Genomic DNA, 51686 nt, shown 5'->3' with positions numbered 1-51686 from the left:
AGACGCGCAGCAGTTGGGGATTGGTCGTCCAGTCAATCAGGGTAGGGGGGAAAGGAGGAGCCAGCAGGGGCGTCACCTGCACCGGCCGGTTGTCGGTCGTCTGGGCGAAGGTGAAGGAGCCTGCGGCCAGCCAAAGGAAAAGAAGGAACCGGCAGAAACGGCGGATACGAATCATGAATCGGCGAAATGTCGAACGGTGGGCAGCGAAGCCGGGAGCTTTGCTTCATCGTTGGACGCAGCCGATGGTGAAAAGTAACGCCGACACGGGATGCCGGTGAAAAAAGCCGACGCAGTTTATCCGGAAATCTCCGGCCGGCGGCTCAGGGTTTGGGTCAGCAGGGTCTGGAGTTCCGGCAGTGAGCGGCAGCCGTTGATTTCTTCGGCACTCAGCAGGGTTTGAACCGAGTTCCCGGTATCGAGCAGCACGGCCGGAAGCTTCAGATCCGTCAGACCGTATTTCCGCGACAGCTCATCCTTATGCAGAAATTCATTGACCGTCCCCAGCTGTTCGAGGTAGGCCTTCCAGTCACTTTTCATACCGAAATGGCCGTAGGTCAGCGCGCAGAGGTTGCAGTCGTAGGTGGAGGGCGACAGAATTTTATGGGCGAAATCCGTTACCAGGCTGAACACGTCGCTGCCGGCATTGTACACGAAAATCAGGTGAGGCTTCATTGGGGTCGTTGAAATCGGGTGGTGATCAGGTCTTTTTCCTCGTCGATGTCGGTCAGCTCTGGCAGCAGGCGGTAGGTCATCCCGGCCGACTGCAAATCCCGGAGCGTATCGGCCAGAACCGTATCGGTGCTCCAGCGTTTGCCTTCAAAAAGCTGGGGCTGCAAACGGTTCATTCCCAGCAGGTAATAGCCGCCGTCGGTGGCCGGACCGATCACTGCATCCTTCTCCCGAAGGGTGTCGAAGGCGGTTTCGAGAATACCGGTTTCGAGTTGCGGGCAATCGCTGCCGATGATGGCGATGTGGCGGTATCCCCGGCCAAACTCCCCGGCAAAAGCCGTCTTCATCCGGTGGCCGAGGTCATCGCCGGTTTGCAGGGCCGATCGGTAGCCCGCCCGGAGCCAGTCGTCGTCCGGCGGGATGAAATCCGAATAATAAACTACCTTGTCACAGGCCAGCGGACGGCTGATTTTCAGGGTGTAACGAAGCAGCTGTTCATAGACGGCAAAGGCGGTTTCCTCCCCGACGGTAGCCGCCAGCCGGGTTTTGACCTTGCCCCGCACGGGGTTTTTGATGAACAGGATCAGTAAGGAATCGGTCATGGTCGGAAGGCGGACGGTCAGGTCCCGGACGGCCCGGCTTTCTGGTTTCGGACGGCTTCGTGGCTCGACACCCAGTCCAGCGAAGAGATGGCGGCCGCCAGGGAAAGCTCCCCGGCTGCGACCACTCCGGCCACGATTTCGGCAAATTTAAGCACCTGTCCCGGTCCGTAACAGCCCATGATTTCCAGACACTCGCGCTGGGTGGGTAAACCGGTTCCCCCGCCGACCGTCCCGATCACCAGCGACGGCAGGGTCACCGAGCCGTAGAGGTCGCCGTTGGGCAGCAGTTCGGAGGAGGTGACGGCGGCCGACGATTCCGCCAGACAGGCCACATCCTGCCCGGTGGCGATGAACAGGGCCGCCAGCGCGTTGGCCGCGTGCAGCCCGTTGTTATTGGCCCCGGCCAGAAATGCTCCCAGATTCCCGATGCGGGCATGCCGGTCGAGCTGCTCCGGGTCCACCTGCAATTCGCTGATCAGTATCTCTTTCGGGATGGTTACCTCCGCCGTCACCCGCTTTCCCCGCGTCTGGAGCGTGTTGATGAACGACGGCTTTTTGTCGGTCGCCAAGTTGGATTCGAGGTAAAAATGCTCGACCTCGGTCCGGTGCTGAAGGAGGTAATGGCAGGCCGCCAGCGTGGCCTTCGTGACCATGTTCTGCCCGGCCGCATCGCCGGTGGTGAACCCGAACCGCAGAAACAGCAGGCGACCGGTCTGGTAGGGGGTGATGTATTTCAGACGGGCATAGCGGGAGGTCGATTCGGCTTCGTCGCGGAGGGCGGACTCCTGTTCGGCCACCCAGCGGGCCAGATCGCGGGCGGCCCGTGCATCCGGCAGTACAAAAACCGGCGCCCGCTGCATACCTTCGTCCAGAACGGTGCAGGTTACTCCGCCACAGCGGTTCAGCAGTTTGATGCCCCGGTTGTAGGAAGCCACCAGCGTGCCTTCGGTGGTGGCCAGCGGAATGAAGAATTCGCCGTTCGCATGGTCGCCGTTGATCCGCAGCGGCCCGGCCAGCCCCACCGGCACCTGCGCTGCCCCGACAAACTGCTCACAATGGCCGCGCGATACCGCCGGGTCGAACGAATAGGCCGTCAGATGCTGCAGGGCCAGACCGGTCCGGCTTTCCAGATACGCCTGCCGCCGGCGAAGAATGTCGGGGCCGGTGTCGTCGACCGGGTCGCGCGGGATGCCGGAAGCAGCCCGGTCGTCCGGCCCAGCCGGAGAGATCTCCTCCTGCAACTCGTCCTCCACTTCAATGGTCAGCAGCCCGAAAGGCAGGGTCTGGAGCGTGAAAACCAGGCGGTGCCGGCCGGGCGGGAGCGGTTCCGTGCGGGCATGAACCGTCACCGACCGCCGGAGCGGAAAGTCCAGCGGCCGTTCGGGGGTGATGGCGGTTACGGGGGTAGGTGGGGCGCCGTCCGGCTCCAGCGTGAACACGTCCGGATCATACGCCCGGCCGTCGATCCGGACCAGCCGCAGGCCGGTGAACCGGGCGTCGGCCAGGCGGTTTTTCAGCGAGAAGACAAACCCGTCCGGGGTGTTGCGCAGGCTGTTGCGGGTATAGAGCTGCCGGAGCAGGGCGTTGGGAATAAGTCGAAACATGAAGCGTTAGCTTGTAAGAAAGCCGGATGGTAACTTCCTTTACCATTCGACCGGCGGCCGGGGTTGTCATTACAACCAGCGGTTGCAACAAACGGTTATACGACCATCCTGTTAATTTTAACAAACCCTGTCCCGTTGGCTGTCTCCATCATCATCCCGACCTTCAACGAAGAACGCACCCTGCCCCGGACCTTCCGGCAACTCGGCAGTCTCCGGCCGGCTCCGGCGGAGATCATCGTGGTTGACGGCGGCAGTCAGGACCGGACGGTGGCCCTCGTGGAGCGGCAGATCGAGGAGGCCGCCCATTCCGAAGCCGGGCCGGTGCCGCAGCTGATCCGGAGCCCGGTGGCCCGGCGCTCGTACCAGATGAACCTCGGCGCGCGCGCGGCCACCGGCGAGTACCTCTGTTTCCTGCACGCGGATACGAGCCTGCCCGACGACGGCCTCATGGTGGTCGAGGCCACGCTAACCGATTCGAAAACGGCCGCCGGCGGGTTCATCTCCCTGATGCGGGGGCCGCTGCGCACCTGCTGGATCACCTCGTTCCATAACTATATCAAGACCTATTATGCCCCGCTGTTGTTTCGGCCCTACCTGTTCTTCTTCCGGGGGGCGCGGCTGCTCTTCGGCGATCAGGTCATCTTCTGCCGGCGCGAACAGTTTCTGGCCTGCGGAGGGTATGCCGACGATCTACCCATCATGGAGGAGGCCGACCTGCTGCTTAGGCTGGTGAAATACGGCCGCATCCGGCAGGTGAACCGCATCGTGGAGTCGTCGGACCGGCGGGTGGCCAAATGGGGGTTCTGGCGGGCCAACGGGCTGTTTCTGTATGTGGGCATTCTGTGGGGCGTCGGCTATTCGGCCGAGAAGCTGAAGCAGTTGTACGAAGATATCCGGTAAACGCAACGCTATGTTTTTCATACCGCTTTTCGACGATGTCGGCTCCCCCTGGCTGGTTCTGGTCTTCGGCGGACTGCTGCTCCTTCAGTGGTCAAGGCCGCTGCGACGGCTGCGTTTCAGCCTTTTCCGCCGGGTCGTCCGGAACATCGCCTTTGCCGTCCCGGCGCTGCTGACGCTCCGGCTGGCGCTGTTGCCGGTGCCCCTGCTGGCTGCGGCCTGGGCAGAGCGCAACGGCTTCGGGCTGATCCACTGGCTGCTGCCCGCCGAAGGGCCGATCCGATGGGTCGGGCTGGGGCTGGGCATTCCGGCCTTCGATTACGCCTACTACTGGTGGCACTATGCCACCCACAAGGTGCCCCTGCTCTGGCGGTTTCACAACGTTCACCATACCGACCTCGATATGGACGTCTCCACGGCCCTCCGGTTCCATTTCGGTGAACTGATCCTGAGCATCCTGTTCCGGGCTGCGACGGTGGTTCTGTTCGGCATCGGCTTCTGGACGGCGGTGGTGTATGAGATCGTTTTCGAGACGGCCGGGCAGTTTCATCACTCGAACTGGCGGCTTCCCAAACCCGTCGAACGGCTGCTGAACGCGGTTTTCGTGACACCCCGGATGCACGGGATTCACCACTCCATCGTGCGGGACGAGTTCAATTCCAACTGGGGAACGTTGTTCTCGTTCTGGGACCGGCTCCACGGCACCCACCGCCTGGACATCCCGCAGGAGGAACTGATCCTCGGCGTTCCGGCCTACCGCGACGAGAATGAACTGACGCCGGGCCGGCTGCTGGGGATGCCCTTCCGGAAACAGCGGGACTGGAAACTGCCGGACGGACGGCCCTGTGAAACCCGCCGGGATGCGCCTTCCCGAAAAAACGGCTGAAGGACCCTCAGGCGGTCGTGCCGCCACAGCTGGAGCCGGCCCCGGCGGTGCAGCCGTAGCAGTGCTGGTTGATGACGACGGTCCGGCGGCTGAGGGCTTCCGGGTCGAAATCCCTGACGTGCTGCACCGCCCCGGCCACTTTCAGGTCCAGCATCTGGTTGAAGTCGCAGTCGTAGAGGAAACCGTCCCAGCTGACCGAGATCGTATGGCGGCACATGACCCCGGCGGCCGCAGCCGGGTTGAAGGCGGTGATCAGCTTCTCCATATAGCCCCGGTAGTTGCCCGTGGAAATCAGAAAATCCAGATACCGGCTGATGGGCAGGTTCGTAATGGCGTAGAGGTCGTTGAACCGGATGCCGAACTCATCGAGCAGCACCCGCTGAAACTGACGCTTCAGCCCCTCCTGCGTTCCGGGCAGAAACGCGCCGGCGGGGTTATAGACCAGATGGAGCCGCAAATCCGAATCGGGCATCCCGTAGCCGACGGCATTGAGCATCCGCAGGGCTTTGATGGAATCCTCGAATACGCCTTTTCCGCGCTGGCGGTCGGTTTTGTCGGCATTGTAAAACGGCAGCGAACTGACCACCTCCACCTCGTGCCGGCGGAAAAAGTCGGGCAGGTCGTGGTATTTGGGATTGGAGACGATGATCGTCAGGTTGCAGCGGACCATCACCCGGCGCCCCAGCGCCCGGATTTCTTCCACGAACCAGCGGAAATGGGGGTTCATCTCCGGCGCTCCCCCGGTCAGGTCCACGGTCGGGATGTCGGTTCGGGCCAGCGCGTCGAGGCACTGCTGCATGGTGTCGCGGGTCATGATCTCCCGGCGGTCCGGCCCGGCGTCGACGTGGCAGTGGCGACAGACCTGGTTGCACATCCGGCCGACATTGACCTGAAAAACGGCGGTTTCGACCGGCCGCAGGGGAAACAGGCCGGCCGTTTCCAGCTTCTCGTGGAATAGCGGCAGCTTCAGCTGGTCGGTGACCACCTGGTGCAGCAGCTGGAGCTGCGTTTCCGTACCGGCCAGTTGGTGGCCGCTGGCTCTGAGCGATTTCATGCAGGAAAAGCCGGAGCCACCGGAGCGGCCCCGGCGACCGTTTACATCGAAAGTTCTTTGACCTTGTTCATCATCTGCACCCCATGCACCAGCGAAGACCCTCCCCGAATGGCGGCCGCCACGTGCACGGCTTCCATCATTTCGGCCTCCGTACAGCCTTTTTCGAGCGTATCGGTAGTGTAGGCGTCGATGCAGTAGGGACACTGGACGGTATGGGCCACGGCGAGGGCGATCAGGGATTTTTCCCGGGCCGTCAGGGCGCCGTCGGCAAATACCGCCCCGTAGTAGGAAAAGAACCGGTCGGCCAGTTCTTTCTGAAATTCACCGATCGTGCCGAATTTTTTGAGGTCTTCGGGATTGTAGTACGTCTCCATGGAGTAGGGATGAATGCTTTCTTCTTCCAACGGAAAATGAACGGCAATGTTTGGTAAAACACCGGGCCGGATGCGCACCGTCCGGGGGCGGGTCGTCGATAAAAATTTGAACAACCCGGCGCGGCCCCGGGTTAAACCGTTTCCTCCGCCACCCGCATGATCGAAGACCTCTGGTACAAAAACGCCATCATCTACAGCCTTGATCTGGAAACCTTTCTGGATGCCGACGGCGACGGCATCGGTGATTTCGAAGGGCTGTGCCGCCGTCTGGACTACCTCCACGCCCTCGGCGTCGATGCGGTCTGGCTGGCCCCGTTCCAGCCGACGCCCAACCGGGACAACGGCTACGACATCCGCGACTATTACGGCGTCGATCCCCGGCACGGGTCGAGTGGCGACTTCGTGGCGTTCATGCACCAGGCCGACAAACGGGGCATCAAGGTCATCATCGACCTCGTCGTCAACCACACTTCGGACGAACACCCCTGGTTTCAGGAAGCCCGCAAGGCCAAAGATTCCCGGTATCGTGACTGGTATGTCTGGTCCGAGAAGAAACCGTCCGACTGGAACGAAGGTATGGTCTTTCCCGGTGTTCAGAAATCCACCTGGACGCTGGATAAAAAAGCCGGTGCCTATTATTTCCACCGCTTTTTTGAGTTTCAGCCCGACCTCAACGTCGACCATCCGGAGGTCCGCGAGGAAATCCGCAAGGTGATGGGCTACTGGCTGCAGCTGGGCGTGGCCGGTTTCCGGGTCGATGCGGTTCCGTTCATTCTGGAGTCGCCCTCGCCCGGCCCGGCAGAGCCGAAGCTCCGGTTCGATTACCTGTATGAGATGCGCCGGTTTCTCCAGTGGCGGAAGGGAGACGCCGTCCTGCTGGGCGAAGCGAACGTGCTGCCGGAAGACAGCCGGAACTACTTCGGACCGCAGGGTGAGGGCATCCACCTGATGTTCAACTTTTTCGTGAACCAGTACCTGTTCTACGCCCTGGCGACGGCCGACGTGAAGCCCCTGGCCGAAGCGCTGGAAGCGACCCGCGCCCTTTATCCGACCGCCCAGTGGGCGCACTTCCTGCGCAACCACGACGAGCTGGACCTGGGCCGCCTGACCGACGAGCAGCGACAGAAGGTGTTCGACCGGTTCGGGCCGGAGGAAACCATGCAGCTATACCACCGGGGCATCCGCCGGCGGCTGTCGCCGATGCTGGGCAGCCGGCCCCTCACCGAACTGGCCTACAGCCTCCTGTTCTCGCTCCCCGGCGCGCCCGTGATCCGGTACGGCGACGAGATCGGCATGGGCGACGATCTGCGGCTGCCCGAGCGCGAAGCGGTGCGGACGCCGATGCAGTGGTCCAACGACCCGCAGGCCGGTTTTTCGGCGTCCGAAAAGGTCGTGCATCCCGTCGTCGAAGAAGGGCCGTATGCGTATCCGCACCTGAACGTGGCCGCCCAGCGACGCGACCCCGGCTCCCTGCTGAACTGGATGACGGCGCTGGTCCGGCTCCGGAAGGAATGCCTCGAAATCGGCAACGGCGACTGGCAGATTCTGGATACGAACGGCCTCCCTGTGCTGGCCATGCTCTACCACCGACAGGGCCGTTCGCTGGTTATCCTGCACAATTTCGACGAAAAACCGCAGGAGGTGGCGTTATCACTGAAACAGGGCCGGGGGTCGCGGCTGGTCGATCTGATGGTCGACCGGGAGGAAACCGCCGACGCGCAGGGCGTCCACCGCATCCTGCTCGATGCCTGCGGCTACCGCTGGTTCCGGGCCGGTGATTCCAGCCACCTGTTGCCTGCATCCTGAACGAAACGAATCCACTGACTATGATCAAGATAGGGTATCACGCTTCGCACGAGCAATTTCCGCCGGGCCAATTACTGGCCAATGTGCAGCGGGCCGCGCAGGCCGGCTTTACGGCGGCTTCCTGCTCCGACCATTTCCATCCCTGGAGCAACCGGCAGGGCGAAAGCGGTTTCGCCTGGTCGTGGCTGGGGGCGGCCATGCAGGCCACGCCCCTTTCGTTCGGCGTGGTCAACGCGCCGGGGCAGCGCTACCATCCGGCCATCATCGCCCAGGCGGCCGCCACCCTCGCCGAAATGTTTCCCGAGCGGTTCTGGATGGCCGTCGGCACCGGGCAGGCGCTCAACGAACACATCACGGGCGAAAAATGGCCCTCCAAAGCCGACCGCAACGCGCGGCTGAAGGAGTGCGTGGACGTCATCCGGGCCTTATGGAACGGAGAATGCGTCACGCATAAAGGGCTGGTGACGGTGGAGGACGCGATCCTGTATACCCGCCCGGCCGTCAAACCGCTGATCTTCGGGGCGGCCGTCACGGCCAAAACCGCCGAATGGGCCGGTTCCTGGGCCGACGGCCTGTTGACCATCTCGCAGCCCCTGGAGGAGTTGCAGAAGGTGGTCGACGCGTTCCGGCGCGGGGGCGGGGAGGGCAAACCGATGCACCTGAAAGTGCAGCTTTCCTACGCCGGGGACGAGGAGACCGCCCGCCGGGGAGCGCACGAGCAGTGGCGTTCCAACATTTTTCCGAACAATGCCCTCACCGAACTGCGGATGCCCGAGCAGTTCGACGCCATCGGCGAGATGGTGAACGTGGAGGAGGTGGGCCGGATGGTGCATATCTCCGCCGACCCCGGCCGGCATGCCGACTGGCTGGCCGGCTATCTGGAGATGGGTTTCGAACAGCTCATGGTGCACAACGTCAACCTCGACCAGCAGCGCTTCATCGACGTTTTCGGCGAACGGGTACTGCCGGAACTCCTTCAGAAAGAGGCATAACGGCCCCGATCAGCCCTGAACCTGGGGCAGAATGACGCTGAACGTGGAGCCTTCCCCCGGCACGGACCGGACCATGATCCGGCCGCCGTGGTTTTCGGCTATTTTCTTGCAGATGGAAAGGCCGATGCCGTTGCCGGAGTATTCTTCCCGGGTATGAAGCCGCTTGAAGACGACGAACACCTTGTCGGCCATGTCCTGTCGGAAGCCGATGCCGTTGTCGGTGATGTCCACCTGGTGGTACACCCGGGCCGGCGAGAGGCCTTGTCGTAGCTTGTCTTCCAGGCTCAGTTCCCGGTGGCCGATCCGGACCTCCGAAGGTTCTCCCTCGGTATTGGTAAATTTGACGGCGTTGTGGACCAGGTTGTAGAACAACTGGTTGATCTGGAACGGAATGCCCTCGACAACCGGCAGGGGCCCGATGGACAGGGTCGACTGCTTCTCACGGATCATCAGTTCCAGATCACCCTGGATGTGCCGGAGCACCTGATTCAGATCGATCCGGGCGAACTGGCGTTCGGGGTTGCCCAGGAGGGCGTAGCTCAGCAGGTCGGCCAGCAGCCCGGACATCCGTTTGGCGGATTGCCGCACCCGCTGCAGGTGGTCGGTCAGAACCGTGTTGGCCGGGTCGGATTCCTGCTGGGCCATGTCGGCGAAGACCTGAATCTTGCGGAGCGGTTCCTTCAGATCATGGCTGGAAATGTAGCTGAACTGCTGGAGTTCGTCGTTCAGCTGCCGGAGCTGGGCAGTTCGCTCCTGCACCCTCCGTTCCAGTTCCTCTTCCATCGTTTTTCGTTCGGTGATATCCCGGCTGACGGTCGCCAGCACCGACGGTTCGCCCTGGTTCGAATAGATCACGAACACGCTGTAGATAACCCAGACCGGCCGTCCCGTCCGGAAATGACGGAACCGGATTTCAACTTCGGCGTGCCCGTCCCGCAGGACCTGCGGAAAAAACTGATCGCGCAGGAAGGCATGGTCTTCCGGAAAGAAACAGTCCCACAGGCTCTGTTCTTCCACCGGCCCCTCGATGCCGAGCAGTTCGATACCTCCCTTGTTGACGTACAGCGTTTTCATGTTCATATCGCACATGGCGATAAAATCCCGGCTGTAGAAGGATAGGGCCAGAAATTTCTCCCGCTCTTCCTCGGCGGTTTTCTGCAGCGTGATGTCCTGAACGATGCCGATGATGTGAATGGGCTGCCCTTCCTCGTTGAAATAATACTGGCCGTATATCCGGAGCCAGTTGATGGACTGGTCCCGCCGGATAACCCGGCACTCGTATTCCAGAACCCCCGTGCGGAGGGCAACCTCGTGGGCTTTGGCCCGCTTCGGCAGATCGTCGGGATGAATCCGGGAGACGTAATCCGGCTGCAGGCCGGTGGTCTCGAGGTCGAACAGCTCGTTGAACCGGGGAGAGCCGATGACTACGCCGGTCAGGAAGTCGACTTCGTAACTGCCCATTCGCCCGGATTCCACGGCAAGGCGGGCACGGTCGGCGGTTTCCTTGATCAGCTGGCGGGAGCGGACCTGCTGCGTGATGTCGATGGACAAGACCAGGACGCTGTGGGCCCGGCCTTCGGTATCGAAGAGCGGTTCATAGACGAAGTTGACATACAGCGTTTCGGGCCGGCCGTTCCGAACCAGCATGACCGGGGATTCATTCCCGACGTAGGGCGTTCCGGTTCGCTTCACCTCCGACAGAATCCGGTCGAACCCCTGGGCCCTGGCCTCCGGCAGCAATTCCCAGATGGGCCGGTTCATGAAACCTTCGCGCGTTCTGCCCACCAGTTCGAGGTACTGGTCGTTGACGATCTCCGTGATGAAATCCTCGCCCGTCAGCAGACAGATGCCGATGGGCGCCTGCATGATCAGGCTGCGGAAGTTGTTTTCGCTTTCCTCCAGCCGCCGTCGGGTGATGACCTGTTCGGTCACGTCGATGGCCATGTTGAGGATGGCGTAGATCCGGCCCTCACTGTCCCGGAGAGGCTTATAGCTGAAATTGAAGTAGAACGTCTGCAGAACGCCGTCGACGACCAGGTCGCCCCGGTCTTCCGATGCCTGGTACATTTCGCCGGTGGTAAACACCCGGTCCAGCAGGTCGTGGAACGGCTGCCCTTCCAGTTCGGGCAGGGCCACCCGGACGGTTGTGCCGATCACGGAGGAGTCCTTTCCCCATAATTTGATCATGGCCGGATTGGCCCACTGGATGGTCATCTCCCGGCCGGTGTAGATGGCCGTCGCGACCGGTGCCTGCTGCACCAGATTCTCGAAGCGTTTTTCGCTGTCTTCCAGCTCTTTGCGGGCTTCCAGTTCGGGCCGCAGGTCCCGCAGCATGAGCGAGCGGGAAATGACCTGCCCGTTGTCGGGGTCGTAGATGAGGGCGTAGTTGGCGTAACAGGGAATTTCTTCCTGCGTCGGGAGGTGTTTGATGCAAACCGGCCCGGACCAGGACCCGTTCCGGTCGAGTGCCGGGATGATTTCCTCCCGCACGATCCGAATCTGCCGGGGCGAGTAAAAGTCCTGAAAGTGAAGGGAAGAAAGGTCGGCGTCGGCCGGGAGTCCTACCAGTCTGCGGGCCGCCCGGTTCATGTAGGTCATCTGCCCTTCCAGGGTCGCCATCGACATATAATCTTTGGCGTTTTCGACCAGCTGAAGCAGCTTTTCGGTTTGCCGACGGGTGTTTTCTTCAGCGCTTACCGCAGGGTTAGGGCCTTGATTCGATTGATTCATTGATTGGCCATCCCATTTGAGCGACACCGCCTAAAGGTACGGAGAGAATTTAAATTATTCATTCTGGCCAAGCGGTTACAAGCCCGGAACGCAGGCCGTTCGCCCGGCCGAATCGGCCGCCGTCGGTCCGCTCCGCCTGCCGGAAATGAAGCGGGTCGGCCTTCCTGACAAATTTCCGAAGCCGGCGAGGTTCCACGGGTTCCGGGAAAGGAACGAATTAAAAAGTTGGAAAATGCGATTGGATAATATCGTTCTTTCTTTGTCTTTTTGTAAGCACTACCTGAAAAGCCGGGTCCTGCGTTTTCCGGCTTCCGGACCCGGCGGCATCAGGATACGGATCATAGGCGGAGGCATCGGCGGGCCGACCAACCCGGCCGACCCTTTTTCGTCCGAAATAATGAACAGGCTGAATTTTTTAACTCTTTGACTTCTATGGCTTTCGCGAAACAAATTTTGTTCTTTCTGTTCGTCTTTGCCGCCCGGGCGGGGGCCCAGCAGGTGATTCCGCTGTATGCAGGGAAGGCTCCCGGCTCCGAGAACTGGAACTGGCAGGAGAAGGAGAGCGCCACCAATCGTTTCAACACGCGGGTGGTATACAACGTCTCCAGCCCGACCCTGACGGTATTCCGGCCCGACCCGGCCACCGCCAACGGAACGGCCGTCATCATCTGCCCCGGTGGCGCCTTTCATACCCTTTCCATCGACAGCGAAGGCATCGACGTGGCCAAATGGCTGGCCGCCAAAGGCGTAACGGCATTCGTGCTGAAATACCGGGTGGTCCGCAGCCGGACCGACGACCCCGTGGCCGAACTGATACCCAAGATGCAGAACATCAAGGCGCTGGATGCGGAGAACGCGCCGGTGGTGCCGCTCGCAATAGCCGACGGCCGGACCGCCGTCGAACTCGTGCGCGGGCAGGCGGCCCGGTACGGCGTCAACCCCGACCGGGTCGGCATCATCGGCTTTTCGGCCGGGGGCACGGTAGCTGCCGGGGTGGCTTTTTCGTACACTCCCGCGGGTCGGCCGGCCTTTGTCGCTCCCATCTATGCCTATACCGGGGCGCTGGACAAAACGACGGTTCCGGCGGATGCGCCCCCGCTGTTCGTAGCGGCCGCCACCGACGACCAGCTTGGGTTTGCGCCCCTGAGCACGAAGCTGTACAACGACTGGATTGCAGCCGGCAAAGGCGCCGAACTGCACCTGTACGCCAAAGGCGGCCATGGGTTCGGGATGCGGAAACAGAACCTCCCGGTCGACGGCTGGATCGAGCGTTTCGGGGAGTGGCTCGGCTTTCTGGGCCTGCTGTCCAAAGCGCCGTAACGGGTTGCCGTCCCATCACAAAAGGCATTGGAGCAGTTGCCGCAGGCTGCTTTCGGCGGTATCCGGGCCATGCACATCGCCTATGAAGTCCGCAGCCGTTTCCATAAGGCCATGTTCTGATTGTCCAAGTAATAATTCGAATTCTACCAGCCTTTGGTCCGGGCCCGGGCTAATTTTACGCTCGGAAACAGTCACAAACCTAAATGTGAACCCGGATGCAAACGGTGAAAGGGGTTGAAAACGACGCGGACGGCGGCTTTCGCTGGTCATCGGAACACGCGGACCTGCTGGAAAAAGGCGGGGAAATTCCCGGCGGGGCTGCGGCCATGCAGGCCATCGAACCCCAGGGCGAACTGCCCGGCCGGAAGCTTCCCTATTACCTGCGGAGCGGGGACGGGGAGCGGTATCTGGCCGGCGGTCTGGTGGTCAATCTGCTTGCCCGCGGCAGCGATACCGGCGACCTGTTCGAGTGGGCCGTCGTCACCGGAGGCCAGGGCGCCGGCTTCCCGGACCATACGCACCAGGAAACCCATGAAGTCCTCTTTGTGCTGGAAGGAGAGGTGGAACTCCGGCTCGGCGGGTCTGTCCACCGGATGATCAAAGGCGATTTTGCCTCCATCCCGCCCGCGACGGTTCACGGCTTCCGGATGACTACCCACCGGACGCAGCTCGCGTCGGTCACCAGCGGCTCCCGGATCGGCGGCCTGTACCGCACGCTGGGCCGGCCTTATGCCGGGTATGTTCAGCCTTCGGATGCCGTCCCGCCCTTCGATGCGCAGGCCCTCGGCCGGGCCGGAGAGGTCGCCGACGTCAGCTTTCGCGACGAGCCGGTTTCCGGGACGTCCGAGCGGGTCAGCCGGACCGGTCTGCCCACGGCGGTGGAACCCTACGTGCTGGCGGCCGGAGAGGGCGACCGCTACCTCATCGGCGACCAGTTGTTCACTATCCTGAGCGACAACCGCACCACCGGCGGCCGACTGCTTTTTGTCGGGACCGAGGGACCGGCCGGCCCCATGATCCTGAAGCATTTCCACCGGCAGCATTCCGAATCGTTCTTCTGTGTGGACGGCCGGATGCGGATGTGGGCCAACCAGTCGCTGCTGGACATCGAACCCGGCGACTATGTAGCCGTGCCGGCGGGCGTCATCCATGCCTATCAGCTGAAAAGCCCTTATACGCGGTTTATAGGGGTACTGACGCCGGGTATCTTCGAAGATTTTTTCCGCTCGGCCACGCCCTACCCCGACCACATTTATCCGCAGGTGCCGGGCCCCGGCCCGAATTTTCCCCGGGTCATGCAGCTCGACCTGGTGCCGGTGGAGCGGCCGCCGGTTCCGCCGGGCGCTCCCCACTGAGCCCGCCCTGCCAACGATCCTGGAAACGTCTTACTTCCGTACCCTGTACATGAACCCCATCCTGAAAGACCTTGCCTACGCGAACCGCTCGGAGGCCCAGAAGCTGGACATTCACCTGCCGCCGACCGGCGAAGGGCCGTTTCCCGTCATCGTCGCCATTCACGGCGGGGCCTTCCGGGTCGGTGACAAGGGCGATGCCCAGCACCTCGCTTCGCTCTTCGGGGGCGTGAACCGGGGCTACGCGGTGGTATCCGTCAATTACCGGCTCAGCGGGGAAGCCAAATCGCCCCTGCCGGTCCATGACGTCAAAGCCGCCGTCCGCTGGATTCGCGCCCATGCCGGGCAGTACGGCCTCGACCCGGACCGCATCGCGGCCTGGGGGCCGTCGGCCGGCGGTCACCTGTCGGCCCTGCTCGGCACCTCGGCCGGGGTGCCGGCGCTGGAGGACCTCTCGATGGGAAACCCCGAAGTGTCGAGCCGGGTACAGGCCGTGGTCGATTGGTTCGGACCCATCGACTTTCTGACCATGGACGATCAGTTCCGGATGCTTGGGGTCCGCGGGGCCGTCCACAACGCCCCCGACTCGCCGGAATCGGCCCTGATCGGAAAACCGATTCCGGAGGCCCCCGGGGCGGTGGCCCTGATCAACCCCCAAACCCATATTTCGGCAGACTGCCCGCCCTTCCTGATCCAGCACGGCTCGAAAGACCCGCTGATTCCGTATTTGCAGTCGGCGGTTTTTGCCGATGCCCTGTACCGGGCGGCCGGCCCGGAGAAAGTCCGCTTCGGGCTGCTGGAGGGCGAAGGCCACGGCGGCCCGCAGTTCGACGACCCGAAAAACCTCGATACCGTATTCGCCTTCCTCGACCAGCATCTGAAACCGTGAGCCGCAAATTTTTCAAATACGTCAACACCTTGTTCGTCGTCGTGCCGATGACGCTGATCATGGCGTTCGTCGGGACGCTCCGCAACCACGGTTTCAATCCCGGCTGGTTCATTAAATTCATCAATGCCTGGGTCGTCATGCTGCCGGTGGCCTACTTTGCCGCCTTCATCATCATTCCGGCAGCCCGGCGGCTGGCCGAGAAAGTGGCTTCAAAGCCGTAGGCACTCCCGTCAGTCCTCTAACCCTGGTTCTCTATGGAAGCCGGCTCCCGCTCGCTCATCGACCAGCAGCCCATCTCGCGGCTGCAATATGTGACCGTCCTGCTCTGTTTCGTGATGAACATGCTCGACGGCATGGATGTGATGGTGATTTCCTACGCGGCCCCGGCCATCGCCGGGGACTGGGACGTCAGCCCCGGATCGCTGGGCATCGTCTTCAGCGCCGGGCTGCTCGGCATGACCGCCGGGGCGCTGTTTCTGGCCCCTTTTGCCGACCGGATCGGCCGCAAGGCCCTGATCCTGCTGAGTGCGGGCCTGATGGGCATCAGCATCTACCTGACTTCGTACTCGGTGGACGTTACCGACCTGATCGTTTTCCGGTTCGTCAGCGGGCTGGGCATCGGCAGCATGCTGGCCTGCACGGCCGCGCTTTCCTCCGAATACACCCCGAACCGGTCCCGCGATTTCTGGGTCAGCTTCGTGCTGTCGGGCTATCCGGTGGGGGCGGTTTTGTCGGGGCTGGTGGCGGCCCGGGTGATTCCGGCGTCCGGCTGGGAGGCCCTGTTCCGCATTGCCGGGGCCACCACGCTGCTGGCGCTGCCGCTGGTTCAGCTGTTTCTGACCGAGTCACTGCAATTTTACCTGAACGCGCCCTCGCCGGGGAGCCTGGCCCGGGCCAACGCCATTCTGGCCCGCATGGGCAAGGAGCCGCTGGAAAGCCTGCCCGAACGGCCGCTCGGCCCGGGTGGTATTCCCGTCCGCTCCCTGCTCGGACCCGACTATAAAGTATCGACCTTCCAGTTGTGGACGGCGCTGTTCCTGTCCTTCGCCACCCTGTATTTCCTGCTGAGCTGGATCCCTAAGCTGGCGGCCAATGCCGGCCTGTCGATGGAACTGGCAATCTATGCGGGGGCCGTCTTCAACGTGGGTTCGTTTTTCGGCGTCATCACGCAGGGCTATTTCTCCAGCCGGTTCGGGCTGAAAAAGACCATCGGTATCTTCCTGATTCTGACCGCTATACTCATGGCGGTATTTCGGGTGTTCGCGGGGTCGCCGGCGCTGTTGCTGGTGTTCGGGCTGCTGGGCTTCGGCGTTCAGGGCGGTTTTGTGGGGCTGTATGCGGTGGCGGCCCGCCTGTACCCGACCCAGTTCCGGACCACGGGCGTCGGCTGGGCCATCGGCATGGGGCGGCTCGGCGGCATCACCGGCCCGGCCGTGGGCGGTCTGCTCATCGGTCTGGGGCTGACCATGACCGCCAACTTCCTGATCTTCGCCGTCCCGACGGCCGTGGCCGGGCTGGTCACGTGGCGGATCGTTTCCCGGAACATCAGCTGACCGGTTCCGGCGGCCCGGTTTCGGCCCGGGCCTGCTTCCGGAACGCCCCCGGCGACAGGCCGGTCTGTTTCTTGAAAAAACGCGAGAAATAGGCGGGGTCTTTCAGGTTGAGCTGGTACGAGATTTCGGAGAGCGTAAAGGTGGTGTGCAGCAGGTACTTTTTGGCTTCCGCCGTCAGGTAGTCGTGGATGATCTGCGAGGCCGACTTCCGGACCAGCCCCTGGCAGATGCGGTTCAGGTGGACGGTGGTGATGTTCAGTTCGCGGGCGTATTCCTGCACCGACCGGACCTCGTGCAGCGACTGGCGAATCATCTTCTGGAAGGACTGGAAATACCGCAGCGTCCGGTTATCGGAATGCTGAATCTGCACCTCCGACGCGAGGCTGACGCGGTAGATCTGAATCCAGAGCAGCTGGAGCAGCAGCTGGAGGCTGGTTTCTTTCTCGGGCGCATGGCCCGGCAATTCCCGGCAAAGCCGTTCCTTCAGGTCGACGAGGTCGCGGAAGGCGTCGCCGGCGGCCGGAAAGGGGAAGTGTTTCAGGCCGTTGAGTTCCAGCAGGATGTGCGGGGATGACCTGAACACCGCTTCCAGCACTTCCTCCTGAATCGTCAGCACCTCGCCCACCATCCCGGGATCGAAGGAAAACCCGTGCAGGGTGTTGGAGGAGATGAGCAGAACGCAGGGCGGGTCGAGGGCGATGCGCCGGTTTTCGGACAGCACCACGCCGTTGCCGGAGGTGAAAAAGAACAGCTGCACCAGATTGGTGTGCAGGTGCTCGTCGATGAACCACTCGTACTGACGGCTCCGCACCTCCAGCAACTCATGGGTCATGAACCCTTCCGAGCGCGGATAGCGGGTGTCCCCGTACAGTCCTTCGTAGTTCTTCAGCGAATGCGGCATCGATGTTCTAAAAAGCTAAATACCGGTTTAAATATGGCTGGAATGTTCGGTTAGTGCAAATGTATTTTTCAATAATCCAAGATGAATTAGTACACTGCCGATACCTTTGTTCAGAATCTATTCTGACGTTTCGCCCTGCTTATGAGCCAGCCCACCATCCCCCTTTTCGACCGGGAGGTCCAGCCGCCCTACCTGGCCCCCGGCTATAAATCCACCGTGCTGCGGGCGCCCACCCAACCGCTGGTGGTGATCCCGCACTCGCTTTCCGAGCGGACCGGCCCGGTATTCGGGGCTGCGAACGTCGGCCCGCTCGACCACGACCTGACCAAAAATTCGATGAAAAACGGCGAGCCGCTCGGCGAACGCATCGTCGTGCATGGGCGGGTGCTGGACGAAACCGGCCGCCCGGTTCCGCACACGCTGATCGAAATCTGGCAGGCCAACGCGGCCGGCCGGTATGTGCATAAGGTGGACCAGCACGACGCCCCGCTGGACCCCAACTTTCTGGGCACGGGCCGGGTGCTGACCGACGCCGAGGGGCGATATAAATTCTATACCATCAAGCCGGGGGCCTATCCGTGGAGCAATCATTACAACGCCTGGCGGCCCAATCACATCCACTTTTCCCTGTTCGGCCCGAACATCACGACCCGGCTGGTGACGCAGATGTATTTTCCCGGCGATCCGCTGCTGGACCACGACCCGGTCTTTCTGAGCCTGCCGCCGAAAGGCCGTTCCCTGCTGATCTGCCGCTTCGACATGGCGGTGACCGAGCCGCATTTCGCGCTGGGCTACCAGTTCGACTTCGTGCTGCGGGGCAGCGGCTCCACCCCCTTTGAAACGGTTTGATCAACCCCTTCGACCCATGCGACAGACGCCTTCCCAAACCGTCGGACCCTATTTCGCCTACGGCCTGACGCCCGAACAGTATCTCTATGATTTCAAAAGTCTGGTCGGAAACCGGCTGGTCGATCCGCTCGCCGGGCCGGAAGCCGTCCTGATCTACGGCCGGGTGTTCGACGGGCAGGGGCAGCCCGTTTCCGACGCCCTGATCGAACTCTGGGATGCCGCTAACCGGCGCTTCGGGCGGTTCGGCACCGGCACCGACCCCGACTGCCGGTTTTTGTTTCACACCGTCAAACCGGGATCGGTCGACGGTCAGGCGCCCCACCTGTCGGTGATCGTCTTCATGCGGGGGCAGCTGATTCATTCCTACACCCGGCTGTATTTCCCGGAAGAAACCGACGCCAATGCCGCCGATCCGGTGCTGAACGCGGTGCCGGAACACCGGCGGCAGACGCTGATCGCCCGGAGAACGCCCGCCGGTTACGAGTTCGACATCTACATGCAGGGGGAACGGGAAACCGTCTTTTTTGAAATCTGATCTATCCGTATGTCGCTATACACCCATCTGTTTTACAGCTCTGAATTACAGCCGCTCCTGTCGGACGAAGCCTTTCTAAGCCGGATGCTCCGGTTTGAAGCCGCCCTGGCCCGCGCTCAGGCCCGCGAGGGATTGATTCCGGCAAAATCGGCCGATGCCATTGCCGCCTGCTGCGAAGCCGCCCGTCCTGACCTGGAACGACTGCGGCAGGAGGTGGCGCCGGGCGGAAATGCCGCCATTCCGCTGGTGAAGCAGCTGACTGAACAGGTGGCCGGGCGCGATCCGGAAGCGGCCGGGTCCGTGCATCTGGGGGCCACCAGCCAGGATGTGGTCGATACGGCGATGACGTTGACGATCAAGGCTTTCCGGGAGTGGCTGGAGCCGAAGCTGCAACAACTGGAAACCCTGCTGACGGACCTGACCCGCACGCACCGGCAAACCGTGATGGCCGGGCGAACGCTCCTGCAACAGGCCCGCCCGATCACCTTCGGCCTGAAAACCGCCTACTGGCTCGAAGCCGTCCGGCGCAGTCGTCAACGGCTCGAAGAAAGCCGGCCCCGGGTGGAGGTGCTGCAACTGGGTGGGGCGGTCGGCAGCGGTAATGCGTTCCTGACGGCGGAGGTGCTGGCGGAGACGGCGGCTGCGCTGGGGCTGCGGCCCGCGGCACCCTGGCATTCGCAGCGCGACCGTCCGGCCGAATGGGCCGCGAATCTGGGCATCCTGACGGGCAGTCTGGGCAAAATCGCCCGGGATGTTTCGCTGCTGATGCAGACCGAGATCGGCGAGGTGCTGGAAGGAAAAGCCGCCGGGAAAGGCGGGTCCAGCACGATGCCTCACAAGCGCAACCCAGTCCACTGCGCGGCCATTCTGGCAAATGCCGGCCGGACTCCGCAGCTGGTGGCGACCCTTCTGGCCGCAATGCCGCAGGAAAACGAACGCTCGGCGGGAGGGTGGCACGCGGAATGGGAACCACTGACCGACCTTATGCAGCTGACCGGCGGGGCCGTGGACCGCTCCATCGAACTACTTGCCGATCTGGAAGTGGATCCGGCGCGGATGCGGCAGAACCTTGAAATAACGGGGGGATTGATTTATGCTGAAGCCGTTTCGCTGGCGCTGGCTCCCCGGCTCGGCAAGACCGAAGCGCACCGGCAGGTGGAAATGGCCTGTGAAACGGCCATAACGCAGGGGAAACACCTCAAAGCCGTGTTGGCAGAACTCGACTTTGCTCTGCCGGACCCCGATGCGCTTTTCCGGCCCGAAAATGCCGTCGGCCGGAGCCTGGAGATCATCGATTCTCTGCTAAACCCGCCGGCGGGCGGAAGTTACCAAACCGAAAGTCACCCTTATTCCCGAGACGATGAGGCTTCAATATAAACTCCAGGGTTCGCCCGGCAGCCCGGTGCTGATCTTCTCCAACTCGCTGGGGGCGGAAATGATGATGTGGGACGAACTGGTTCCGCTGCTGCTGCCCTACTTCCGGGTATTGCAGTACGACACCCGCGGCCACGGCGGCAGCGAGGTTCCGCCCGGCCCGTATGCTATCGACCAGCTGGGGCAGGACGTGATCGACCTGATGGACCGGCTCGGCATCCGGCAGGCGGCTTTCTGCGGCCTGTCGATGGGCGGGCTGACCGGCCAGTGGCTGGCGATTCACCATCCCGACCGCATCCGGAAGCTGGTCCTGAGCAATACCGGCGCTAAAATCGGAAACGACGAACGCTGGAACGGCCGGATCGACACCGTCACCCGGCACGGGATGGCGGCCATCGCAGACGAGACCATGGAACGGTGGTTTACCGAATCGTACCGGGAACGCCATCCCGAGCGGGTGGCCGCCGTCAGGACCCTGTTTCTGCGGAGCCCCGTGCCCGGGTATGCCGCCTGCTGTGCGGCCATCCGCGACGCCGATTTTCGGGAACGGGTGAAGGAAATTACAGTCGAGACGCTGGTCATCACGGGCGACGACGACCCGGTTACCAACGTTGAACAGGCCGAGTTTCTGGCCGGGGAGATTCCCGATGCCCATTTGCTGGTGCTGCCCTCCCGCCATCTGACGGCCACGGAGTTGCCCCGATCCTTCGCGCAGGCCCTCATCGCCTTTCTGGTCGGGGAGTCGGTGTCGGAGCGGGGGATGCACCTCCGCCGGAGCGTGCTGGGAGACGCTCATGTGGACCGGGCCGGGGAGCGGATCAACGCCTTCAATGCCGATTTTCAGGACTTCATTACCCGCTACGCCTGGGGCGAAATCTGGGCGCGGCCGGGCCTGTCCAAAGCGGACCGCAGCCTCATCACGCTGGCGATGCTGATCGCCCTCAACCGCCGGTCGGAGTTTCAGATGCACGTCCGGGCGGCTTTGAACAACGGCCTGACCGTCGGGCAAATCAGGGAGGTGATCCTTCAGTCGGGGATCTATTGCGGTCTTCCGGCCGCCAATGACGCTTTTCACTCTGCCCAGGAAGTCTTGGAAGAACTGGGAATCAGCCTATGAAAACCATCCGAACGCAGGTAGGCATCATCGGTGCCGGGCCCGCCGGCCTGACGCTGGCCCACTGGCTCCGCCGGCAGGGCATCGACGCGGTCATCATCGAACACCGGAGCCGGGAATACGTACAGGCCCGCGTCCGGGCCGGTCTGCTGGAGCAGAATACGGTCGACATCCTGAAGGCCCTCGGTCTGGCGGACCGGCTGATCCGGGAAGGGCACGAACACCACGGCGTGTACCTGAGCTTCGACGGCGAGCGCATCCGGGTTCCGTTTGATGCGCATACGAACGGGCGGCACATCACCATCTACGGCCAGCAGGAGGTCGTCAAAGACCTGACGGACGCCTGGCAGGCCGCCGGAGAAACCCTGCTGTTCGAAGCCCCGGCGCTGGCGATTGAGGATTTCGATACCCGGCATCCAAAAATATATTTCGAACAGGCCGGTGAGAAGGGAGTGATCGAATGCGACTTCGTGGCCGCCTGCGACGGGTTTCACGGACTGGGCCGAAAGACCCTGCCCCGGCACAGCTACCGCGAGTATGCCATCACCTACCCGTTCAGCTGGCTGGGCATTCTGGCCGACGTACCGCCGTCTTCCGACGAGCTGGTCTACGCCTACCACGAACGCGGTTTTGCCCTGCACAGCCTCCGTTCGGCCAAAGTCAGCCGGCTGTATCTCCAGGTCGAAAACGGCGAATCGATCGATCAATGGCCCGATGACCGGATTTGGGAAGAGTTGTCGGTCCGGCTGGGAACGCCGGGCTGGCACCTGCAATCCGGGCCGATCTTCGAGAAAAGCATCACGCCCATGCGCAGTTTCCTGATCGACAACCTCCAGGCCGGGCGTTTGTTCCTGGCCGGGGATGCGGCCCACATCGTGCCGCCGACCGGGGGCAAGGGGCTGAACCTTGCCATTGCGGACGTGAAGCACCTGGTCGACGGGCTAGCGGACTTTTACCGCAACGGCTCCTGTACGGGTCTGGAACTGTACACGCAGACCGCCCTCCGCCGGGTCTGGCGGGCGCAGGAGTTCTCCAATTTCATGACGACGCTGTTTCATAAACAGGACGAACACGGCTCGTTTCAGTACCGGCTCCAGCGAGCGCGATTCGACTACATCCGAACGTCGGAAGCCTACGCGGCCACGATTGCCGAGAACTACGTGGGCCTGCCGTTTTCGGCCTTCGACCATTAACAACCACCAACCATGAAGCAAGTACCCATTATTGATGTGCAGACGGCCGCCCGGCTGGTGAAAGACGGCGATACGCTGCTCCAGGGCGGTTTCGGGATGACCGGCAACCCGGTTCACCTCATGCACGCCCTGGCCGAAACCGGCACCGGCAACCTGACCTTTATCGGAAACAACACCGGCGAGGCCGGTCTGGGCGGGGGGCGCCTGCTGCGGAACGGCCAGATCCGGAAGATGATCGGCTCGTTCTTTACTTCGAACCCCGATGCCGTGAAAGCCGCCCAGAGCGGGCAGGTCGAGTATGAACTGCTGCCGCAGGGCACGCTGGCCGAAGCCATCCGGGCGGGCGGGGCCGGTATCGGCGGCTTTTATACGCCGACCTCCGCCGGTACGGCCCTGGCGGAGGGCTGCGACGTCCGCATCATCGACGGCGTCGAGCAGGTGTTTGTCAAAAGCATCCGGGGCAACGTGGCTTTCATCCGGGCCTGGCGGGCCGATACGGCCGGGAATCTGCAATACCGCATGACGGAAAACAACTTCAACAAGGCGATGGCGACGGCCGCCGATCTGGTGGTGGCGGAGGTGGAGGAGATCGTGCCGGTCGGAGCCATCGCACCCGAACACGTCCATACGCCCGGCTGTTTCGTCGATTATCTGGTGCAGGCAACGCTGACGCCCGAGGACCTCGGCAGTTCGGCCTCCGTCTCGACCTCCAAAAAGGTGGACGAAGCCCGGATGAACATGGCCCGCCGGGCGCTGGCCGAACTCAGGAAAGGCGACGTCGTCAACCTCGGCATCGGCATTCCGACGCTGGTCGCGGACCTGATCACCGAGGACCACGGCATCATCCTGCATACCGAAAACGGAATGCTCGGGGTAGGACCGGTGCCGGCCGACGGGGGCGGGGCAATGCACTATCCCGTCAACGCCGGGAAGATACCGGTGACCGCCCTGAAGGGCAGCAGTTATTTCGACAGCGCCGATTCGTTCGCGATGATCCGGGGCGGCCATATCGACGTGGCCATCATGGGCGGTCTGGAAGTGGACGAAGCCGCCAATCTGGCGAACTGGGCCGTTCCCGGCAAGCCGCTGCTCGGCGTCGGGGGGGCGATGGACCTGGCAAAAGGCGCCCGGCGGCTGGTCATCACGATGACGCACACGAACTCCGACGGTTCACCCAAGATCGTGCCGCAATGCACCCTTCCGCTGACCGCCACCGGCGTGGTGGACGTGGTCATTACCGATCTGGCCGTTTTCGGTTATCCCAACGGAAAGCTGACCCTGCTGGAACTGATGCCGGGGGCGACCCTGGAAGAAGTTCGGGCCAAAACAGGCGCCGGTTTTCTGATTCACCAACCTTCTATCGTACTCTGACATGCCTGAAGCCTATATCATCGACGCCGTCCGCACCCCGATCGGAAGTTTCGGGGGAAGCCTGTCGCCCGTCCGGGCCGACGATCTGGCGGCCCTGCCCCTCCGGGAACTGCTCCTGCGCAATCCCGGTATTCCGCCGGAAGCCGTCGACGACGTCATTCTGGGCTGTCATAACCAGGCCGGGGAAGACAACCGCAACGTGGCCCGGATGGCGCTGCTGCTGGCCGGACTGCCCTATACCGTTCCCGGCGAAACCGTCAACCGGCTGTGCTCGTCGGGAATGTCGGCCGTCATCCACGCGACACGGGCGATCCGGGCCGGCGACGGCGATCTGTTCCTGGCCGGCGGGGTGGAGCACATGACGCGGGGGCCGTGGGTCATTTCCAAGACCTCGAAGCCGTTCGGGAATGACGCCCAGATGGTCGATTCAAGTTTCGGCTGGCGGTTCGTCAATCCCCGGATGCAGGAGTTGTACGGCACGGACGCCATGGGCCTGACGGCCGAAAACCTGGCCGACCAGTTCGGGATCAGCCGCGAGGATCAGGATGCGTTTGCCTGCCGTTCTCAGGAAAAAGCCGCTGCCGCCCAGGAGTCGGGACGGCTGGCCGAGGAAATCATGGGCGTGGATATTCCGGCCCGAAAAGGTCCGGCCGTGCGGTTCGAGACCGACGAATTTGTGAAGCCGCAGACCACCCGGGAGGTGCTGGCGAAGCTGAAGCCGGCGTTCCGGAAGGAGGGGGGAACGGTGACGGCCGGCAACTCGTCGGGCCTCAACGACGGGGCCGCGGCCCTGCTGATGGCCTCCGAAGAAGCCGTCCGACGGTTCGGCCTGAAGCCGAAAGCCCGGATCGTGGCCTCGGCCGTGGCCGGGGTCGAGCCGCGGGTGATGGGCATCGGGCCGGTCCCGGCGACGCAGAAAGCCCTGCAGAAGGCCGGTCTGCGGCTGGACGATCTGGACGTGATCGAACTGAATGAGGCTTTTGCGGCCCAGTCGCTGGCCTGTATCCGTCAGTTGGGTCTTGCCGACGACGATCCGCGCATTAACCCCAACGGCGGGGCGATTGCGCTGGGCCACCCGCTGGGCATGTCCGGGACGCGTATCGTGCAGACGGCCGCACTCGAACTGGAGAAGCGAAACCGGCGTTACGCCCTGGCGACGATGTGCGTCGGCGTCGGCATGGGCTACGCGGTGATCATCGAGCGGGTTTCCTGAATGGGATCGGAAATTATCGTTTCTGCGGACGTTCGGGGTCTTCGCCGGTTGAGTCTCTTTTTGGGACGGCCGTTGACGGCAGTGTGGGTAACGGGGTTATAGAATCGGGCGGTGGCAGGTTCAAAATCTCGACGGGAATATTTTCCTGCTCACTGGGAATTGACAGTGCAATCCAGTCGGCGACCATCAATCCGATAATGATCACGATGACCCAAAGCCACCAGCGTGTTTTCTTCTTCTCCTCCATGACATTAAGGTTTAGGTGGTTACGGCAGCAAACCGCGTTGGTAAGGTAGGAAAATTTTCGGAATGGGAGGGGGCTGGGGGGTGGTCCACCTGCTCGGAATAAGCAGAAACAATCAACACCGACCGGACAGCCCGGAGGGAAACTGGCCCAGGAAGTATGCTGAAGCAACTGGTTTAATTCAGGGAGTCGAACCGGAAATGGGACTTTCCGCTGCTGGCGGGATTGTGCGTCGGTATCCCCATTCTGGCAGGTTTCATCTCCATCCTGACGATCTTCCTGGCCGAGTCGGGGGCCTCGCTCACCACAAACCCGACGGAACTGATCACGGCCCGGCTGATGGCCATTGTTCTGGGCAGCGTCATAGGGGCGGTCGGCGGCCGGCTGCTCTACCACGAACGGCTTCAGCATCTGGCCATCCGACGATTGCGGCAAACCCGGATCGCTATGAAAAAGCGCCGGCTTTAAAGTATAGAGAGACCGCCCGCCGGACCGGAGTGAACCGACCGAAACCTAAATCGTATTAGAATAATCGAAGGCCCTTCGGTAGCTTGGGATCTTATTCCCATATAACTCCATACCATCATGAAAACGACCCTATTGATCTCACTGCTGGCGGCCGGCCTGGATCTGTGCACCAATCCATTTTCGGACCCGACTCCGGTTCGCGTGGCCTCCACTCCCTGCCAGATGCTCAACGGGCAGGATCGGCCGTATCCCTGTGAATTTACGATCGCCACGATTTACTTCATGGGCAAAAACAATGAAGTACTGGCGCAGAGCACCGCCAACGGGCAGGTGATCAAACTGCCGAAGAGCAAGGCTGTCAGCCAGACCGTTCTGGAACAGGGCGGCTCCCTGTTCTATAACGTGTCGGTGGATTTCCGCCGGATCAATAAGGCGTCGTTCGCCACACCGGCTTACCGACTGACCCGGTCCTCCATCACCGACCCGATTTCTCCCGGCGAAACGACGATCGTCAACAACGCCATTCAGGTCGGCCCGGAACTGCCGGACCCGAATGTCCGGCCCAACCGGGTGATGTTCAAGCTGCAGCTGAACTATGCGAACAGCCCGGGGTCATCGCCGACCCTGATCGCCCCCATTCAGTTGCTGATGCTCGAGAATCCGGTTACCTACGACAAAATGACCAAGCCCACCTATCATCATGACCGCGACCGGGCCGAAGCCTGGCGCACCTTCCAGATGTCGGTCAGCTTTACCCAATAATGCCCCCTTTGCCGGCCTGAAGCCCCGCCCGGGCTTTGATCCGGGCGGGGCGGTTTTTACCGGTACGAACGGGTGTCCGAACGAACACGGTTATTTATTTTTCCGTCATGTATACTTTCGATCTGATTCTGGACATTTCTCAGGTGGAACCTGAAGATATTTTTGGAGAATGTGAATACCTGATAAGTTATCTGAACGCCAATGGCCAGATCATCAGCGAGGATTATCAGCTGATCGCCCGGGAGAACGAACTTCGCATTCCGGTTACCTGCCCGGAGGAGAATTCGCTGAACCCGCGCTATTACCACAAGTTTATCCCCGGCTATTTCGACAAGCTGCACCGGATTACCGGAAAACCGGTCGAAATACGACCGACGGGGCGAGCGCTGGATTTTATTTACTATGAAGCGCCGGAGGAAGTGACTTCCTACATTCTTTACGGGGAATCCTGGACACCCATTCGATGCGGGGATTCGTGCGTGGCCGTTCCCCTTTATCGTTTGCCGTTCCTGGAGCCGGCATACAATTCGTACCAGCCGCTCAACAGCTGGCATTCGGCCTACCAGACCCTGCAATCTTTATGGACGGTTTATGATGCAGGGGAGGCATACGCTCTGGCACAGATGCAGGAGATCGATTCGCCCCTGACCCGGCAGGGTCTGGAACTCCGCCGACAAATAGAGGAACTGACAGGAATGCCGACCTATTACTTTCTGGAAAACCGCCGGGAATGGCACGAGAGCGAGGAGCCCGGCTGGAAATGCCCTCTGACGGGTAAGGACTGGTTCATCCCGGGTTCGACCTTCAACGACTTCATCGGCTTTCGGTCGGAGGAGGCCCGGCTGGTTTCCGGGCGCTCCAGTCTGGCCAAAAGGGACGGATGAGGAGGGACGAAAAAATAGAAATTATTGATTATTTTAAGCCTTTCCAATCCGAAACCCTGATTCCGATACCATGCAACGTCGCCGATTTCTCCAGCAATCCGCCGGTTCTGCGGTCCTTTCCCTCCTGGCCGGCCCTCAGTTATTCGCCCGGCAGGACACGCCCTATACCCTAAAAGAAGTCCGGCGCGGTGTCGGTATTTTCAGCGAAAAAGGCGGTACCATCGCCCACCTGGCCACCAAAGAGGGTATCGTCGTGGTCGATTCGCAGTTTCCGGAGCAGTCGCAGCACCTGATCGAACAGTTGAAGAAACAATCCGACCGGCCTTTCAAATACCTCATCAACACCCATCACCACGGCGACCATACCGGCGGCAATGTGGCTTACAAGGGGCTGGTCGAACACGTGGTAGCCCACCAGAACTCGCTGAAAAACCAGACCATCGTGGCCAAACGCAACCAGTCGGAAGAGAAGCAGCTCTACCCGGACACCACCTTTACCGACCGCTGGCAGGTAAAAGTCGGACCGGAACGCATCCGGGCCTATTACTTCGGCGAGGGGCACACCAACGGCGACAGCGTGATCCACTTCGAGAACGCCAACGTGGCCCACCTGGGCGACCTGCTCTTCAAGGGCCGTTATCCGGCCGTCGACCGCACCGCCGGAGCCAGCATCAAACACTGGGTCACGGTGCTGGATCAGGTGGAAAAGACGTTCGACAAGGATACCATCTTCATCTTCGGCCATGCGTTCGACCCGCAGGCCGTGACCGGCGACCGGAGCGAGATCGGCACCTTCCGGGGCTATCTGGAGAAGCTGCTGACGTTTGTCGGGAGCGAGATCAAAGCCGGAAAAAGCAAGGACGACGTGCTGAAGGCCACGGCCATTCCCGGCGTCACCGACGTGAAGGGCGACGGCCTTTCCCGCAACCTCCAAACCGCCTACGAGGAACTGACCGAAGCATAGTGGCAAACCTGTCGATCGATTTCCGGCCGGCCCGGCCCGAAGACGTCCGGGCGGCAGTCCCGCTGATCTATTCCTCCGGGCCGCATGAGTTCGATTACGTCTACCGGCTGAGGTCAAAACCGGCTCAGGATTACCTCCATTTTGCCTTCCCGACCGGAAAGGGCCTGTCCAGTTTTCACCTCTGCACGGTGGCCCTGGTCGACAACGAGGTGGCCGGCATCTGCGCCTTTCAGTCGGGCCGGGATAACCTGACCACCGACCTCGGGAATGCGGCCAACTTCTGGCGGTTTTTCGGCTGGCGGCACTTCGGGGGCGTGGTCCGGCGCGGCCTGCAGATGACCACGGTGCTGCCCCCGCCCGACAAAGACACCGCCTACCTCTCCCAGGTGGGCGTCCGGCCCGATCTCCGGGGGCGGGGCGTCGGCAGCGCCCTGCTGAAGAATCAGATGGCCCGGGCCCGGAGCGCGGGGTTTCGCCGATGTGCCCTGGATGTGGCCGCCACCAACCCCCGGGCCGAGGCCCTGTACGAGCGGCTGGGCTTCCGGTTTGTCCGGCAAAGAGACTGGAAGTACGGGGCCGCCCGGGGTCCGGTTCCCCACCAGCGCCGGATGGAAATCGTTTTTTGAGCTGAAAGCTGGATTCGTCACCAAACCTGTGCGTATCTTTGGCAGGCCGGTTTCCGCCCCCCGGGGGCGACCGCCGTTTTGCCGAAACGTCACCATCCTATCCTTCGTCCCGAAATTACCGTTCCCGGCTCCGTGTGCGCTTCCATATTCTATTTTTTATTTCATGAAGATCCTTTTAGTCGAAGACGAAGAGCGGCTGGCTTCTTTCATCCGGAAGGGAATTCTGGCGGAAGGCTACGAGATTCAGGTGGCCTACGACGGACGAACGGGCTTATCGCTGTTTCGCAAGGAGGAGTATGACCTGATCATCCTGGATATCAACCTGCCGCTGATGAACGGCTTTGAACTATGCCGCCTGATCCGGGCGGAGAACGAAACCGTACCCGTCCTGATGCTGACCGCCCTCGACAGCCTGGCCGACAAGTCGGACGGCTTCCATGCCGGGGCGGACGATTATCTGGCAAAACCGTTCGAGTTTCAGGAGCTGCTGCTGCGGCTTCGGGCCCTCACCCGGAGGAACGGGGCCCGGCCGAGGCAGGTGCTGCGGCTGGCCGACCTGGAGCTGAATCTGGACACCAAAACCGTGACCCGGGCGGGTAAACGCATCGACCTGACCACCCGGGAATATTCCCTGATGGAATACCTGATGCTCAACAAAGGCAAAATCATCTCCCGCGTGGACATCAGCGAGCGGGTCTGGAGCCTCAATTTCGACAATACGTCCAACATCATCGACGTCTACATCAGCTACCTCCGCAAAAAGATCGACAAGGGTTATTCTCCCAAGCTGCTGCATACCATCGTCGGGATGGGGTACGTCCTCCGGGAAGGTTAACAGTTTATCATCGGCCCCTTCATGCTTATCCGGAATCGCCTGACGCTTATTTTTACCCTCCTGGCCACCGCCATCCAGGTCACGCTGTCGCTGCTGGTCTGGTATTTCTACTCGCTTTACCGCCGGGAGGAGTTTTACAGCCGGCTGGAAAGCAAGGCGCACGTGGCCGGCCGGGTGCTGATTTCCCGGCGTCACCTCCACGACGACTTCTTCAAAAACATGGTCCGGACGGACCTGCTGACCATCGTGGAGGAGCAGATCAGCATCTTCGACAGCCGGCAGAATCTGGTCTTCACCAACCGGACCCTGAAGGAATCGGACTACTACAAGGAGAAAATACCGCTGGTGACCGACGAATCCCCGTTTGAATTCCGGAGCGGCCACCTGGAATCCATCCTGATGCCTTACCGCGACCGGGGGCAGTTGTTTTACATCTTTGCCTCCGGCTACGACCGCATCGGTTTTGCCAAACTCGGCACCCTCCAGCAGATTCTGCTGCTGGCGAACCTGCTGGGGTTTACGCTGATTGTGCTGGCGGGCTGGTATTTTTCGGGCCGGGTGCTGAAGCCCATCTCCCAGATCGTGGAGGAGGTGGAGCAGATCACGGCGAAGCAACTGCACAAGCGGGTACACGAAGGAAACCGCCGGGATGAAATCGCCCAGCTCGCCATGACCTTCAACCAGATGCTGTTCCGGCTGGAGGATGCGTTCGTCTCCCAGCGCAGCTTCGTCTCCCATGCCTCCCACGAACTCCGGACCCCGCTCACCAACATCCTGGGAACGCTGCAAACCTCCCTTCGGTACGATAAAAACCCCGCCGACTGGCGCGACAGCATGGAAGTGTCCGTGGAAGAACTGAAGAAGGTAATCGGCCTGACCAACAGCCTGCTGGGTCTGGCCAAGGTGACCGACGGAACCCTGGCGCTGGTGCCCGTTCAGGTGGACGACTGCCTCCTGACGGCCATCGGACAGGTGCAGACGCGGTATCCGGGCCGGAGCCTGCCGCTTCAGTTTTCGGCCGGAGAGGAGGATTCCTTCACCGTCAGGGGCAACGCGACCCTGCTGACGACGGCTTTTCTGAACGTGTTGGATAATGCCTGTAAATACTCCGACGAAGCCGTTTCCGTACAACTGCAATCCCGCGACGCTGAGATAACGGTAATCGTCACCGACCGGGGGCGGGGGGTCGAGGAGGCCGATGCGGCCCACATTCTCGATCCGCTGTACCGGGGGAAGAACGTGGACGGTGTGCCGGGCTTCGGCATCGGGCTGGCCGTCACGCAGAAAATCATCGAACTGCACCAGGGCACCACCCGGTTTACGTCCCGGGTGAATCAGGGAACGACCGTAATCATTCAGTTGCCGGGTGTTATGTTAATTGGATAATTTTGATAAATAGATTTCATTATTTAAGAATAGATGCCGGTCAATACCGGTTATAACGCCATACAGGCGCTAAAGTTATGCCCGAGGGGTGCGGAGAGGGTGGGTGCCGGCCGGAGTGGGTTTTAACTTTTCTAATATCTTCTAATTTCCTTCTCATACCGTTTTAATGTGGCGGGGCTTGCTTTGTGACTATCAACACAGGAACAGGCAATGCAGCGTCGGCATTTTCCCTCGGTTTTGCTCTACGGCTTTGGGCTGGCACTGGCACTTTCGCTGGTGTTCAACGGCTTTCTGCTGTACGAACGGAGCCGACGGCCGGGCTGGTACGACGACGAGTTCAGCCACGCAGCCGGTCCGGCGGAAACCGGCCTCTGGCAGCAGGAACTTACGGACTGCCGGCGGGCCAATCTGCAGAAAGACAGCCTGATCCGCCGGCTGGAGCAACTTCCCGACGCCCCGCCCGGCCAGGCGGCCGCTGTTCCTTCCCTTCCGAAATAAATAGCTATTTAAAACGAAGAACGTATGAAAAGGATCCTCATACTCATCTGCTTGTGCGCCCTGTTTTGGAATACGGGCTGCTCCCGCAAAGAAGAAAAGGAAGAAGAAACCGAGTTTCTGGTAACGAGCCCCCTGAAAAATGACACCACGGTCACGAACCAGTACGTGTGCCAGGTCCGTTCGATCCAGCATATCGAATTGAGGGCGCTGGAAAAAGGCTACCTGAAGAAGATTTATGTGGACGAAGGGCAGATGGTCCGGCAGGGACAGCTCATGTTCCAGATTCTGCCGATCCAGTACCAGGCCGAACTCCAGAAGGCGCAGGCCGAAGCCAATTTCGCGGAAGTCGAATACCGGAATACCAAATCCCTGGCCGACAGCAACATTGTCTCGAAAGCCGAACTGGCCCTGGCGAAAGCCAAGCTGGACAAGGCCAATGCGGAAGTGTCGGTTGCCAAAGTCCACCTCGGTTTTACGGAGATCCGGGCTCCGTTCACCGGCATCATGGACCATTTCTACGTCCGGGAAGGAAGTCTCCTGGACGAAGGCGAGTTGCTGACGACGCTGTCCGACAACAGCAAAATGTGGGTGTATTTCAACGTTCCGGAGGCCGAATACCTCAACTACAAAACCCACGCCCGGCAGGAAAACCTGAAGCATGTGAACCTGCTGATGGCCAACCAGCAGGTGTTTGATTACCCCGGCGTGGTGCAGACCATCGAAGCCGACTTCAACAATGAAACCGGCAACATCGCTTTCCGGGCCACATTCCCGAATCCGAAAGGGCTGCTCCGCCACGGCGAAACCGGGAATATCCAGATGACTTTACCGGTAAAAAATGCCCTGATCATCCCGCAGAAAGCCACCTTCGAGGTTCTCGAAAAGAAATACGTGTATGTGGTGGATAAGGAAGACAAGATTCGATCGAGGGAAATCACGATTGCCGCCGAACTGCCTCACATTTTCGTCGTGAAGGCGGGTCTGAATAAGGAGGACCGGATTCTGCTGGAAGGCCTGCGCCAGGTACGGGAGAACGAAAAAATACGCTGCAAGTTCGTAAAGCCTGATTCCGTCATGGCCCATTTAAGTCTCTATGCCGAATAACAAGGTATTCTAAACCGCAGACGACATGTTCAATAAATTCATCCGAAGACCCGTATTCGCTATCGTGATCTCGATCATGATCGTGTTTGTCGGTGTGCTGGCCATCAGACAGTTACCTATTTCTCAATTCCCGGACATTGCCCCGACCACTGTCAATATCTTCATTGCCTATCCCGGCTCCAGCGCGGATGTGCTGGTGAAATCGACCCTGATCACGCTTGAACAGGCGATCAACGGGGTGCAGGATATGCGGTATATCGCCACGGACGCCACCAGCGCGGGGGAGGCCACCCTCCGGATCATTTTCGAACCCGGCACGGACCCGAACGATGCCGTCATCCGGGTGAAGACCCGGGTGGACCAGGTCATGCCGCTCCTGCCCGAACTGGTGCAGCGGGAAGGGGTCATCATCACGCCGATCCAGCCCAGTATGCTGATGTACGTCAATCTCTATTCGAAAGAAAAGAGCATGGACGAAAAATTCCTGTTCAACTACGCCACGGTTAAAATGATCCCCGAGATCCAGCGGACGCGGGGGGTCGCCCGGGCGCAGATTCTGGGGAGCCGGCGGTATGCCATGCGCGTCTGGCTGAACCCCGACCGGATGCGGGCCTACAACATCTCCACCGAAGAGGTCATGAAGGCGCTGGGTGAGCAGAGCATCATCGGCCGGCCGGGCCGGATCGGACAGAGCTCCGGGATTGCCGCCCAGTCGCTGGAATACGTGCTGACCTACAAAGGGCGGTACAGCGAGCCGAAAGAGTACGAGGACATCATCGTCCGGGCCAATGCGCAGGGAGAAAGTATCCACCTGAAGGATATTGCCAAAGTGGAACTGGGCAGTGAATTCTTCGACATTTATTCCAACCTGGACGGCCGCCCCTCAGCCGCCATCGTGCTGCGGCAGAACTACGGCAGCAATGCCAGCGAGGTCATTGAAGATGTAAAAAAGAAGCTCGAAGTCATGCGGGAGTCCTTTCCTCCGGGCATGGATTATAAAATCAGTTATGACGTGTCCCAGTTTCTGGATGCATCGATCGAGCAGGTCATCGACACGCTGCGGGACGCCTTCATCCTGGTGGCGCTGGTGGTGTTCGTGTTCCTGGGCGACTGGCGGTCCACCCTGATTCCGATTCTGGCGGTGCCGGTATCGCTGGTCGGGGCATTTTTTGTGATTCAGGCGTTCGGGCTTTCCATCAACCTGATTACCCTCTTTGCCCTGGTTCTCGCCATCGGGATCGTGGTGGACGACGCCATCGTAGTGGTGGAGGCCGTGCATGCCAGGATGGAGGAGGAACCGGAACTGACGCCCTTCGGGGCGGTCAAAAAGGTGCTGGCGGAGATCAGCGGGGCCATCATCGCCATCACGGCCGTCATGGTTTCGGTCTTCCTGCCCATCTCCTTCATGTCGGGTCCGGTGGGGACGTTCTACCGGCAGTTCTCGATCACCATGGCCAGCTCCATCGTGATTTCAGCCCTGATCGCTCTGACGCTGACCCCGGTGCTGTGCGCCATGCTCCTGAAAAACCACCATGGACATACGCGGAAAAAGAACCTGCTGGCCCGCGGCATCGACCGCTTCAACCGGGGATTCGACCACATGACCGGGCGGTATGTCGGCCTGTTGAAACGGATCGTCAACCGGCGGGTCGTTACCTTCGTCGTCCTGGGAGCTTTCTGTCTGGGTATCGCCTACGAGAATCAGATTCTGCCGGCCGGCTTTATTCCGAACGAAGACCAGAGTACGATCTACGCCATCATCCAGACGCCCCCCGGCTCGACGCTGGAAAAGACCAACGAGGTGTCACGACGGCTTCAGAAAATCTGTGAGGAAGTGCCGGGCATCGAGTCGGTCTCTTCGCTGGCCGGTTACGAGATCATGACGGAGGGGCGGGGTTCCAACGCCGGGACCTGTCTGATCAACCTCAAACCCTGGTCGCAGCGGGACCAGAACGTGAAAGAGATCATGGAAGAACTGGAGGTGAAATCAAAGGGCCTCGGCGCGACGGTCGAATTCTTCGAACCGCCGGCCATCCCGGGTTTCGGTACGTCGGGCGGTTTCTCGATGCGCCTGCTGGATAAAACCACCGATACGGACTACCGGGAATTCGATAAGATCAATAAGGATTTCATGGACGCGCTGGGCAAGCGGAAAGAGCTGACCGGTCTGTTCACCTTCTTTGCCGCGAACTATCCGCAGTACGAACTGGAGATCGACAACAAGCTGGCGATGCAGAAAGGCGTGTCGATCGGCAAGGCGATGGATAACCTCAACATCATGATCGGCAGTACCTACGAACAGGGTTTCATCAAGTTCAACCAGTTTTTCAAGGTATACGTCCAGTCGGACCCCAGCTTCCGGCGGCTTCCGTCCGACCTGCTGAACCTTTTTGTCAAGAACGACGCGGGCGAAATGGTGCCGTACTCCTCCTTCATGACGCTCAGGAAAGGCCAGGGTCCCAACGAAATCACGCGTTTCAACCTGTACAATTCAGCCGCCATCCAGGGGCTGCCGGCGAAGGGCTTTACCACGGCGGAGGCCATCCAGGCCATCCGGGAGGTGGCCGCCAAAACGCTGCCGAAGGGCTACGACATCGCTTTCGAGGGCCTTTCCTACGACGAGTCGATCCGGGGCAACGAGTCGCTGTACGTGTTCCTGATCGTGGTGGCCTTCGTCTACCTCGTGCTGGCGGCTCAGTACGAAAGTTTCATCATTCCGCTGGCCGTGTTGTTCTCGCTGCCGGTGGGAATCTTCGGCTCGTTCCTGCTGCTGAAGCTCATGGGGCTGGAGAACAACATCTACGCTCAGATCGGCCTGATCATGCTGGTCGGCCTGCTGGGTAAGAACGCCGTGCTGATCGTCGAATTTGCGGTGCAGAAGCGCCAGCAGGGCGAAACGATTCTGAATGCGGCCATCGAGGGCGCCCGGGTCCGTTTCCGCCCGATTCTGATGACCTCCTTCGCCTTCGTGGCCGGTCTGATTCCGCTGATCCTGGCGAAAGGGGCCGGAGCCATCGGCAACCGGACGATCGGGGCCTCGGCCATGGGCGGTATGTTGTTCGGCACCATTTTCGGCGTCATCATCATCCCCGGCCTGTATTACATCTTCGGCCACCTGGCCGACGGCCGCAAGCTGATCAAAGGAGAAGAAGAAGATTCGCTGACCGACGAACTGGTCCATACCATAGACGCTTTTCCGCAACCTGAAGCAAGTGAAGTCAATGAGAAATAACCGAATTCCGAACGGGTTAGGGGTCGTGGTGGCCCTTACTCTGCTCAACGCGGCCTGCACGGTTCCCCGGATGGTTTCCAAAACGGAGAACCGATCCGTGCCGGCGAGCTACAACGGCTCGCCGGATTCCACCAACTCGGGAAAGATGCGATGGCAGGCGTTTTTTACGGACCCCAACCTAACCGCCCTGATCGACACCGCCCTGGCCAACAACCAGGAGCTGAACATGACGCTCCAGGAAATTCAGATTTCGAACAACGAAATTCTGGCCCGCAAAGGGGAGTATCTGCCTTTCGTCACGGTGGGCGGGGGTTCGGGCGTCGAAAAGGTATCCCGCTATACCAGCCAGGGAGCCGCCGACGCGGTAACGGATATCAAACCGGGAAAAGAAACCCCGGACGTATTACCGAATTCGTATATCGGCGCGTTTGCCAGCTGGGAAGTCGATATCTGGCATAAGCTGCGGAACGCCAGAAAATCGGCCGTCGCCAGTTATCTGGCTTCCATCGAAGGCCGGAATTTTCAGGTGACGAATCTGGTGGCCGAGGTGGCCAATTCGTATTATGAACTGCTGGCGCTGGACAATCAACTCGAAATCATCCAGCGAAACATCGAGATCCTGAACAATGCGCTTTCAATCATCAGGCAGGAAAAGGAAGCCGCGAAGGTGACCGAACTGGCCGTCCGCCGGTTTGAAGCGGAGGTGTACAAAACGCAGAACCTCCAGTATGACATTCAGCAGAGGATCGTGGAAACCGAAAACCGAATCAACTTTCTGGTCGGACGGTTTCCGCAGCACGTTCAGCGAAATTCGCGGATTTTCGGCGACCTGGCGCCCGCTAAAATCAGTGCGGGAACCCCGGCGCAGCTGCTGGAAAACCGCCCGGACATCCGCCGGGCCGAACGCCGGCTGGAAGCGGCCAAAATCGATGTCGGTGTGGCCCGGGCCAATTTCTACCCCTCCCTGCACCTTTCGGCTTCGCTGGGGGTCATGGCCTTCAATCCGATCTACCTCGTGAATACGCCCGCGTCGTTGATCGGGTCGCTGATCGGTGATCTGGTCGGCCCGGTCGTCAACAGGAATGCCATTACGGCGACGTACAAAAGTGCAAATGCCAGGCAGATTCAGGCCGTTTATGATTACGAGCGCACGGTGTTGAATGCCTATATCGAGGTGGTCAATCAGTGGTCCAGCATCAATAACCTGGAGAAAAGTTACAGCACGAAAAATAACCAGGTGCAGGCGCTGACGCAGTCGACCGGCATCTCCCTCCGGCTTTTCACCTCCGCCCGGGCCGACTACATGGAAGTGCTGCTGACCCAGCGGGATGTGCTCGAAGCCCGGATGGACCTGATCGAAACCCGGATGCGGCAAATGAACGCCATGGTCAATATCTACCGGGCGCTCGGGGGCGGCTGGAATCGGTAAAGGAAAACCGCTCTGTCGGAAAAACTGGAATTTCTGCGAAAAAGCCGCTTAATTGAAAAATTGAGCGGCTTTTCGCCGTTTCAGAACCTCCGGATCATGAGAATAGCAACCTATAACGTCAACGGGGTGAACGGCCACCTGCCGGTGCTGCTGCGCTGGCTCCGGGAAACCGCCCCCGACATCGTCTGTCTACAGGAGCTGAAAGCGCCCCAGGAGAAGTTTCCCCTCACGGCGATTCAGGAAGCCGGTTATCAGGCCGTCTGGCACGGTCAGAAAAGCTGGAACGGCGTCGCCATCCTGTCGAAGGTCGGGGAGCCGCAGGAAATCCGGCGGGTGCTGCCGGGGGAGGAGGAAGACGCCCCCAGCCGGTACATCGAAGCCCGCGTCGGCGGCCTCCTCGTCGGCTGCCTGTATCTGCCCAACGGCAACCCCGCCCCCGGCCCGAAACTGGACTACAAACTGGACTGGTTCCGGCGGTTTCAGGACCACGCCCAGACCCTGCTGGCGCAGGAGGAACCGGTCGTGCTGGCGGGCGACTACAACGTGATTCCCACGGAAATGGACGTGTACCGGCCCGAAAGCTGGACCGCCGACGCCCTCTTTCTCCCCGAGGTTCGCGAGGCCTACCGCCAACTGCTGGCCCAGGGCTGGACCGACGCCCTCCGGACGCTGTATCCGAACGAGAAAATCTACACGTTCTACGATTACTTTCGCAATGCCTTCGGGCGCAACGCCGGCCTCCGGATCGATCATTTTCTGCTGAGCCCCGCCCTGAGAAACCGTCTGAAAGCCGGCGGGGTGGACCGGCAGGTCCGGGGCTGGGAGAAAACCAGCGACCACGCCCCGGTCTGGATCGAGCTTGAAAATCCGGCCTAACTGCCGGCGGACATCATGGTGATGTAGTAGTTGGCGCAATGGACCGCCATCATCACCATCAGATCGTTCAGCTCCCGGTCGGGATAAATGTCTTCCGCTTCAATTTCGAAGCTGTAATTGAACTTCTGCCAGCTAAAATCCGGCTTCACGGCCATCCAGTTCCGCTGCTCCCGGTCCTGAAGAAGGTACGAACTCTGCCAAACCCCTTTGGCTTTAAAGGCAAATTCTCTCTCGTTGCCGTCCAGACGGGATTTAAGGATGATGCTGCCGTTCCAGTTCATCCGGAAGTCCAGAAGCACCTGCTGCTCCCGCTTCAGCTCGATCGTGGTGCCCCAGAAGCCTTTGGGGTCGACTTCGTAGGCGGTGCCGCCGGCCAGCTGAATCCGGGCGCTGAAGGAGAACCAGTTGTCGTAGGTCAGGGTGGCCAGCTGGGACCCGGCTTCTCGTAAGGTAAACGTTCGGGAGGGAGTCGATTCGATGATCAGCTTTCTCATGGGGCTGTGTGGTTCAGGTGGATAAATTCCCGTTGTCCGATTCGTCGGGTTCGGGCGGATAGATCGTGATGACGAGGGTCGCGTTGAGGGCGGCCATCCGGCCCAGGGTCGCGGGCGTCAGCTGCCGGTAGAAGTTCCGGGGTTCGTGGCCGCTGTCGTAGCCCATGTCGAACGCCCGGACCGTGCAGGCCGCCCACTGACTTCGGAGCGGCCCTTCCAGGGTTTCGACGGCAGAAAGCAGGGCCTGAAGATTCGCATCGGGGTCGGTGAACGGCACCGCCGTTTCCAGCCGGGCCGACCACGAGCCGGACTCCCACCGACGCACGTGAAGCACCAGAAGGCCGCGGGCGGCCAGCGCTTCGGCCAGCGGGCTCAGGTCGAAGGCGGCTTCCAGATCGAGGTCCGTGTTGAGGTAACGAATCAGCCGTTGTTCCATGAGGTTACGAGGATCGGATAGCCGGTATTCCTACGGTTTGGCGTGCCGCATCTCCAGCCCGACGGCGCGGGGTTTGAAGCCGGGCCAGGGGCCGTCGGTGACCTTTTCGGGGACGTTCAGGTACTTCTGGTTGTCCTGCCCCTTCAGATGCCATCCCAGAAAAGCCGTCACAAAGTGCTGGTTGATGTTGTTGATCCGGCGCTCGTTCCAGCCGGGTTCGGCATAATGCTGGTATTCGTTGATGGGCAGTCCGGGCCGGAGGACGGCGGCTGCCGGGGCATTCGGCGCCACGTTGTGCCGGGCGTTGACATAGGTAAGCATATACCGGTCGGCATTGACGGCCCCTTCGAAGATTTTTTTGATGCCTTTTTCATACCCGGAAATGTCGTCCTGATCTCCGGCGATGAACAGCGTCGGCAGGCGAAGCCCGGCCAGGCCCTCGGCATCCCACACGCCCCGCTCCATGCCCCAGGGCGCGAAGGCCACGATGGCTTTGATCCGGGGATCGGGCGGAGCCGACAGCGCCGGCGACCCGGCCGCACGGAGCCGGAGCGTGTCGCTGCCGGCCAACTGTTTGAAGAAGCCGACGGCCTGCTGGCTGTAACCGGCGCCCCCGACGTTCAGCACCCCGTAACCGCCCATCGAGTAGCCGATCAGGGCCGTTTTGCCGGCGTCCAGTAATCCCGACAGGAAAGACCGGCTGTTCCCGGCCCCCAGCCGGGCCATTTCGTTCAGCACGAACAGGTCGTCGAGCGGCCGGTGGAACAGGGTGCTGCTGAAGTTCGCCACATCCCGGTACGTCGACTCGGTATGGTCGATGGCGACCACCACGTAGCCTTTGGACGCCAGATTTTCAGTCAGGTAGGTCATCAGATACCGGGAGCCGGGAAAGCCGTGCGAGACGATGACCAGCGGAAACGGCCCCCCTTGTTTCTGGGGTTCGGCATCCCGCAGGGCGCGGCCGGGAAACGCATAGGGCACCAGCGGCCGCTGCGGATTGCCGGCCAGCCCCATGACCTGCTCATACTGGGTCAGTTCGGCCTGCCCGTCCGGGATGCGGGCCGGATACCAGACTTCCACGGTCAGGGGGCGATCATAGGCGGGGGCGCGGCCGTCTTTGGCTTTCAGAATATCGGCCTGGCCGGGGTTGGTCAGTTTCAGGGTGCGAACACCCACCTTGTAGGCCCCGCGCGGGGCCAGTTCGGGGGCATCGGGCAGCGGGTCGCCCACAATGAAGGTTTCGGCCGGGGTCTGGGCGAAAACCGCCCCCAGGGAAAGAACACAGAAAAGCAGCAGAAGCCGGCGACGGAACATGATATCAGGAGGGTTTGGAAACGGAAAATACCGGGGCCGGAGGTGGTCCGGTCCCGTAGTCTGCAGATGGGAAGTCACCGAATTCAGTGACCTAAAAATCACGGATTTCGTTGATTTTCCTGACGGAAGCCGTCCCTACCTTTGTGCAGGTTTTGAAAGGAAGCTTTTTCCTTTCTTTCCCGCCGGCATCTGCAGTTGCTCGTTGCAAAACTAAACGGAATTCTTTACTCTTTTAATCATCTTATCCACAACTCTTCCGGGGCAGGAGGGGCCTCAGCGGGCGCCGGCATCGGAAGACTAATGAACAAACATCATGAATCCTAACAAAGCTTTATGGGAAAAAGGCGACTTCACTCGCCTGGCTGAAACGATGCGGGAAAGCGGGGCTGCCCTGATCGAAAAAATCGGGGTCACCGCAGGACTGAACGTCCTCGACCTGGGCTGCGGAGACGGCACGACCGCCATCCCGTCCGCCAAAGCCGGCGCCAAAGTGCTGGGCGTCGACATCGCCCGGAACCTGGTCGACGCCGGTAACAAACGGGCGCAGAGCGAAGGGCTGACCAATTGCACCATCCAGGAAGGCGACGCGACCGATCTGAGCTGGATCAATGACGGAACCTTCGACCTGGTGGTCAGCATCTTCGGCGCCATGTTCGCTCCTCGGCCGTTCGACGTCGCCCGGGAAATGGTGCGGGTGACCCGGCCGGGCGGCCGCATCGTGATGGGCAACTGGATTCCGGGTGATCCCACGCTGGTGGCCCAGATTCTGAAGATCAGCTCGGCCTACACGCCGGCGCCCCCGGAGGGCTTCGTCAGCCCCATGCTGTGGGGTGTGGAGAGCCAGGTGGTGGAACGCTTCGCACAGGCCGGGATTCCGGAAGAAAATATCACCTTTGAAAAGGATACGTATACGTTCATCGCTCCCTTTTCGACGTCGGAGTTCCTGAATCGGTTCCGTACCTACTACGGCCCGACTATGAATGCCTTCGAAGCCGCGGAGAAGAACGGGAAGGCCGGGGACCTGCAACGGGAACTGGAAGCCCTGTTCGCCAGCCAGAACCAGAGCACCGACCCGAACACGACCCGGATCCCGGCCACGTTTCTGCGAGTCACCGTAAAGCGCTGATTCGTTTCACTTCGTCACCAATCCACTGCACCGGTCCCGAATGGACCGGTGCTTTTTTTGTGGGTACCGGGGCCGGCCACCTCATCCCGTTCAGCGAACCTTCCTGTCCAATCCTGGACAGGAAAGCGTCCGTTTCTGGACAGGAGCAGCCTCTCTATAAGGCCTCGACGCGCGCTGAGGCCCTTTTTTATCTCTGGCATCAGATTTGATTTAAGATATTGTATCTAATCAATCGGCCCGATACACGCATGAAAAAGACGGTTCTGGGAGAACTGGAAGAACTGGTGCTGCTGGTGGTGGCCGCCAGCAGCGAAGATGTCTACGGGGTGCCGGTCATGGAGCAGCTCCAGCAGCAAACCGGCCGCAGTTTCACCATCGGCGCGGTGCATACGACCCTTTACCGGCTTGAAGAAAAAGGCTTTCTGTCGTCCTCGGTGGGCGGGGCCACCGCCGAACGGGGCGGACGGAGCAAGCGGCTGTTTGCCCTGACGGCCGCCGGCGGTCAGGCCCTGCTGGAGATGCAGCAGGTGCGCACCCGGCTCTGGCAGTCCATACCCCAGGGCAAGCTTCAGCTTCTGGGTTTGTCGGTCAATCCCATGTAAGACGCCATGAAAAAGCCGTCCAAATTACCTTCGGACCCTGACGGGCCAGTCGAGGATGGGGCCTTCCAGCCGCCCCGCTGGGCCGACCGGCTGCTCGAATGGTTCGTTGCCCCGCACCTGCTGGAGTATGTCCAGGGCGACTTACATGAAAACTTCCGGAAGCGGGTGGCTCAGGTCGGCCCGGCCCGCGCCCGACGCGAGTATGTCCGGCAGGTGATGCACTGCTTTACCCCTTTCTTTACAAGACGACCGGCGGCCCAACCCTTCCATCGCTTTGATAACGAGTACGCTAATCCCCCGTTTTTCGCCATGCTGTCCAATTATCTGACCATCGCTTTCCGGAACCTGTGGCGGCATAAGGCCTTCACCGCCATCAATATTATCGGCCTGGCCGTGGGGCTGGCCACCTGCCTGCTGATCGTCCTCTTCGTGGTGCACGAACTGAGTTACGACCGCTACCACGCCGATTCGGACCGGATTTACCGCATGACCCTGTATGGCCGGATGGACGACAAGGACATCGATCTGGCCTACGCCCCCGGCCCGGCCGGGCAGGCACTTCTGCGGGACTGCCCCGGGGTGGAGGCCGTAACCCGCCTGCGCCGGGAAGGCGCTTTTCTGGTGAAACACCATCAGGACATCATCAAGGAAGAAAATGTGGCCTTCGTCGACTCGAACTTCTTTTCGGTTTTCTCCATCCCGATGCTCAAAGGCCACCGGGTCCGCGCGCTGACCGAACCGAACACGCTGGTCCTGTCGCAAACCGTCGCCCGGAAATATTTCGGGGAGACGGACCCCGTCGGGAAAACACTGTCCCTGGGCCAGCTGGGCCTGTTCCGGGTGACCGGCGTCTGCGCGGACGTTCCGTCCAACACCCATTTTCATTACGATATGTTCGGCTCGCTCAATTCCGTCCGGAACGGCAGCAAATGGCTGGCCAGCGGGGCCTACACCTACCTTCGGTTGCGGAAAGGCTACCCCATTCAGCAGGTCGAAGACCAGAGCCGGGGCTTCGTCGCCAGATACATCGCGCCGGAAATCAAAGAGTTCTTCGGGCAGTCTCTTTCCGAATTCCGGCAAAAAGGCAACCGCTTCGGCTTCAGCTTCCAGCCCGTAACCGCCATTCATCTGTATTCCGACCTGGACGACGAACTGGAGGCCAACAGCGACGTGAAATATGTCTATATTTTTTCGGTGATTGCCCTGTTTATCCTCCTGCTGGCCTGTATCAACTTCATGAACCTGTCCACCGCCGGATCGGCCGGGCGCTCCCGCGAGGTGGGCATCCGCAAGGTGCTGGGTTCCGTCCGCCGGCAGCTGGTCGTTCAGTTCCTGGCCGAGTCGGTCCTGCTGACCCTGCTGGCCCTTGGGCTGGCGCTGGGACTCGTCCTGCTGTTGCTGCCCGGCTTCAACGGGCTGGCCGGGAAACAGTTCACCGCGGCCGACATTTTCAGTATCCGGATTCTGACCGGGGCGATTCCGGCCTGCCTCCTGATCGGTCTGCTGGCCGGCAGCTACCCGGCTTTTGTGCTGTCGTCGTTCAAACCCGTAACGGTTCTGAAAGGCGGGCTGCAGGCGGGCCTGCGGAGCGGCTGGCTGCGGAACACCCTGGTGACGGGGCAGTTCGTGGTTTCGATCGGTATCCTCATCGCCACCATCGTGGCCGACCAGCAGCTGCGGTTCATGCAAAACAAGAAGGTAGGTTTCGACAAGGAACAGGTGCTGGTTTTACACGATACGCACGTACTGGGTTCAAAATTCGACGGTTTCAAATCCGAACTGGCCCGGCTGTCGTCCGTCGTCGGCGTATCGGCCGCCGGTTTTTTACCGGCCGGTGCCTCCAGCCAGAGCGTAGACGGGATTCAGGTCAGAAACGGAGCGAGAACCGTCATTCACCGCTCGAAAGGTTACTTCATCGACGAAGATTATCTTCCAACCCTGGGAATTCGTCTCGTGCTGGGACGCAATTTCAAAAAAGCGTCGCCCTCCGAAAGCGCGTCGGTCCTGCTGAATGAAGCGGCCGTCCGGGCCTACGGTTTCGGGAACCCCGCCGGCGGACCGGCCGGATCGCCGATTGGTCGGCAGCTTTCCACGGTGGGCGACGGAACCGAGGGAAGCAAACGGACCTATACCGTCGTCGGGGTGGTGAAGGACTTCCACTTCGAATCCATGCATCAGCACATCGCGCCCCTGGTCATGTTCTATGGCGAAGACCATGGGCAGCTGGCCCTGCGCATCCGGACGGACGACCTGCCCAGGCTGCTGAACGATATCGAACAGCGGTGGAAGGCGGAGACGGGCAATCCCTTCGCCTATTCCTTCCTGAACGATCGGTTCAATACCATGTACCAGTCCGAACGGCGGATCGGACAGCTTTTCGGGGTCTTCGCCGGATTAGCCGTGCTGATTTCCTGTCTGGGTCTGTTCGGACTGGCCGCCCTGACGACCCACCAGCGGACGAAGGAGATCGGCGTTCGGAAAGTGCTGGGAGCCTCCGTCGCCGGCATCGTCACGCTGCTGCTGACCCAGTATCTGAAACTGATTCTGATTGCCCTCGCGATTGCGTCACCGATTGCCGGCTACACCATGAGCCGGTGGCTGGGAGACTTCGCCTACAGAATCGACATCGGCTGGTGGATTTTTGCCCTGGCGGGCGGGCTGGCGGCTTCCGTCGCCGTTCTGACCGTCGGCTATCTGGCCATTAAAGCCGCCCTGACGAACCCCGTCAAAAGCCTGCGGGCGGAATAATCAGCCAGGTCCTGGCTCCGGGATGACAAAACCCTTCCTCAACCCCCCCTCAGGCAGTGGCGACAAAAGCGGCAATGACGGGCTGTAATCGCGGCAGGATGGCTTCGATCTGCGCCTTTTCGTCGTCGGTCCAGTGCCGGGGGCGGCCAAAGAGGCAGGGTTGCAGGATGCCCCATAGCCGGCCGTCATGCTGGATATGGGCATGAATCAACGCCCGGTGCCCGAACGTCTCCTGCTCGAACTGCCGGTTGAGTACCTCGGGGCCGGCGGTTTCCACATCATCGACATAGACCGACGGTTTCATGGCCAGCCCCGCCCGGATCAGGGGGTCCTGGGCGGGAAGCTCACCGGTGTCGGGCTGCCAGTCCGGCTGAATGGTATTTTTGTCGGGTATGGTCTCGTTTCTCCGCCAGCAGAAAGCGGTTCGTCCCCGGCCCTGATCGGGCTGCCGTACGTACAGGAAGCATCGGTCGGCCTGCAGAGCCGTTCCGACGGCCCGCACCACCTGGTTCAGGGTTTCGGCCGGGGAGTGGCCCGCCCTCAGAATCTCCTCGACGGCGGCCGGCAACGTTGGTAAAGTCATGCAGGCTTAACCTCTGAATCCGGTTTCGGGTTTACGGCATCGATCGAGACGCCGTCGATGGAAGGTTCCGGGCTGCCGGAGGACTCATGAAATATTTCTCAAACAACGAATCCGACCGCAGCAGGTACTGTCCGGCCGTCGCGGGATTGTAGTGTCTGACCGCCAGATCGGGCGTGGTCTCGTCCCCATACGGAGAGGGGTGCGAAATGAACGTATTGGTGGGGTGAGGGGGAAGAAAGGCGGCCGTGAATTTCAGGGTCGAAAGTCCGTTAACGGCCCAAAACACGATAAAACCCCAGCGTATCCATTGTCTGGGGCCCTGGTAATTCACGAGCCACTGTGCCGAAAACAGGATGAGGATGCTGTAGGCGGGGATATTGGTCCGCATCTGCCAGTCGTTCATGATGCCCAGGCGGTAGAGGGGCAGCACACAAAGGGAAAGGATGGCCACGGTGAGCCACGGGTGCAGCTGCCGGTCGTTCGGCGTCAGCCACCGCAGCGGCACGTACCAGATCACGAAATTGGTCAGGATATACAGCAGAAAAAAGAAGGGCCAGGAGGGAAGGCCGGTTTGGGTAATGAACATATTGACCGCCGGATCGGAGGTGATCTGCGTACTGGTCAGATAGATAGCCACCGGAAGCAGCCCCAGGCCGGTCAGAACAGGCAGCAGCAGGTACAACGGCTTTTTCAGGAACTGCCGCCGGTCGAGCCAGAACAGATACAGCACGAAAGGGAACGACCCGACCACGGCGAACGGCCCCCAGAATAGGGCCCCTCCCAATTGCAGGGCCATCATGGGCAGCCACTCGGCCTGCCGCTGCCGGTAAAAAGAGGTTAAACTAAGGGCCGCCAGCAGGGCCGGAATGGTATGCTGGGGCGCCCAGACCAGATGATCCGAGAAGGGAGACATCAGAATGATCGGAAAATTGCCCAGGTCGATGTAGTTGGGAGGGAGGTAAGCCAGGGCCAGCCCTGCGGCCCGGATAGCCCAGATGAAAACCCATGAGTTACAGAAGATAAAAAGGACCAGAAAGACCCGCCACGGCCGTTTCGGGCTTAAACTCAGGACCCAGCCGCACACCAGCAGGAGACCGGCCCACGTCCACAGCAGGGCCAGATAGCGGGCAGACCCGATGCCCAGAAATTTACTCAGGAAAGCCACCGGCAGGTAATAGGCATTATAATAACACATATAGGTGTTATACTTCGGGTAATACACCGGCCACGAATTAACGATCAGATCATGGTATTTGGCATTGTGAAACTGGAAATCGAATAACTGCCAGTTGAATTCCCCAAAACCGTAAACCAGCAGATAAACGAACGTCAGGACCGACGCGATCAGTACGTTTTTCCGATTTAAGGCCGGCGAATAACCGGCGGCCGTCTGCCGGGGCCGGGTGAAAATATAGGCGGCCATACCGCATAATAACACGACACACGGCAGGCCGATCGACGGGCGCACCCAGGTCAGTAAAAACAGCAGCGCAGGCAATACCATATACGAAACCGTGGCGATATGTAAATACCGGATCGCATTGTGTTTGGCGGGAAGAAACATGAGCGAATAGAGTAGGTTGATTATCGGCCGATTTTTCCGGAGAGCGAATTACCTTCCGGTATAAACGTTGTTTCCATTCCCATGGCCCGGCAGGCTTCCGCCGATACCCGGATGGCATTGTTGACACTGCGTTCGTCGGGATAAATATGGACCATGTTGGCAAACCACAGGTGCGGAACGGAGGATTTATACGAATGAACGTTTTGGGAAAAATTCAGATGACAAACCGTCGCGGCCGTTTTCGTTCGGAAAACGTGGATGTCATTGATAAGATCCGGATGAAAAGTTTTATAGATTTTCTTTAAATAGGGCAGCATCGTATCGATGATCTCCTCATTACTCTGGGCAGCAATCGGCTCCTGGTGCGAATAATAGCGGGACAGATAGGCGATGTGTTTGTGATTATAACTCTCGCTCGGAATGAAGTTCGTATGTTCGATAATACCGCCGAACGGGAAGCCGCTATCGGCGACGTTCAGCCAGTAAGTGCGGCTCAGCGGTTTTTTTAAATCCAGAATGACGCAGACCGCCCCGAAGTATTCGATTTTGTCAAGTTGCTGATAAAGAGCAGGATCGACGCCCTGAACCAGGTCCTTCGCGTAGCTGGTTGGAATGGTCAATAAATAGTCTCCGCCGGAATATGTCTCCTTAGTCGTTTCAAGGCCGACCAGTTTTCCCTCCGCCACCCGGAGTTTTTTGATGACCGTATTTCCGATCAGCTCGACGGAATGCGTTTTCAGCTTTTCCAGAAGGGCATTCAGCAGTGTATTCAGACTGCCCTGCAGGTAGCCGAGCTTCTCTTCCCCGCGATTCCGGGAATTCATCCGCTGCCGTAGCCGGCCGATCAGCCAGGCGAGGGGCACTTCTCCGGCATACGGGCCGAACTTAATATCCAGCAGGGGCTTCCATAAGGAGTTGGTGGTATTCTTTCCCGCATAGCGGTATAGCCATTCCAGGCAGGAGATATTTTCATAGTCTTCCCAGCGGGCCATCTTCCCAAGGAACAGGCTCGTGGCGGCAAAACGGCTTTTGTCAAGCAGAGATAAGGGGGAGAAACGAAGGAGATCGACGGGCGAATTGAACGGGTAGATCGTCCCGTTCCGATACACGCCCATCGTCGTTTTTTTATAAATTAATTTGTCTTCGATACCCAGTTGATTCACCAGCCAGTTCAACTCCACATCGTGGGTAAAAAAATGGTGGTAATAATGTTCAAGCCGGTTGCCGCCGATGGGAAACGTATTCAACAATCCTCCGAAAGAATGACTGGCCTCCAGAACACGAACCTTATAGCCGTTAAGAGCCGCGATGTAAGCGCTGGCCAGGCCCGTAATGCCCCCTCCAACTACGGTTAGTTGTTTTGTCATTCGTATCCGGTTTGGTTGGCTTTCCTCTGACGAAGACCCTCGTCGAAATCGCTTAAGATAAAGGATATTACGAGGCATTTTTCTGCCCGCTCCCGGTAAATTAACGACTTTAGCCTGTACAATTAAAAAATTTCGCCGGTAAGTTGGTGAAAGTGGCGAAATGAGGTCTGAAATGTGGTTTTTACGCGCTCAAAATACCGGTGGTCCCTGTGAGCGGGGCAAAGCCGGAGCCGACTTCTTTATCGACCCGCAAAGAAACTTTATAAGGGCATCGTATGCGTTTATGCGGTAGTTTTACGAACTACTCCCGGGCCGGTTTTAAATAAGAAAGACTTTTTCCGCGGTATTCCGCAGCGGCCCGGAGGAGCCTGTCACCGTCTGCCGGGACGGCCTTCCAAAACGCCTTTTTTCCTGAAGTCATGACCTTTCCGATGCTGCATACTTTACTGTTCTGGGGCTTACCGCTGCTGTTTGCCGGGCTGCTGGTCTGGCTCCGGCGCCGGCTGGCGTCCCGAAAGCCGTGGCTGCGGATGATCGGGTATGTGGTCCCGGGGTACGCCCTGCTGGGTGCCTACCAACTCCTGTCGGACCGGCTGTCGGCGCTGGAGAAAGCCGGCCGCATCGACGAGGAAACCGTCACGGTTTTATCCGAACCGGCGGTGCTGCAGCAGGGAAAAACCATATACGATACGCGCTGCGTCAGCTGCCACGGCGCCCAGGGTGAGGGGGCCGTCGGGCCCAACCTGACCGACGATTACTGGATATACGGAGGCAGCATTCGGGATATCTTCCGCACCATCCGGCATGGCATCCCGAACACGCCCATGGTGGCCTGGAAGCACAGCCTGACCGACGAAGAGCAGCAGGCCGTCTCCAACTACATCTACCGCCTGCGGGGAACCAATCCCCCCAATTCCAAACCCCCGCAGGGGTTTCTCTATGTTCGCGGAAAATAACCGGGCCGCCGGACCACCCCCCGGCCGGAGCGCCGGTCCGACCCCGCCTTACCAAGGAGGGGGTGGCACCGCAGGGTTTGAATCGGGCAGCGCACTCCCCCTCCTGTTTTAGGAGGGGGCCGGGGGTGGTCCGGCGGCCCTTGTTCTCCCGGATAACCATCCGATCTGGGAGCAAAAACGCTTCCCCAAACAAGCTTTCAGGGGTCCGGATCGATCCTAAAAATTAAAACCGGCCGTATTCCGCGTAGACGTCGAACGGGTCGCGCCCTTCGGCCATCGCCTGGCGGCTGCGGCCTTCACTGGCAAACCATTCTTCGGCCAGTTCGAGAACGGGAATCGTCAGTTCCTGAGGGACCACCACCACGCCGTCGTTATCCCCGAAAATGTAGTCGCCGGGATGAATCTTCAGCAGCCCGTCCATGCCCTTGACGTAGATCGGGATCTGATAATCGACCACCATGAACCGCCCGAAGGCCTCCACCGGATTCCGGAACCGGCAGAAGGTGGGAAATCCCATGTCGATGAGATAGTTCGAATCGCGCGTCGAGCCGTCGATGACCGCTCCCACGCAGCCGTGCGCGTGCGCGGCCGTGGCCGAAATCTCACCGAACTGCCCGCAGGAGGTGTCGCCCTGGGTATCGCGCACCTGCACCACCCCGGGCGTCATGCTCTTGAACATCCCGAGCCGGATGTCGTGGACTTTTTCGTCGCGGCTGGGGGTGGCGATGCCGTGGGCGGTGAAGGCCGGCCCGGCCACCTTCATCGTGTGGACCAGCGGATAGATCCCGCTGGCCATGCACTGGCTGTGGTAACCCATGTGTTCGAGCGCGTCGGAGACTAAAGCCGCATACAGCTTTTTATAGCGGTCGGCAATTTCGGCCGGGTCGTAGTTGACGGCGTGCTTCCGGACCGGATAGGTGTTGGCGATGATTTCCATATAGTTGTACGTTTTTTCGATTATTGAACAGGTTGTTGATCCAGGGAAAAATACCGGAAGGCGGCCGTCCCGATGAACAGGCTTCCCAGCAGATAGGGGAGGGCCAGGCAGGCCAGGCCGGTGGACAGGCCGAGCGTCGGTTTCAGCGCGCCCAGCCAGTACGGAGCCGACGCCCCGATCAGGAACGCGCAGGCCAGCATCAGCCCATAGGCCGAGGAGCGCATCCGGGCCGGAACGACCTCGTAGAGGGAGGCCACGATATTGGAATCATACCAGCCCCTGAACAGTCCGAAGCCGAACAGGGCGACGTAGGTGATGGTCTGGGTATCGGCCCGGCTCATCGCGTAGATGAACGGAGCGCCCAGCAGCAGACCCATCGCCTGGACCACCAGCCGGGCGCGGGCGTTGGTCCGGGCGAAATGGTCGGCGATCCGGGCACCGGACAGAACGCCGAGAAACGCACCCAGATGGTGGTAGAAAAGCGACGAAAACCCCGCCTGGGTCAGGCTCAGCCCGAACTTTTCGACCAGAAACGAAGGCATCCAGGTCAGGTAGCCGACGTTGACGAACACCATACAGCCGAAGCCCAGCGTCAGCAGCACGACCGTCGGTTTCCGGACGATCACCCGGGCGGTGCGGCCTACCCCGGCGCGGGTTTCACCGTCCGCCGGGGGCTGCACTTGATCTTTGGGAATCCTTAAAAAGAAGAGAACTGCCAGCAGGATTCCGAACCCGCCGAAAAGATAAAACGCCCGCTGCCAGCCGTACCGTTCGCCCACGTAGCCGGCGATCAGGCCGCTCAGAATGATCCCGAAATACACCGCCGTCTGGTGAATGGACAGCACGAACGCCCGTTTTTCGGGATAGGTTTCACCCAGCAGCGCATTGGCGGAGGGCGCATAAAAGGCTTCCCCACCGCCCGTGGCGACACCCCGCAGCAGAATGAACTGAAGCAGGGTGGCGCAGAAGCCCG

48 protein-coding genes (1 of these 48 only partly in view) are annotated in these 51686 nt (G+C 60.6%); 32 read left to right on the top strand and 16 right to left on the bottom strand.

Going from position 1 to position 51686, the window contains the following annotated elements; translation table 11 throughout:
• Positions 1–294: 294 nt before the first annotated feature.
• From DX909_RS25885 to DX909_RS25875, 3 genes are read right to left on the bottom strand one after another with little or no spacing between them, the layout of a single operon-like run.
• Positions 295–672, bottom strand: a complete 378-nt coding sequence (locus DX909_RS25885) for a hypothetical protein (protein WP_128548148.1) — start codon at positions 670–672, stop codon at positions 295–297.
• On the bottom strand, positions 669–1271 hold the full coding sequence (locus DX909_RS25880; protein WP_128548147.1) for a TIGR04282 family arsenosugar biosynthesis glycosyltransferase: 603 nt from the start codon (positions 1269–1271) through the stop codon (positions 669–671). Before DX909_RS25880 ends, DX909_RS25885 begins: the two co-directional genes overlap by 4 nt.
• A 17-nt stretch (positions 1272–1288) precedes the next feature.
• Positions 1289–2875, bottom strand: coding sequence for a hydroxymethylglutaryl-CoA reductase (locus DX909_RS25875; RefSeq protein WP_128548146.1), 1587 nt, complete (start codon positions 2873–2875; stop codon positions 1289–1291).
• A 135-nt stretch (positions 2876–3010) separates the two neighbouring features.
• On the opposite strand from DX909_RS25875, the gene DX909_RS25870 reads away from it, so the two are divergent.
• Entirely contained in the window at positions 3011–3775 is a 765-nt protein-coding gene (locus tag DX909_RS25870) for a TIGR04283 family arsenosugar biosynthesis glycosyltransferase (protein WP_128548145.1), read from the top strand.
• Between the two features lie 10 nt (positions 3776–3785).
• Complete coding sequence (locus DX909_RS25865; RefSeq protein WP_128548144.1) at positions 3786–4658, top strand: sterol desaturase family protein; 873 nt, start codon at positions 3786–3788, stop codon at positions 4656–4658.
• 7 nt (positions 4659–4665) lie between these two features.
• Here DX909_RS25865 and arsS read toward each other — a convergent pair whose 3' ends face one another.
• Positions 4666–5712: an arsenosugar biosynthesis radical SAM (seleno)protein ArsS gene (gene arsS, locus DX909_RS25860; protein WP_128548143.1), complete on the bottom strand. Its 1047-nt coding sequence runs from the start codon at positions 5710–5712 to the stop codon at positions 4666–4668.
• A gap of 41 nt (positions 5713–5753) precedes the next feature.
• Positions 5754–6086 carry an arsenosugar biosynthesis-associated peroxidase-like protein gene (locus tag DX909_RS25855; RefSeq protein ID WP_128548154.1) on the bottom strand — a complete coding sequence of 111 codons (333 nt, stop codon included), beginning with the start codon at positions 6084–6086 and terminating at the stop codon, positions 5754–5756.
• 156 nt (positions 6087–6242) lie between these two features.
• On the opposite strand from DX909_RS25855, the gene DX909_RS25850 reads away from it, so the two are divergent.
• Together DX909_RS25850 and DX909_RS25845 are read left to right on the top strand one after the other, a co-directional pair.
• Positions 6243–7892, top strand: coding sequence for an alpha-amylase family protein (locus DX909_RS25850; protein WP_128548142.1), 1650 nt, complete (start codon positions 6243–6245; stop codon positions 7890–7892).
• Positions 7893–7912: 20 nt separating this feature from the next.
• Entirely contained in the window at positions 7913–8884 is a 972-nt protein-coding gene (locus DX909_RS25845) for a TIGR03885 family FMN-dependent LLM class oxidoreductase (RefSeq protein ID WP_128548141.1), read from the top strand.
• A gap of 9 nt (positions 8885–8893) precedes the next feature.
• On the opposite strand, the gene DX909_RS25840 is transcribed toward DX909_RS25845, so the two are convergent.
• Positions 8894–11614, bottom strand: coding sequence for a PAS domain S-box protein (locus tag DX909_RS25840; protein ID WP_128548140.1), 2721 nt, complete (start codon positions 11612–11614; stop codon positions 8894–8896).
• A gap of 432 nt (positions 11615–12046) precedes the next feature.
• Between DX909_RS25840 and DX909_RS25835 the strand changes: the two genes are divergently transcribed.
• The 5 genes from DX909_RS25835 to DX909_RS25815 all read left to right on the top strand — a co-directional run bounded on the left by DX909_RS25835 (position 12047) and on the right by DX909_RS25815 (position 16728).
• Positions 12047–12934, top strand: coding sequence for an alpha/beta hydrolase (locus tag DX909_RS25835; RefSeq protein ID WP_128548139.1), 888 nt, complete (start codon positions 12047–12049; stop codon positions 12932–12934).
• 215 nt (positions 12935–13149) lie between these two features.
• A complete protein-coding gene (locus tag DX909_RS25830) occupies positions 13150–14289 on the top strand; it encodes a quercetin 2,3-dioxygenase (protein ID WP_128548138.1) in 1140 nt (379 codons plus the stop codon).
• Between the two features lie 49 nt (positions 14290–14338).
• Complete coding sequence (locus tag DX909_RS25825; RefSeq protein ID WP_206513053.1) at positions 14339–15175, top strand: alpha/beta hydrolase; 837 nt, start codon at positions 14339–14341, stop codon at positions 15173–15175.
• The gene (locus DX909_RS25820) at positions 15172–15396 is read left to right on the top strand and encodes a DUF2798 domain-containing protein (protein ID WP_128548137.1); all 225 of its coding nucleotides are present in this window, start codon (positions 15172–15174) and stop codon (positions 15394–15396) included. Before DX909_RS25825 ends, DX909_RS25820 begins: the two co-directional genes overlap by 4 nt.
• A gap of 33 nt (positions 15397–15429) precedes the next feature.
• On the top strand, positions 15430–16728 hold the full coding sequence (locus DX909_RS25815) for an MFS transporter (protein WP_128548136.1): 1299 nt from the start codon (positions 15430–15432) through the stop codon (positions 16726–16728).
• On the opposite strand, the gene DX909_RS25810 is transcribed toward DX909_RS25815, so the two are convergent.
• Positions 16721–17629: a helix-turn-helix domain-containing protein gene (locus DX909_RS25810; RefSeq protein ID WP_128548135.1), complete on the bottom strand. Its 909-nt coding sequence runs from the start codon at positions 17627–17629 to the stop codon at positions 16721–16723. The two genes, DX909_RS25815 and DX909_RS25810, sit on opposite strands and share 8 nt — an antisense overlap.
• Before the next feature lie 141 nt (positions 17630–17770).
• Between DX909_RS25810 and pcaH the strand changes: the two genes are divergently transcribed.
• Genes pcaH through pcaF form a run of 7 tightly spaced genes read left to right on the top strand, consistent with a single transcriptional unit; the run spans position 17771 to position 25278 of the window.
• On the top strand, positions 17771–18478 hold the full coding sequence (pcaH, locus tag DX909_RS25805) for a protocatechuate 3,4-dioxygenase subunit beta (RefSeq protein WP_128548134.1): 708 nt from the start codon (positions 17771–17773) through the stop codon (positions 18476–18478).
• A 16-nt stretch (positions 18479–18494) separates the two neighbouring features.
• A complete protein-coding gene (gene pcaG / locus DX909_RS25800) occupies positions 18495–19013 on the top strand; it encodes a protocatechuate 3,4-dioxygenase subunit alpha (RefSeq protein ID WP_128548133.1) in 519 nt (172 codons plus the stop codon).
• Positions 19014–19022: 9 nt separating this feature from the next.
• Entirely contained in the window at positions 19023–20390 is a 1368-nt protein-coding gene (gene pcaB / locus DX909_RS25795) for a 3-carboxy-cis,cis-muconate cycloisomerase (protein WP_128548132.1), read from the top strand.
• Positions 20374–21504: a bifunctional 3-oxoadipate enol-lactonase/4-carboxymuconolactone decarboxylase PcaDC gene (pcaDC, locus tag DX909_RS25790; protein ID WP_128548131.1), complete on the top strand. Its 1131-nt coding sequence runs from the start codon at positions 20374–20376 to the stop codon at positions 21502–21504. The genes pcaB and pcaDC overlap by 17 nt, the downstream gene beginning before the upstream one ends.
• Positions 21501–22694 (top strand): 4-hydroxybenzoate 3-monooxygenase, encoded by a 1194-nt coding sequence (locus tag DX909_RS25785; RefSeq protein WP_206513052.1) that lies wholly within the window; start codon positions 21501–21503, stop codon positions 22692–22694. Before pcaDC ends, DX909_RS25785 begins: the two co-directional genes overlap by 4 nt.
• A gap of 12 nt (positions 22695–22706) precedes the next feature.
• On the top strand, positions 22707–24065 hold the full coding sequence (locus DX909_RS25780) for a 3-oxoacid CoA-transferase (protein ID WP_128548130.1): 1359 nt from the start codon (positions 22707–22709) through the stop codon (positions 24063–24065).
• 1 nt (position 24066) lies between these two features.
• Positions 24067–25278, top strand: a complete 1212-nt coding sequence (pcaF, locus tag DX909_RS25775; RefSeq protein ID WP_128548129.1) for a 3-oxoadipyl-CoA thiolase — start codon at positions 24067–24069, stop codon at positions 25276–25278.
• A gap of 13 nt (positions 25279–25291) precedes the next feature.
• On the opposite strand, the gene DX909_RS25770 is transcribed toward pcaF, so the two are convergent.
• Complete coding sequence (locus tag DX909_RS25770; protein ID WP_128548128.1) at positions 25292–25525, bottom strand: hypothetical protein; 234 nt, start codon at positions 25523–25525, stop codon at positions 25292–25294.
• A gap of 222 nt (positions 25526–25747) precedes the next feature.
• Here DX909_RS25770 and DX909_RS25765 point away from each other — a divergent pair, with 222 nt between their 5' ends.
• From DX909_RS25765 to xth, 12 genes are all read left to right on the top strand, one after another.
• Positions 25748–25990, top strand: coding sequence for a hypothetical protein (locus DX909_RS25765; protein WP_128548127.1), 243 nt, complete (start codon positions 25748–25750; stop codon positions 25988–25990).
• Between the two features lie 117 nt (positions 25991–26107).
• A complete protein-coding gene (locus DX909_RS25760; protein ID WP_128548126.1) occupies positions 26108–26752 on the top strand; it encodes a hypothetical protein in 645 nt (214 codons plus the stop codon).
• 107 nt (positions 26753–26859) lie between these two features.
• A complete protein-coding gene (locus DX909_RS25755) occupies positions 26860–27636 on the top strand; it encodes a DUF2310 family Zn-ribbon-containing protein (RefSeq protein WP_128548125.1) in 777 nt (258 codons plus the stop codon).
• A 70-nt stretch (positions 27637–27706) separates the two neighbouring features.
• Positions 27707–28600 (top strand): MBL fold metallo-hydrolase, encoded by an 894-nt coding sequence (locus tag DX909_RS25750; protein WP_128548124.1) that lies wholly within the window; start codon positions 27707–27709, stop codon positions 28598–28600.
• Positions 28600–29226 (top strand): GNAT family N-acetyltransferase, encoded by a 627-nt coding sequence (locus tag DX909_RS25745; RefSeq protein WP_164851409.1) that lies wholly within the window; start codon positions 28600–28602, stop codon positions 29224–29226. Before DX909_RS25750 ends, DX909_RS25745 begins: the two co-directional genes overlap by 1 nt.
• Positions 29227–29389: 163 nt before the next feature.
• Positions 29390–30061: a response regulator gene (locus DX909_RS25740; RefSeq protein WP_128548122.1), complete on the top strand. Its 672-nt coding sequence runs from the start codon at positions 29390–29392 to the stop codon at positions 30059–30061.
• A gap of 21 nt (positions 30062–30082) precedes the next feature.
• Complete coding sequence (locus DX909_RS25735; RefSeq protein WP_128548121.1) at positions 30083–31447, top strand: ATP-binding protein; 1365 nt, start codon at positions 30083–30085, stop codon at positions 31445–31447.
• A 210-nt stretch (positions 31448–31657) separates the two neighbouring features.
• Positions 31658–31945 (top strand): hypothetical protein, encoded by a 288-nt coding sequence (locus tag DX909_RS25730; RefSeq protein ID WP_128548120.1) that lies wholly within the window; start codon positions 31658–31660, stop codon positions 31943–31945.
• A gap of 24 nt (positions 31946–31969) precedes the next feature.
• A complete protein-coding gene (locus DX909_RS25725) occupies positions 31970–33049 on the top strand; it encodes an efflux RND transporter periplasmic adaptor subunit (RefSeq protein ID WP_128548119.1) in 1080 nt (359 codons plus the stop codon).
• A gap of 25 nt (positions 33050–33074) precedes the next feature.
• Positions 33075–36281: an efflux RND transporter permease subunit gene (locus tag DX909_RS25720; protein WP_128548118.1), complete on the top strand. Its 3207-nt coding sequence runs from the start codon at positions 33075–33077 to the stop codon at positions 36279–36281.
• Positions 36271–37710, top strand: coding sequence for a TolC family protein (locus DX909_RS25715; RefSeq protein ID WP_128548117.1), 1440 nt, complete (start codon positions 36271–36273; stop codon positions 37708–37710). The genes DX909_RS25720 and DX909_RS25715 overlap by 11 nt, the downstream gene beginning before the upstream one ends.
• 96 nt (positions 37711–37806) lie before the next feature.
• Entirely contained in the window at positions 37807–38586 is a 780-nt protein-coding gene (gene xth, locus DX909_RS25710; RefSeq protein WP_128548116.1) for an exodeoxyribonuclease III, read from the top strand.
• On the opposite strand, the gene DX909_RS25705 is transcribed toward xth, so the two are convergent.
• Genes DX909_RS25705 through DX909_RS25695 form a run of 3 tightly spaced genes read right to left on the bottom strand, consistent with a single transcriptional unit; the run spans position 38583 to position 40830 of the window.
• Positions 38583–39080: a hypothetical protein gene (locus tag DX909_RS25705; protein ID WP_128548115.1), complete on the bottom strand. Its 498-nt coding sequence runs from the start codon at positions 39078–39080 to the stop codon at positions 38583–38585. The genes xth and DX909_RS25705 overlap by 4 nt on opposite strands.
• Before the next feature lie 13 nt (positions 39081–39093).
• Complete coding sequence (locus DX909_RS25700; RefSeq protein ID WP_128548114.1) at positions 39094–39516, bottom strand: hypothetical protein; 423 nt, start codon at positions 39514–39516, stop codon at positions 39094–39096.
• Positions 39517–39546: 30 nt separating this feature from the next.
• Positions 39547–40830 carry an alpha/beta hydrolase family protein gene (locus DX909_RS25695; RefSeq protein ID WP_128548113.1) on the bottom strand — a complete coding sequence of 428 codons (1284 nt, stop codon included), beginning with the start codon at positions 40828–40830 and terminating at the stop codon, positions 39547–39549.
• 313 nt (positions 40831–41143) lie between these two features.
• Here DX909_RS25695 and DX909_RS25690 point away from each other — a divergent pair, with 313 nt between their 5' ends.
• From DX909_RS25690 to DX909_RS25680, 3 genes are all read left to right on the top strand, one after another.
• Positions 41144–41956 carry a class I SAM-dependent methyltransferase gene (locus DX909_RS25690; RefSeq protein WP_128548112.1) on the top strand — a complete coding sequence of 271 codons (813 nt, stop codon included), beginning with the start codon at positions 41144–41146 and terminating at the stop codon, positions 41954–41956.
• A gap of 248 nt (positions 41957–42204) precedes the next feature.
• A complete protein-coding gene (locus DX909_RS25685) occupies positions 42205–42558 on the top strand; it encodes a PadR family transcriptional regulator (protein WP_128548111.1) in 354 nt (117 codons plus the stop codon).
• A 6-nt stretch (positions 42559–42564) separates the two neighbouring features.
• Complete coding sequence (locus DX909_RS25680; RefSeq protein ID WP_128548110.1) at positions 42565–45306, top strand: ABC transporter permease; 2742 nt, start codon at positions 42565–42567, stop codon at positions 45304–45306.
• A 49-nt stretch (positions 45307–45355) separates the two neighbouring features.
• Here DX909_RS25680 and DX909_RS25675 read toward each other — a convergent pair whose 3' ends face one another.
• The 3 genes from DX909_RS25675 to DX909_RS25665 are packed head-to-tail and all read right to left on the bottom strand — an operon-like array spanning position 45356 to position 48820.
• Complete coding sequence (locus tag DX909_RS25675; RefSeq protein WP_128548109.1) at positions 45356–45889, bottom strand: GAF domain-containing protein; 534 nt, start codon at positions 45887–45889, stop codon at positions 45356–45358.
• Between the two features lie 31 nt (positions 45890–45920).
• A complete protein-coding gene (locus DX909_RS25670) occupies positions 45921–47453 on the bottom strand; it encodes a hypothetical protein (RefSeq protein ID WP_128548108.1) in 1533 nt (510 codons plus the stop codon).
• A 20-nt stretch (positions 47454–47473) separates the two neighbouring features.
• The gene (locus DX909_RS25665; RefSeq protein WP_128548107.1) at positions 47474–48820 is read right to left on the bottom strand and encodes an NAD(P)/FAD-dependent oxidoreductase; all 1347 of its coding nucleotides are present in this window, start codon (positions 48818–48820) and stop codon (positions 47474–47476) included.
• 431 nt (positions 48821–49251) lie between these two features.
• Here DX909_RS25665 and DX909_RS25660 point away from each other — a divergent pair, with 431 nt between their 5' ends.
• On the top strand, positions 49252–49776 hold the full coding sequence (locus tag DX909_RS25660; protein WP_164851408.1) for a c-type cytochrome: 525 nt from the start codon (positions 49252–49254) through the stop codon (positions 49774–49776).
• A gap of 223 nt (positions 49777–49999) precedes the next feature.
• Here the strand turns inward: DX909_RS25660 and DX909_RS25655 are convergent, their stop codons facing one another.
• Both DX909_RS25655 and DX909_RS25650 read right to left on the bottom strand, forming a co-directional pair.
• Complete coding sequence (locus tag DX909_RS25655) at positions 50000–50713, bottom strand: RraA family protein (RefSeq protein ID WP_128548105.1); 714 nt, start codon at positions 50711–50713, stop codon at positions 50000–50002.
• Positions 50714–50733: 20 nt separating this feature from the next.
• A protein-coding gene (locus tag DX909_RS25650; protein ID WP_128548104.1) for an MFS transporter crosses the window boundary here: on the bottom strand, positions 50734–51686 show its 3' portion. Its footprint extends 325 nt past the window's final position; the window shows 953 of its 1278 coding nt (coding positions 326–1278); the start codon falls outside the window, past its right edge — the gene reads right to left on this strand; it ends in the stop codon at positions 50734–50736.

The sequence above is a fragment of the Larkinella soli genome, from assembly GCF_003703975.1.
Taxonomy (GTDB): Bacteria; Bacteroidota; Bacteroidia; order Cytophagales; family Spirosomataceae; genus Larkinella; species Larkinella soli.
This window is presented reverse-complemented; position numbering and strand designations above follow the sequence as displayed.

What these genes read in the sequence shown, in the direction of transcription:
- DX909_RS25885 (WP_128548148.1), bottom strand. Translation starts at nt 672, where the DNA reads ATGAAGCCTCACCTGATTTTCGTGTACAATGCCGGCAGCGACGTGTTC.
- DX909_RS25880 (WP_128548147.1), bottom strand. Translation starts at nt 1,271, where the DNA reads ATGACCGATTCCTTACTGATCCTGTTCATCAAAAACCCCGTGCGGGGC.
- DX909_RS25875 (WP_128548146.1), bottom strand. Translation starts at nt 2,875, where the DNA reads ATGTTTCGACTTATTCCCAACGCCCTGCTCCGGCAGCTCTATACCCGC.
- DX909_RS25865 (WP_128548144.1), top strand. Translation starts at nt 3,786, where the DNA reads ATGTTTTTCATACCGCTTTTCGACGATGTCGGCTCCCCCTGGCTGGTT.
- arsS (WP_128548143.1), bottom strand. Translation starts at nt 5,712, where the DNA reads ATGAAATCGCTCAGAGCCAGCGGCCACCAACTGGCCGGTACGGAAACG.
- DX909_RS25855 (WP_128548154.1), bottom strand. Translation starts at nt 6,086, where the DNA reads ATGGAGACGTACTACAATCCCGAAGACCTCAAAAAATTCGGCACGATC.
- DX909_RS25850 (WP_128548142.1), top strand. Translation starts at nt 6,243, where the DNA reads ATGATCGAAGACCTCTGGTACAAAAACGCCATCATCTACAGCCTTGAT.
- DX909_RS25845 (WP_128548141.1), top strand. Translation starts at nt 7,913, where the DNA reads ATGATCAAGATAGGGTATCACGCTTCGCACGAGCAATTTCCGCCGGGC.
- DX909_RS25840 (WP_128548140.1), bottom strand. Translation starts at nt 11,614, where the DNA reads ATGAATCAATCGAATCAAGGCCCTAACCCTGCGGTAAGCGCTGAAGAA.
- DX909_RS25835 (WP_128548139.1), top strand. Translation starts at nt 12,047, where the DNA reads ATGGCTTTCGCGAAACAAATTTTGTTCTTTCTGTTCGTCTTTGCCGCC.
- DX909_RS25830 (WP_128548138.1), top strand. Translation starts at nt 13,150, where the DNA reads ATGCAAACGGTGAAAGGGGTTGAAAACGACGCGGACGGCGGCTTTCGC.
- DX909_RS25825 (WP_206513053.1), top strand. Translation starts at nt 14,339, where the DNA reads ATGAACCCCATCCTGAAAGACCTTGCCTACGCGAACCGCTCGGAGGCC.
- DX909_RS25815 (WP_128548136.1), top strand. Translation starts at nt 15,430, where the DNA reads ATGGAAGCCGGCTCCCGCTCGCTCATCGACCAGCAGCCCATCTCGCGG.
- DX909_RS25810 (WP_128548135.1), bottom strand. Translation starts at nt 17,629, where the DNA reads ATGCCGCATTCGCTGAAGAACTACGAAGGACTGTACGGGGACACCCGC.
- pcaH (WP_128548134.1), top strand. Translation starts at nt 17,771, where the DNA reads ATGAGCCAGCCCACCATCCCCCTTTTCGACCGGGAGGTCCAGCCGCCC.
- pcaG (WP_128548133.1), top strand. Translation starts at nt 18,495, where the DNA reads ATGCGACAGACGCCTTCCCAAACCGTCGGACCCTATTTCGCCTACGGC.
- pcaB (WP_128548132.1), top strand. Translation starts at nt 19,023, where the DNA reads ATGTCGCTATACACCCATCTGTTTTACAGCTCTGAATTACAGCCGCTC.
- pcaDC (WP_128548131.1), top strand. Translation starts at nt 20,374, where the DNA reads ATGAGGCTTCAATATAAACTCCAGGGTTCGCCCGGCAGCCCGGTGCTG.
- DX909_RS25785 (WP_206513052.1), top strand. Translation starts at nt 21,501, where the DNA reads ATGAAAACCATCCGAACGCAGGTAGGCATCATCGGTGCCGGGCCCGCC.
- DX909_RS25780 (WP_128548130.1), top strand. Translation starts at nt 22,707, where the DNA reads ATGAAGCAAGTACCCATTATTGATGTGCAGACGGCCGCCCGGCTGGTG.
- pcaF (WP_128548129.1), top strand. Translation starts at nt 24,067, where the DNA reads ATGCCTGAAGCCTATATCATCGACGCCGTCCGCACCCCGATCGGAAGT.
- DX909_RS25770 (WP_128548128.1), bottom strand. Translation starts at nt 25,525, where the DNA reads ATGGAGGAGAAGAAGAAAACACGCTGGTGGCTTTGGGTCATCGTGATC.
- DX909_RS25760 (WP_128548126.1), top strand. Translation starts at nt 26,108, where the DNA reads ATGAAAACGACCCTATTGATCTCACTGCTGGCGGCCGGCCTGGATCTG.
- DX909_RS25755 (WP_128548125.1), top strand. Translation starts at nt 26,860, where the DNA reads ATGTATACTTTCGATCTGATTCTGGACATTTCTCAGGTGGAACCTGAA.
- DX909_RS25750 (WP_128548124.1), top strand. Translation starts at nt 27,707, where the DNA reads ATGCAACGTCGCCGATTTCTCCAGCAATCCGCCGGTTCTGCGGTCCTT.
- DX909_RS25740 (WP_128548122.1), top strand. Translation starts at nt 29,390, where the DNA reads ATGAAGATCCTTTTAGTCGAAGACGAAGAGCGGCTGGCTTCTTTCATC.
- DX909_RS25735 (WP_128548121.1), top strand. Translation starts at nt 30,083, where the DNA reads ATGCTTATCCGGAATCGCCTGACGCTTATTTTTACCCTCCTGGCCACC.
- DX909_RS25730 (WP_128548120.1), top strand. Translation starts at nt 31,658, where the DNA reads ATGCAGCGTCGGCATTTTCCCTCGGTTTTGCTCTACGGCTTTGGGCTG.
- DX909_RS25725 (WP_128548119.1), top strand. Translation starts at nt 31,970, where the DNA reads ATGAAAAGGATCCTCATACTCATCTGCTTGTGCGCCCTGTTTTGGAAT.
- DX909_RS25720 (WP_128548118.1), top strand. Translation starts at nt 33,075, where the DNA reads ATGTTCAATAAATTCATCCGAAGACCCGTATTCGCTATCGTGATCTCG.
- DX909_RS25715 (WP_128548117.1), top strand. Translation starts at nt 36,271, where the DNA reads ATGAGAAATAACCGAATTCCGAACGGGTTAGGGGTCGTGGTGGCCCTT.
- xth (WP_128548116.1), top strand. Translation starts at nt 37,807, where the DNA reads ATGAGAATAGCAACCTATAACGTCAACGGGGTGAACGGCCACCTGCCG.
- DX909_RS25705 (WP_128548115.1), bottom strand. Translation starts at nt 39,080, where the DNA reads ATGAGAAAGCTGATCATCGAATCGACTCCCTCCCGAACGTTTACCTTA.
- DX909_RS25700 (WP_128548114.1), bottom strand. Translation starts at nt 39,516, where the DNA reads ATGGAACAACGGCTGATTCGTTACCTCAACACGGACCTCGATCTGGAA.
- DX909_RS25695 (WP_128548113.1), bottom strand. Translation starts at nt 40,830, where the DNA reads ATGTTCCGTCGCCGGCTTCTGCTGCTTTTCTGTGTTCTTTCCCTGGGG.
- DX909_RS25690 (WP_128548112.1), top strand. Translation starts at nt 41,144, where the DNA reads ATGAATCCTAACAAAGCTTTATGGGAAAAAGGCGACTTCACTCGCCTG.
- DX909_RS25685 (WP_128548111.1), top strand. Translation starts at nt 42,205, where the DNA reads ATGAAAAAGACGGTTCTGGGAGAACTGGAAGAACTGGTGCTGCTGGTG.
- DX909_RS25680 (WP_128548110.1), top strand. Translation starts at nt 42,565, where the DNA reads ATGAAAAAGCCGTCCAAATTACCTTCGGACCCTGACGGGCCAGTCGAG.
- DX909_RS25675 (WP_128548109.1), bottom strand. Translation starts at nt 45,889, where the DNA reads ATGACTTTACCAACGTTGCCGGCCGCCGTCGAGGAGATTCTGAGGGCG.
- DX909_RS25670 (WP_128548108.1), bottom strand. Translation starts at nt 47,453, where the DNA reads ATGTTTCTTCCCGCCAAACACAATGCGATCCGGTATTTACATATCGCC.
- DX909_RS25665 (WP_128548107.1), bottom strand. Translation starts at nt 48,820, where the DNA reads ATGACAAAACAACTAACCGTAGTTGGAGGGGGCATTACGGGCCTGGCC.
- DX909_RS25660 (WP_164851408.1), top strand. Translation starts at nt 49,252, where the DNA reads ATGCTGCATACTTTACTGTTCTGGGGCTTACCGCTGCTGTTTGCCGGG.
- DX909_RS25655 (WP_128548105.1), bottom strand. Translation starts at nt 50,713, where the DNA reads ATGGAAATCATCGCCAACACCTATCCGGTCCGGAAGCACGCCGTCAAC.